53 protein-coding genes and 1 riboswitch (2 of these 54 running past the window's edge) are annotated in these 57671 nt (G+C 72.1%); of the genes, 6 read left to right on the top strand and 47 right to left on the bottom strand.

The window, feature by feature from the left end:
* The 8 genes from murD to mraZ all read right to left on the bottom strand — a co-directional run.
* Positions 1-436, bottom strand: the 5' portion of a protein-coding gene (gene murD, locus ABZ815_RS34495; protein WP_357705385.1) for a UDP-N-acetylmuramoyl-L-alanine--D-glutamate ligase. 935 nt of this gene lie to the left of the window's left edge; 436 of the gene's 1371 nt are visible here — the first part of the coding sequence; its start codon is at positions 434-436; its stop codon lies off the left edge, out of view.
* Positions 433-1491 carry a phospho-N-acetylmuramoyl-pentapeptide-transferase gene (gene mraY / locus ABZ815_RS34490; protein ID WP_357705384.1) on the bottom strand — a complete coding sequence of 353 codons (1059 nt, stop codon included), beginning with the start codon at positions 1489-1491 and terminating at the stop codon, positions 433-435. Before mraY ends, murD begins: the two co-directional genes overlap by 4 nt.
* On the bottom strand, positions 1488-2918 hold the full coding sequence (gene murF / locus ABZ815_RS34485; RefSeq protein WP_357705383.1) for a UDP-N-acetylmuramoyl-tripeptide--D-alanyl-D-alanine ligase: 1431 nt from the start codon (positions 2916-2918) through the stop codon (positions 1488-1490). The genes mraY and murF overlap by 4 nt, the downstream gene beginning before the upstream one ends.
* Complete coding sequence (locus ABZ815_RS34480; RefSeq protein WP_357705382.1) at positions 2915-4447, bottom strand: UDP-N-acetylmuramoyl-L-alanyl-D-glutamate--2,6-diaminopimelate ligase; 1533 nt, start codon at positions 4445-4447, stop codon at positions 2915-2917. The genes murF and ABZ815_RS34480 overlap by 4 nt, the downstream gene beginning before the upstream one ends.
* A gap of 40 nt (positions 4448-4487) precedes the next feature.
* Positions 4488-6281, bottom strand: coding sequence for a penicillin-binding protein 2 (locus tag ABZ815_RS34475; protein ID WP_357705381.1), 1794 nt, complete (start codon positions 6279-6281; stop codon positions 4488-4490).
* A gap of 931 nt (positions 6282-7212) precedes the next feature.
* Positions 7213-7704 carry a hypothetical protein gene (locus tag ABZ815_RS34470; RefSeq protein ID WP_357705380.1) on the bottom strand — a complete coding sequence of 164 codons (492 nt, stop codon included), beginning with the start codon at positions 7702-7704 and terminating at the stop codon, positions 7213-7215.
* Positions 7694-8659 carry a 16S rRNA (cytosine(1402)-N(4))-methyltransferase RsmH gene (gene rsmH / locus ABZ815_RS34465; RefSeq protein WP_357705379.1) on the bottom strand — a complete coding sequence of 322 codons (966 nt, stop codon included), beginning with the start codon at positions 8657-8659 and terminating at the stop codon, positions 7694-7696. The genes ABZ815_RS34470 and rsmH overlap by 11 nt, the downstream gene beginning before the upstream one ends.
* A 218-nt stretch (positions 8660-8877) precedes the next feature.
* Positions 8878-9309, bottom strand: coding sequence for a division/cell wall cluster transcriptional repressor MraZ (mraZ, locus tag ABZ815_RS34460; RefSeq protein ID WP_357705378.1), 432 nt, complete (start codon positions 9307-9309; stop codon positions 8878-8880).
* A 466-nt stretch (positions 9310-9775) separates the two neighbouring features.
* Here mraZ and ABZ815_RS34455 point away from each other — a divergent pair, with 466 nt between their 5' ends.
* From ABZ815_RS34455 to ABZ815_RS34445, 3 genes are read left to right on the top strand one after another with little or no spacing between them, the layout of a single operon-like run.
* A complete protein-coding gene (locus ABZ815_RS34455) occupies positions 9776-10753 on the top strand; it encodes a MoxR family ATPase (protein ID WP_352326975.1) in 978 nt (325 codons plus the stop codon).
* Positions 10750-12012: a DUF58 domain-containing protein gene (locus ABZ815_RS34450; RefSeq protein ID WP_357705377.1), complete on the top strand. Its 1263-nt coding sequence runs from the start codon at positions 10750-10752 to the stop codon at positions 12010-12012. Before ABZ815_RS34455 ends, ABZ815_RS34450 begins: the two co-directional genes overlap by 4 nt.
* Positions 12009-14435: a DUF3488 and transglutaminase-like domain-containing protein gene (locus tag ABZ815_RS34445; RefSeq protein WP_357705376.1), complete on the top strand. Its 2427-nt coding sequence runs from the start codon at positions 12009-12011 to the stop codon at positions 14433-14435. Before ABZ815_RS34450 ends, ABZ815_RS34445 begins: the two co-directional genes overlap by 4 nt.
* A gap of 87 nt (positions 14436-14522) precedes the next feature.
* Here the strand turns inward: ABZ815_RS34445 and ABZ815_RS34440 are convergent, their stop codons facing one another.
* The 7 genes from ABZ815_RS34440 to ABZ815_RS34410 form a co-directional block, all read right to left on the bottom strand.
* Positions 14523-14918: a DUF3040 domain-containing protein gene (locus ABZ815_RS34440; protein WP_357705375.1), complete on the bottom strand. Its 396-nt coding sequence runs from the start codon at positions 14916-14918 to the stop codon at positions 14523-14525.
* 240 nt (positions 14919-15158) lie between these two features.
* On the bottom strand, positions 15159-16400 hold the full coding sequence (gene dinB, locus ABZ815_RS34435) for a DNA polymerase IV (protein WP_357705374.1): 1242 nt from the start codon (positions 16398-16400) through the stop codon (positions 15159-15161).
* 32 nt (positions 16401-16432) lie between these two features.
* Positions 16433-17188 carry a methyltransferase domain-containing protein gene (locus tag ABZ815_RS34430; RefSeq protein WP_357705420.1) on the bottom strand — a complete coding sequence of 252 codons (756 nt, stop codon included), beginning with the start codon at positions 17186-17188 and terminating at the stop codon, positions 16433-16435.
* A gap of 477 nt (positions 17189-17665) precedes the next feature.
* Complete coding sequence (gene nusB, locus ABZ815_RS34425) at positions 17666-18076, bottom strand: transcription antitermination factor NusB (protein WP_357705373.1); 411 nt, start codon at positions 18074-18076, stop codon at positions 17666-17668.
* 1 nt (position 18077) lies between these two features.
* A complete protein-coding gene (gene efp / locus ABZ815_RS34420) occupies positions 18078-18638 on the bottom strand; it encodes an elongation factor P (RefSeq protein ID WP_357705372.1) in 561 nt (186 codons plus the stop codon).
* A 25-nt stretch (positions 18639-18663) separates the two neighbouring features.
* Positions 18664-19731: an aminopeptidase P family protein gene (locus ABZ815_RS34415; RefSeq protein ID WP_357705371.1), complete on the bottom strand. Its 1068-nt coding sequence runs from the start codon at positions 19729-19731 to the stop codon at positions 18664-18666.
* A gap of 145 nt (positions 19732-19876) precedes the next feature.
* Complete coding sequence (locus ABZ815_RS34410) at positions 19877-21589, bottom strand: serine/threonine-protein kinase (protein ID WP_357705370.1); 1713 nt, start codon at positions 21587-21589, stop codon at positions 19877-19879.
* Positions 21590-21739: 150 nt separating this feature from the next.
* Here ABZ815_RS34410 and ABZ815_RS34405 point away from each other — a divergent pair, with 150 nt between their 5' ends.
* Complete coding sequence (locus ABZ815_RS34405) at positions 21740-22345, top strand: DUF2975 domain-containing protein (protein ID WP_357705369.1); 606 nt, start codon at positions 21740-21742, stop codon at positions 22343-22345.
* Positions 22345-22554: a helix-turn-helix transcriptional regulator gene (locus ABZ815_RS34400; protein ID WP_357705368.1), complete on the top strand. Its 210-nt coding sequence runs from the start codon at positions 22345-22347 to the stop codon at positions 22552-22554. Before ABZ815_RS34405 ends, ABZ815_RS34400 begins: the two co-directional genes overlap by 1 nt.
* A gap of 43 nt (positions 22555-22597) precedes the next feature.
* Here ABZ815_RS34400 and ABZ815_RS34395 read toward each other — a convergent pair whose 3' ends face one another.
* A complete protein-coding gene (locus ABZ815_RS34395; RefSeq protein WP_357705367.1) occupies positions 22598-23896 on the bottom strand; it encodes a dicarboxylate/amino acid:cation symporter in 1299 nt (432 codons plus the stop codon).
* Positions 23897-24145: 249 nt separating this feature from the next.
* On the bottom strand, positions 24146-25186 hold the full coding sequence (locus tag ABZ815_RS34390) for an LLM class F420-dependent oxidoreductase (protein WP_357705366.1): 1041 nt from the start codon (positions 25184-25186) through the stop codon (positions 24146-24148).
* A 93-nt stretch (positions 25187-25279) separates the two neighbouring features.
* Between ABZ815_RS34390 and ABZ815_RS34385 the strand changes: the two genes are divergently transcribed.
* A complete protein-coding gene (locus ABZ815_RS34385) occupies positions 25280-26167 on the top strand; it encodes an endonuclease/exonuclease/phosphatase family protein (protein ID WP_357705365.1) in 888 nt (295 codons plus the stop codon).
* A 34-nt stretch (positions 26168-26201) separates the two neighbouring features.
* On the opposite strand, the gene ABZ815_RS34380 is transcribed toward ABZ815_RS34385, so the two are convergent.
* The 30 genes from ABZ815_RS34380 to ABZ815_RS34235 form a co-directional block, all read right to left on the bottom strand.
* Entirely contained in the window at positions 26202-26756 is a 555-nt protein-coding gene (locus ABZ815_RS34380) for a nucleotidyltransferase family protein (RefSeq protein WP_357705364.1), read from the bottom strand.
* The gene (locus tag ABZ815_RS34375) at positions 26753-27844 is read right to left on the bottom strand and encodes an XdhC/CoxI family protein (RefSeq protein WP_357705363.1); all 1092 of its coding nucleotides are present in this window, start codon (positions 27842-27844) and stop codon (positions 26753-26755) included. Before ABZ815_RS34375 ends, ABZ815_RS34380 begins: the two co-directional genes overlap by 4 nt.
* Complete coding sequence (locus ABZ815_RS34370; protein ID WP_357705362.1) at positions 27837-28910, bottom strand: VWA domain-containing protein; 1074 nt, start codon at positions 28908-28910, stop codon at positions 27837-27839. Before ABZ815_RS34370 ends, ABZ815_RS34375 begins: the two co-directional genes overlap by 8 nt.
* Positions 28903-29769 carry a MoxR family ATPase gene (locus ABZ815_RS34365; protein WP_357705361.1) on the bottom strand — a complete coding sequence of 289 codons (867 nt, stop codon included), beginning with the start codon at positions 29767-29769 and terminating at the stop codon, positions 28903-28905. The genes ABZ815_RS34370 and ABZ815_RS34365 overlap by 8 nt, the downstream gene beginning before the upstream one ends.
* Before the next feature lie 98 nt (positions 29770-29867).
* Positions 29868-30326 carry a PH domain-containing protein gene (locus ABZ815_RS34360; RefSeq protein WP_357705360.1) on the bottom strand — a complete coding sequence of 153 codons (459 nt, stop codon included), beginning with the start codon at positions 30324-30326 and terminating at the stop codon, positions 29868-29870.
* 19 nt (positions 30327-30345) lie between these two features.
* A complete protein-coding gene (ribH, locus tag ABZ815_RS34355; protein WP_357705359.1) occupies positions 30346-30813 on the bottom strand; it encodes a 6,7-dimethyl-8-ribityllumazine synthase in 468 nt (155 codons plus the stop codon).
* Positions 30810-32051, bottom strand: coding sequence for a bifunctional 3,4-dihydroxy-2-butanone-4-phosphate synthase/GTP cyclohydrolase II (locus tag ABZ815_RS34350; RefSeq protein WP_357705358.1), 1242 nt, complete (start codon positions 32049-32051; stop codon positions 30810-30812). The genes ribH and ABZ815_RS34350 overlap by 4 nt, the downstream gene beginning before the upstream one ends.
* On the bottom strand, positions 32048-32695 hold the full coding sequence (locus ABZ815_RS34345; RefSeq protein WP_357705357.1) for a nicotinamide mononucleotide transporter family protein: 648 nt from the start codon (positions 32693-32695) through the stop codon (positions 32048-32050). Before ABZ815_RS34345 ends, ABZ815_RS34350 begins: the two co-directional genes overlap by 4 nt.
* The gene (locus tag ABZ815_RS34340) at positions 32692-33282 is read right to left on the bottom strand and encodes a riboflavin synthase (protein ID WP_357705356.1); all 591 of its coding nucleotides are present in this window, start codon (positions 33280-33282) and stop codon (positions 32692-32694) included. Before ABZ815_RS34340 ends, ABZ815_RS34345 begins: the two co-directional genes overlap by 4 nt.
* Positions 33282-34454, bottom strand: coding sequence for a bifunctional diaminohydroxyphosphoribosylaminopyrimidine deaminase/5-amino-6-(5-phosphoribosylamino)uracil reductase RibD (gene ribD, locus ABZ815_RS34335; RefSeq protein ID WP_357705355.1), 1173 nt, complete (start codon positions 34452-34454; stop codon positions 33282-33284). Before ribD ends, ABZ815_RS34340 begins: the two co-directional genes overlap by 1 nt.
* Positions 34455-34559: 105 nt before the next feature.
* Positions 34560-34690, bottom strand: a riboswitch (FMN riboswitch).
* Positions 34691-34767: 77 nt separating this feature from the next.
* Positions 34768-35577 carry an oxygenase MpaB family protein gene (locus tag ABZ815_RS34330; protein WP_357705354.1) on the bottom strand — a complete coding sequence of 270 codons (810 nt, stop codon included), beginning with the start codon at positions 35575-35577 and terminating at the stop codon, positions 34768-34770.
* A gap of 94 nt (positions 35578-35671) precedes the next feature.
* Positions 35672-37381: an ABC transporter family substrate-binding protein gene (locus tag ABZ815_RS34325; RefSeq protein ID WP_357705353.1), complete on the bottom strand. Its 1710-nt coding sequence runs from the start codon at positions 37379-37381 to the stop codon at positions 35672-35674.
* On the bottom strand, positions 37378-39447 hold the full coding sequence (locus ABZ815_RS34320; protein ID WP_357705352.1) for an ABC transporter ATP-binding protein: 2070 nt from the start codon (positions 39445-39447) through the stop codon (positions 37378-37380). Before ABZ815_RS34320 ends, ABZ815_RS34325 begins: the two co-directional genes overlap by 4 nt.
* Complete coding sequence (locus ABZ815_RS34315; protein ID WP_357705351.1) at positions 39444-40283, bottom strand: ABC transporter permease; 840 nt, start codon at positions 40281-40283, stop codon at positions 39444-39446. The genes ABZ815_RS34320 and ABZ815_RS34315 overlap by 4 nt, the downstream gene beginning before the upstream one ends.
* The gene (locus tag ABZ815_RS34310; RefSeq protein WP_357705350.1) at positions 40284-41261 is read right to left on the bottom strand and encodes an ABC transporter permease; all 978 of its coding nucleotides are present in this window, start codon (positions 41259-41261) and stop codon (positions 40284-40286) included.
* Positions 41262-42181: 920 nt separating this feature from the next.
* On the bottom strand, positions 42182-42835 hold the full coding sequence (gene rpe / locus ABZ815_RS34305) for a ribulose-phosphate 3-epimerase (protein WP_357705349.1): 654 nt from the start codon (positions 42833-42835) through the stop codon (positions 42182-42184).
* Positions 42836-42957: 122 nt separating this feature from the next.
* On the bottom strand, positions 42958-44415 hold the full coding sequence (locus tag ABZ815_RS34300; RefSeq protein WP_357705419.1) for a transcription antitermination factor NusB: 1458 nt from the start codon (positions 44413-44415) through the stop codon (positions 42958-42960).
* Positions 44402-45331: a methionyl-tRNA formyltransferase gene (gene fmt / locus ABZ815_RS34295; RefSeq protein WP_357705348.1), complete on the bottom strand. Its 930-nt coding sequence runs from the start codon at positions 45329-45331 to the stop codon at positions 44402-44404. The genes ABZ815_RS34300 and fmt overlap by 14 nt, the downstream gene beginning before the upstream one ends.
* Positions 45332-45333: 2 nt before the next feature.
* Complete coding sequence (gene def / locus ABZ815_RS34290) at positions 45334-45882, bottom strand: peptide deformylase (protein WP_357705347.1); 549 nt, start codon at positions 45880-45882, stop codon at positions 45334-45336.
* Between the two features lie 28 nt (positions 45883-45910).
* Positions 45911-47266: a hypothetical protein gene (locus ABZ815_RS34285; protein ID WP_357705346.1), complete on the bottom strand. Its 1356-nt coding sequence runs from the start codon at positions 47264-47266 to the stop codon at positions 45911-45913.
* A 37-nt stretch (positions 47267-47303) separates the two neighbouring features.
* Complete coding sequence (locus ABZ815_RS34280) at positions 47304-48791, bottom strand: hypothetical protein (protein WP_357705345.1); 1488 nt, start codon at positions 48789-48791, stop codon at positions 47304-47306.
* Between the two features lie 49 nt (positions 48792-48840).
* The gene (locus ABZ815_RS34275) at positions 48841-51264 is read right to left on the bottom strand and encodes a primosomal protein N' (protein ID WP_357705418.1); all 2424 of its coding nucleotides are present in this window, start codon (positions 51262-51264) and stop codon (positions 48841-48843) included.
* A 323-nt stretch (positions 51265-51587) separates the two neighbouring features.
* Positions 51588-52778, bottom strand: a complete 1191-nt coding sequence (gene metK, locus ABZ815_RS34270; RefSeq protein WP_357705344.1) for a methionine adenosyltransferase — start codon at positions 52776-52778, stop codon at positions 51588-51590.
* A gap of 128 nt (positions 52779-52906) precedes the next feature.
* Positions 52907-53230, bottom strand: a complete 324-nt coding sequence (locus ABZ815_RS34265) for a hypothetical protein (protein ID WP_352322592.1) — start codon at positions 53228-53230, stop codon at positions 52907-52909.
* Positions 53231-53356: 126 nt separating this feature from the next.
* Complete coding sequence (gene coaBC / locus ABZ815_RS34260) at positions 53357-54550, bottom strand: bifunctional phosphopantothenoylcysteine decarboxylase/phosphopantothenate--cysteine ligase CoaBC (RefSeq protein ID WP_357705343.1); 1194 nt, start codon at positions 54548-54550, stop codon at positions 53357-53359.
* 8 nt (positions 54551-54558) lie between these two features.
* On the bottom strand, positions 54559-54828 hold the full coding sequence (gene rpoZ, locus ABZ815_RS34255; RefSeq protein ID WP_043638590.1) for a DNA-directed RNA polymerase subunit omega: 270 nt from the start codon (positions 54826-54828) through the stop codon (positions 54559-54561).
* Between the two features lie 5 nt (positions 54829-54833).
* Positions 54834-55448 carry a guanylate kinase gene (gene gmk / locus ABZ815_RS34250; protein ID WP_357705342.1) on the bottom strand — a complete coding sequence of 205 codons (615 nt, stop codon included), beginning with the start codon at positions 55446-55448 and terminating at the stop codon, positions 54834-54836.
* A 94-nt stretch (positions 55449-55542) separates the two neighbouring features.
* A complete protein-coding gene (gene mihF, locus ABZ815_RS34245) occupies positions 55543-55866 on the bottom strand; it encodes an integration host factor, actinobacterial type (RefSeq protein ID WP_020541698.1) in 324 nt (107 codons plus the stop codon).
* A 424-nt stretch (positions 55867-56290) separates the two neighbouring features.
* A complete protein-coding gene (pyrF, locus tag ABZ815_RS34240) occupies positions 56291-56989 on the bottom strand; it encodes an orotidine-5'-phosphate decarboxylase (RefSeq protein WP_357705341.1) in 699 nt (232 codons plus the stop codon).
* Positions 56986-57671 carry the 3' portion of a dihydroorotate dehydrogenase gene (locus tag ABZ815_RS34235; RefSeq protein WP_357705340.1) on the bottom strand. Its footprint extends 292 nt past the window's final position, so 686 of the gene's 978 nt are visible here — the last part of the coding sequence; the start codon falls outside the window, past its right edge — the gene reads right to left on this strand; its stop codon occupies positions 56986-56988. The genes pyrF and ABZ815_RS34235 overlap by 4 nt, the downstream gene beginning before the upstream one ends.

The raw sequence follows: 57671 nt of genomic DNA, 5'->3' as shown, positions 1-57671 counted from the left end.
CGCGTACGACCGGGACGCCCACGTTCCCCACGGCCAGGGCGTTGCGCCCGGCGGCCACCAGGATCGAGGTGAGCATGCGTACGGCGGTGGTCTTGCCGTTGGTGCCGGTCAGCGCGAGCCAGGGGGCCGCGTGCGGCGGGCGCAGCCGCCAGGCCAGCTCCACCTCCCCCACGACCTCGACGCCGGCGGCCAGCGCGGCGGCGATCAGCGGGTGGTGCGGCGCCCAGCCCGTGGTGACGAGCCTGGTCACGCCCTCGGGCAGGGCCATCTCGCCGAACCTGGTCTCGACCCCGGCCCTGGCCAGGGCGGCCGCGGCGGCGAGCTGCCGCTCGCCCTCCACGGCCTCCACGACCACGACCCGCTCGCCGCGCTCGGCCAGCACCTCGGCCACCGCGGTGCCGGAGACGCCGAGCCCGGCCACGCACGTGACCGTCATGACTTGGGCATCCACTCGACGTAGAACAGCCCGAGCCCGAGCGCCGCGCAGAGCCCGGCGATCAGCCAGAACCGCACCACGATCGTGGTCTCGGCCCAGCCCTTCAGCTCGAAGTGGTGTTGCAGCGGCGCCATCCTGAACACCCGTTTACCGGTCATCTTGAAGAACCCGACCTGGATGATGACGGACGCCGTGATGATCACGCACAGCCCGGCCAGGATGATCAGCAGGAGCTGCGTGCGGGTGGCGATGGCCAGCCCGGCCAGCACGCCGCCCAGGGCCAGCGAGCCGGTGTCGCCCATGAAGATCTTCGCCGGCGGCGCGTTCCACCACAGGAACCCGACCAGCGCCCCCAGCACGGCGGCGGCCACCACCGACAGGTCGAGTGGATCTCGCACCCAGTAGCAGTTGGGGCCGAGCTGGTCGATGCAGTTGTTGCGCAGCTGCCAGTTGCCGATCAGCACGTACGCGCCGAGCACGACGCCGGTCGCGCCGCTGGCCAGGCCGTCGAGGCCGTCGGTGAGGTTCACGGCGTTGGAGAATCCGACGATCATGAACAGCACCCAGATGGTGAAGCCGACGATGCCGATCGAGGGGCCGATGTCGCGCAGGAACGACAGCCGGGTCTCGGCGGGGGTGATGCCGTAGACGTTGGGCTGGCGGGTGATCAGCACGGCGAACACGGCGCCGACGACGAGCTGGCCGAGGGCCTTGGCGCCGCTGCGCAGGCCCAGGCTGCGCTGCTTGTAGATCTTGATGAAGTCGTCGAGGAACCCGACCGCGCCGAGGCCGGTCATCAGGAACAGCACGAGCATGCCCGACACCGTCGGCGGCGTGAGCGTGGCCAGATGGGAACCGCCGTAGGCCAGCAGCGCGGCCAGCACGAAGACGATGCCGCCCATGGTGGGGGTGCCCCGCTTGCCGAGGTGGGCCTGCACGCCCTCCTCGCGGATCTCCTGGCCGTAGCCGCGCCGGGAGAACAGCCTGATCGCCAAGGGGGTCCCCAGCATCGACAGGACCAGGCCCACCGCGCCGGCGATGACGATGTTGATCACTGAGCGGCACCTCCGAGAAGGAGCTCCGCCGTGCGTTCCAGGCCCATCGCGCGGGGGCCCTTGACGAGCACCGCGTCGCCGGGGCGCAGCAGGCCGGCCAGTGCGGCCGCCGCTGCCTCGGCGTCAGGGACGTGTACGATCCGGGTCATCTGGGGAGCATATGGCCCTCCGCCACCCGGCGGTCCCGCGGCGGCCGACACCGCCTCGTTCGCGCCCTCCAGCACCGGGCCCGCGTCCGGCCCGACGACGACCAGGCCCGTCAGGCCCGAACCGCCCGCCAGCCGCCCCAGCTCGGCGTTGAGCGCCGCGCTCTCGTCGCCCAGCTCGCGCAGGGCCGCGATGACCGCGTACCGCCGCCGCTCGCGTCCCATCACGCCGAACATGTCGAACGCGGCCCGCATCGAGTCGGGGTTGGCGTTGTAGGCGTCGTTGACCACCGTGACGCCGTCGGGGCGGTCGGTGACCTCCATCCGCCAGCGGCTGCGCGGCGTGGCCTCCGACAGCTCCTCGGCGATCGTGGCGACCGGCAGGCCCAGCTCGTAGGCCGCGGCGGCGGCGGCCAGGGCGTTCTCCACGGCGTGCGCGCCGTAGAGCTGGAGCGTGACCGGCGCGGCCCCGGACGGCGTGCGCAACAGGAACGAGGCCCGCCCGCGCGCGTCGACCGTCTCCTCCTCGGCCCGGATGGCCGCGCCCTCGCCGCGCCCGAAGTACGTCACCCGCGCCTCGGTGCGCGAGGCCATCTCCGCCACCAGCGGGTCGTCGGCGTTGAGCACCGCCACGCCGGTGCGCGGCAGCGCCTCCACCAGCTCGCCCTTGGCCTTGGCGATGGCCTCCTTGCCGCCGAACACGCCGAGGTGCGCGGTGCCGACGTTGAGCACCACGCCGATCCTGGGCGGCGCGATGCGGGTGAGGTCCTTGATGTGGCCGATGTTGCGGGCGGCCAGTTCGAGCACCATGAACCGGGTGTCGACGTCGGCGCGCAGCACGGTCAGCGGATGGCCGAGCTCGTTGTTGAAGCTGCCCACCGGCGCGATGGTCGGCCCCATCCGGCCGGCCAGCCTGGCCAGCAGGTCCTTGGTGCTGGTCTTGCCGGCCGAGCCGGTCACGCCGATCACGGTGGCCTGGGGCAGCGCCGCGGTCTGCGCGGCGGCCAGCTCGGCCAGCGCGGCCGCGGCGTCGGGGACGATCACCGCCGGCGCGTCGACCGGCCTGGAGGCCAGGACGGCCACCGCTCCGGCCCGGATCGCCTGCGCGGCGTAGTCATGGCCGTCGACCCGCTCCCCGGCGAGGGCGACGAACAGCGATCCCGGTTCCACCGCGCGTGAGTCGATCACTACGGGCCCGCGCACCACGGCGCGGGGGTCTGCCATGCCCGACAGGGCGCCCGAGGTTATCTCGGCGATCCTGGCCAGAGGCAACGGGATCATCGGTGCTTCCTGCTTTCCTTGCGTGCGTCGATCGCTTCGGCGACCACTTCGCGGTCGTCGAACGGGATCACTTCGCCTGAGACGTACTGGCCCTGCTCGTGACCCTTGCCCGCCACGACGATCACGTCGCCGCGGCCGGCCCGGCCGACGGCCAGGTCGATCGCGGCCGCGCGGTCGGGCTCAATGATCACATGAGCGCGGTCGCGGGGCGGAACGCCGAGCGCTCCCTCCATCATCGCGGCCAGGATGGCGAGCGGATCCTCCGAGCGCGGGTTGTCGTTGGTGAAAATGGCCACATCGGCCAGCCGGGCGGCGATCTCGCCCATGAGCGGGCGTTTGCCGGTGTCGCGGTCGCCGCCGCAGCCGAGGACGATCGTCAGCGTGCCCGCGGTCACCTCCCGCAGCGAGCGCAGCACCGACTCCACGGCGCCCGGCTTGTGGGAGTAGTCGACGAGCGCCTGGAACTCCTCCTCGGCGGAGGTGATGCGCTGCATGCGCCCGGGCACCCCCGTGAGGGTCCCCACGCCGTGCACGGCGGTCTGGAGCGGCACCCCCGACTCCACCAGGCAGACGATCGCGCCGAGCGCGTTGGCGACGTTGAAGGGCCCCGGCAGCGAGATCTGCGCGTCGGCCTCGACCCCGCCGGGGCCGGCCACCCGGAAGGCGCTGCCGTCGGCGCCTAGCCTGACCTCCAGCGCCCGCCACTCCGCCTCCGGGTCGCCGAGCGCCGAGAACGTGGTCATCGGCACCTTGGCCCGGTGCAGCAGCTCCCGGCCGTGCGGGTCGTCGATGTTGGTCACGCCGACGCGGCTCAGCTCGGGCTGGAACAGCCTGACCTTGGTGGCGAAGTAGTCCTCGAAGTCCTTGTGGAAGTCGAGGTGGTCCTGGGAGAGGTTGGTGAACAGCGCGACGTCGTAGAAGACGCCGTCGACCCGGCCGAGCGCCAGCGCGTGGCTGGAGACCTCCATGGTGGCCGCGGTGACTCCCTGCTCGCGCATCAGCGCGAACAGCGCGTGCAGCTGCGGGGCCTCGGGCGTGGTCAGGGTGGGCTCGAAGCCGATGTCTCCGGCGTGGATCTCGACGCCGCCGACCAGGCCCGTCGTGTGGCCCGCCGCCTTCAGCCCGGCCTCCAGCATGAACGTGGTGGTGGACTTGCCGCTGGTGCCGGTCACCCCGATCACCTGGATGTCGTGGGCCGGCTGGCCGTAGACCCAGGAGGAGACCTGCCCGAGCAGCGCGCGCGGATCGGGCACGATCAGCACCGGCAGGCCGGTGGCCACGGACGCCTCCCGCCCGGCCGGATCGGTGAGGACGGCCACGGCTCCGCGCGCCATCGCCTCGGCGGCGAAGGTCGCGCCGTGCACGCGGTTGCCCGGCAGCGCCACGTAGAGATCGCCGCGCTGCACGGCACGGGAATCGATGGTGACGCCGGTCAGGGCGGCGTGAGGTGACCTCGACGTGCCGGAATCGGCGTCGAGCATGGTCGCGAGCCCGGTCAGCGGACGGGGCGGGCTGGTCTTGGGACGCATAGACGACGGGGGACGCACGGCGAGAGCGTACCTTCCCTGCTCACTGTCCCGCGCGCGTACGCACCGGGGGCACGTCCGAGCCTGTGGGAGGAATCTTCCTGCTCTTGATGGCGAACGTCATCACATCCTTGAACACGGGGGCCGCGAGCTGGCCGCCGAAATGGCCGTTCTTGGGGTTCTGGAGCACCGAGAGCACCACCAGCCGGGGCGCGTCCGCGGGCGCGAACCCGACGAAGGAGGCCGTGTAGCCGTCGTAGCGGCCCAGCTCGGCGTCGTAGCGGTCGGCCGTGCCGGTCTTGCCCGCCACCCGGTAACCGGGGATGGCGGCCAGCGCGCCGGTGCCCTCGGCGCTCACCGCGGTCTCCAGCATGGTCGTGATCTCCTTGGCGGTCGTCTCGCTCACCACTCTGGTCTGCCTGCCCGCGGGAGCCGGGACGAACCTGCCGGTCGCGTCGGTGGTGCCCGCCACGATCTGCGGATCGACGCGTACGCCGCCGTTGGCGATGGTCTGGTAGACGCTGGCCGTCTGCAGGGCGGTCACCGACACGCCCTGGCCGTAGGCGACCGTGCAGCTCTGGCTGCCCGACCAGTTCTTGTAGTTGGGCAGCAGGCCCGCCTCGGCGTTCGGCACGCCGCCCGCCGGGGTCGTGCCGAACCCGAACGCCCTGAGCATCGTGTACAGGCGCTCGCTGCCGACCCTGCGGGCGGCCATGATCGTGGCCACGTTGCTGGACTGGGCCATGGCCTGCCGGAACGTCATCGCCTCGGGCTTGTGGGGGTGGGCGTCACGCAGCACCCGGTCGGCGCACTTGATGTTGTCGGGCACCTGGAACACCGTGTCGGGGGTGACCTCCTTGGCCTCCAGCGCGGCGGCGGCGGTGATCACCTTGTTGGTGCTGCCGGGCTCGAACACGTCGGCGGCGGCCTTGTTGACGTAGGAGGACGCGGGGGCCCTGCGCCAGTTGCCCAGGTCGAGCTCGGGCGCGTTGGCCATGGCGACGATCTGGGCGGTGCGCACGTCCATGACGATGACCGCGCCGCTGCTGGCGCCCGACTCGCGCACCTGGTCGGCGACCGACTTCTGGGCGGCCCACTGGATGTCGCGGTCGATGGTCAGCCGTACGTCCTGGCCGTTGACGGGCGCGGTGCGCTCGCTGCTGGTCATGGGGATGCGCAGGCCGTCGCGGCCCGTCTCGACGCGCTGCTTGCCGTCGCGGCCGGCCAGGATGCGGTTCTTGGCCTGTTCCATGCCGCCCAGGCCGTTGCCCTCGTCGCCGACGAAGCCGATGAGGCTGCCGGCGAGGTCGCCGGCCGGGTAGTCGCGGCGGTAGGTCTTCTTCGTGCTGAGGGCGGGCACGCGGGCCTGGAGCAGGCGCGTGGCCACGACCGGGTCGACGTCTCTGGCCAGGAGCTGGTAGCGGCTCTCGGTCCTGGACAGCTTGGCGGTCATCTCCTCCACGGTCTTGCCGAGCTGCCTGGCCAGGATCGTGGCCACGTTGGCGCGGACGTCCGCCGGGACCTTGGAGGGGTCGATGGACACCTCGCGGGCCTCCGACGTACGGGCCAGCGCGTTGCCGTTGACGTCGGTGATCGCGCCGCGCTTGGCGGGGATCTCCTCGACGTGCTGGCGCTGGCCGACCGCGGCGGCCTCGTAGACCTTGGAGTCGAGGCCCTGCATCTGGATCAGCCGCCCGGCGAAGATCGACAGGACGAACGTCATGCCGATGAGGCCGATGTTGATGCGCCTGCGCGGGCTGCCCAGGCGCAGGATCAGCGGGGGCCTCGGCGGGCGCGGCGGGGTGGGCGGGCGGCGCGGGCCCCTGGGGGGCGGCACGTCCGCGCCCCGGCGCAGCACGCCGTGCTCACGCCCCCGCGCCTGGTCCAGCCCGGACGTGCGGGACCGGCCGGAGGCGGAACCGCGCGTCCGGCCGGGGCCGCCCCCCCCCCCCCCGGCCCCCCCCCCCGCGCCCCCCCCCCCCGCCCCGCCCCCCCCCGGGCCGGCGGCCCCCCCCCGGGCCGGCCCCCCCGCGCCCGCCCGGGCCCGGAGCCGCGCGACTGCTCCGGCCGGGAGCCGCCTGACTGATCGGACCGGGAGCCGCGTGGCTGGTCCGCTCTGGAGCCGCGGGCCTGGTCGGGGCCGGGGCCGTCGCCACGCCTGCGCGGCCGTTCCTGCGGCGTCCTGCCCCTGGCGCCCTCGTCCCGTTCCTGGGACGCGCGTCCGCGCGCCCGGTCGTTCTCCTCGCGCCCCTGGGGAGCGCGGCCACGCCGGCGGTCGTCGTCGCGGCTCTGGGGGGTGCGCCCGCGCGGGCGGTCGTCGTCGTCGCGCCCCTGGGAGGCGGCGCGGCCACGGGAGCCGCCGGAGTCGTCGCGGGGTCGGCGGCGGGGGCCGTCGCCCGGGTCGCGGCGCGAGCGTGTGCCCTCGTCGTCGTCGCGGGGCCGCGCGCGGTCGCCGTCGTCGCGGCGCTGCCGGCCGCGGGAGCCGCCCGCGGAGTCGCGGCGGGCGCTGTCTCGCGCGTCGTCGCCGGGGTCCTGGGGCCGGCGCCCCCTCAGGTCGTCGTCGAACGGCAGGTCGAACGGGTCCGGAGGTCGCTTGCGCGGCGGGTCGTCCGGCGACGCCGGGCGGCCCGCCCCCTCGGAACGGGCAGAGCCTCCTCGCCCTGCCCGCCCCGGACCGCCCGGCGTACGACGAGCGGCGCCGGGCCCTCCAGGAGAGCCGGCGCCGCCTGCGCCGCGGCCGGGACCCTGTCCCCTGCCGCCTGAATCCCTCACCGCTCCGGGACCGCCGGGACACTCGGCTCGCCCTTGTCCCAGGGCCGCAGGTTCTTGTCCAGGTGGTAGCCCTGCGCCTCGGCGCGGTCCGCGAGGTTCTGGGGCTGCATCTTGCGCTCGTACTCCAGCCGGAGCGCTTCCTTCTCCTGCTGGGCGGCCGCGATCTCCTCGCGCAGCTTGGCGTCGGTGATGGCGTCGCGGTTGAGCATGATGTTGAGCAGCAGCAGGCTCACCAGCCCACCGCACATCAATCCGACGACGAGCAGCACGAACGGCGCCCGCTGCCGCTTGGTCGAGGGTCGCCGCGCGGCGGGACGGCGCGCGGACGCGGCGGGCTCGCCGGGGCGCGCGGCGGCCGGCCGCCGGACGTCGGTGTCAGGACGCGGCCGCGGCTTGGTCTGGTGCGAGGCGCCCGGCCTGCGCGTGCCCGGCTTGGGCACGGCACGGCGGACGGGCGTGACCCGGCCGGTCTCCTGCTCAATCGTCAACGCGGATCCTCTCTGCCGCCCGTAGCCGGGCCGAGGCCGCCCGCGGATTGCGGGCGAGCTCTTCATCGCTGGGGAGCTCGGCTCCCCTCGTCAGCAGGCGGAACCTCGGCTGGTGTGCCGGTAGCGGGACAGGCAGCCCCGGCGGGCTGGTGTCCTTGGTTCGCGCCGTGAGGGCCTGCTTGGTGAGCCGGTCCTCAAGGGAGTGGTAGGAGAGCACGACGACCCGCCCACCCAGCACCAGCGCGTCGAGTGCCGCGGGCAGCGCCGCCTCCAGGGCGGACAGCTCCGCGTTGACCTCGATGCGCAGCGCCTGGAAAGTCCTCTTGGCGGGGTTGCCGCCGGTGCGCCTGGTCGCCGCGGGGATCGCGTCGCGCACGATGTCGGCAAGTCTTTTGGTGGAGGTGATGGGCTCCTTGGCGCGTTCCTTGACGATAAGCCCCGCGACCCTTGGCGCGAAACGTTCCTCGCCGTAGTCGCGCAGGATTCGTACCAGGTCAGCGCCCGGATAGGTGTTGACCACGCGCTCGGCCGTCAGCTCCTGCTCGGTGTCCATGCGCATGTCGAGCGGGGCGTCGTAGGAGTAGGCGAAGCCGCGCTCGGCCTCGTCGAGCTGCGGCGAGGAGACCCCGAGGTCGAACAGCACGCCGTCGAGGGCGGGACGCCCGGCGTCGGCGACGATCTGCGCCAGGTCGCCGGAGGAGGCGTGGACCAGCGTGGTGCGCCCGGCGTAGGGGGCGAGCCTGCGGGTGGAGAAGTCGATCGCGAACGGGTCGCGGTCGATCCCGATGAGGTGCAGCTTGGGGAAGGTGGCGAGCAGGGCCTCGGAGTGGCCGCCCAGCCCGAGGTTGGCGTCGACGACGACCGGCTCCGGCCCCGCCAGCGCCGGGCCCAGCAGTTCCAGCACGCGGTCGAGCATCACCGGAACGTGACCGCTCGTGCCTACGTTGTCGTCCATCTCCAACCCCCCTCTCGCGTCCTGCTCGCGGATGACGCGTATTCGGTCAATCGTCAGTCATTCCTGGGTCCCCACCCGGCGCCGTCCGGCCAGGTCCCCATCCGCACCCTCTTCGTGGAGTCCGTCCTCTGACACCGGGGAAGGTGCATCAGTTGACGGACAGTGGTTGCGGGTGGAGACCTCGCCGAACGACCTCACCGACGGATCGACCGTGGTCACTACAAGATCCCTGGCAGCACCTCCTCCGACAGATCGGCGAACGCCTGCTCCTGCGCGTTGAGATAGGTGTCCCAAGCCTGCGAGTCCCAGATCTCCAGGCGGGTGTTGGCCCCGATGACGACGCAGTCACGGTCGAGGCCGGCGTATTGACGCAGGCTCTGCGGGATCGTGATGCGTCCCTGCTTGTCTGGTTTCTCGTCGGACGCGCTGGCGAAGAAGACGCGGCTGTAGTCACGCACCGCCTTGGCGGTGACCGGGGCGGTGCTGAGAGCCTCGGTAATGCGCTGGAACTCCTCTACTGGAAAGACGTAGAGGCATCGCTCCTGGCCTTTGGTGATCACAAGACCCTCCGCCAGCTCCTCACGGTACTTAGCCGGCAGGAACAGCCGTCCCTTGTCGTCAAGACGCGGTTGGTGGGTGCCGAGGAACATCGGCGCCACCTCCCGTGCCTCAGCGAAGCGCTCAGCGCTGGCGCACCGGGCCCTCCACTGCGCACCACCATACTCCACTTCTCCCCACCGTCAACTGATCTGAACCGTCTTCGCCATTCGTTTCCGTTGCGTTACCGCAGGTCAGAGCGGTGGAGCGGGGTGGGGGGCGCCAGGGGGGCGGCGCAACCCTCATGGGCGTGTCGAGGGTTGCGAAGTCCGGCGGTATAGGGGCTCGCGAGCGGACGCGAAGGCCGGGTGGAGGAAAGTGGGGCGGCCGAGGGGGACAGTGTCACGGGATTCGCACTGCTATGCGACAAGAACAGGAACATCAGCGAGGTCTCCTGGAATATCCACAAATGTCGCTGAAGAACCCACAGCGTCGTAGGGTCGTACAGACAATGGAAAAGGAATGGCATGGCTCCCGTAATGGCACAGTGCGGGACAGCCGTCGCACTATGGAGGCCTGGTGGCACTAACCCATGACGTCCCTCCCCAGCTCGACGAGCTGGTCTCCACCGCCCACCGCATCCGGCAGGCCATCGAGTCGGTGATCGAGGGAAAGAGCGACGCCGTCCGCCTCACGCTGACCGTCCTGCTCGCCGAAGGCCACCTTTTGATCGAGGACGTGCCGGGCGTCGGCAAGACGATGCTCGCCAAGGCGCTGGCGCGGTCCATCGACTGCCCGGTGCGCCGCGTGCAGTTCACGCCCGACCTGTTGCCCAGTGACATCACCGGCGTCAGCGCCTACAACCAGCAGACGCGTGAGTTCGAGTTCAAGCCCGGCCCGGTGTTCGCCAACATCGTCGTGGGCGACGAGATCAACCGCGCCTCGCCCAAGACCCAGTCGGCGTTGCTGGAGTGCATGGAGGAGCACCAGGTCACGGTGGACGGCGTGACGTACCCCCTTGACGCCCCCTTCATGGTGATCGCCACCCAGAACCCCATCGAGATGGAGGGCACCTATCCCCTCCCCGAGGCCCAGCGCGACCGGTTCACCGCCAGGGTCGCCATGGGCTACCCGGAGCCGACGGCCGAGCTGGAGATGCTCGATGTGCACGGCAGCACCTCGCCGCTGGACAAGCTGGAGCCGGTCGCCACGACCGCCGAGGTGCGCGCCCTGATCGAGGCCGTGCGCGGCGTGTACGTCTCGCAGCCGGTCAAGAAGTACGCCATCGACCTCGTCGTGGCCACCCGCCACTCCCCCGACCTGCGGCTGGGCGCCTCGCCCCGGTCCACGCTGCAGCTCGTCCGCGCGGCCAGGGCGCACGCGGCGCTGGCCGGGCGCGACTACGTCATCCCCGACGACCTCCAGGACCTGGCGGTGCCCGTGCTCGCGCACCGGCTGCTGCCCAGCGTCGAGGCCCAGGGCCAGCGCCGCCTGCCCGAGCAGGTGGTGACCGACCTCGTCAGGCGTGTGCCGGTGCCGGAGACGCGAGCGTCGTGAGGGCCGGACTGCGGGCGCTGACCTCCCGCGGCAGGTCGTTCCTGGCCTCGGGGATCGCGGCGCTGCTGATGGCCCTGCTCCTGGGCGAGAACGACCTGTTCAGGATCGGCGTGCTGGTCACCGCGCTGCCGCTGCTGGCTGCGCTGGTGGTGGCACGTACCAGGTACCGGCTGAGCTGCGCGCGGAGGCTGGACCCGCCCCGGGCGGAGGTGGGCGGGGAGGCCACGGTGACGTTGCGCCTGGAGAACGTGACCAGGCTGCCGACCGGGCTGCTGCTGATCGAGGACACCGTGCCGTACGCGCTGGGCGTGCGGCCGCGGTTCGTGCTCGACCGGGTCGAGTCCAAGGGCGTGCGCGAGATCGACTACCGGGTCCGGTCCGACCTGCGCGGCAGGTACACGATCGGGCCGCTGTCGGTGCGCATCGCCGACCCGTTCGGGCTGGTGGAGCTGACCCGGGCGTTCACGATCAGCGACACGCTCGTGGTGACGCCGCAGGTCGTGGCGTTGCCGCACGTACGGCTGTCGGGCGAGTGGACGGGCGGTGGCGACAGCCGTACCAGGAGCGTGGCCGCCGCGGGCGACGACGACGTGGCGCCGCGCGAGTACCGGCAGGGCGACGACCTGCGCCGGGTGCACTGGCGCTCGACCGCCCGGTACGGCGAGCTGATGGTGCGCCGCGAGGAGCAGCAGTGGCAGAGCCGCGGCGCGCTCCTGCTCGACACCCGCAGGCACGCCCACCGCGGCGAGGGCCCGCGTTCCTCCTTCGAGGTGGCGGTCTCGGCCGCGGCCTCGATCGGCGTGCACCTCGCCCACGAGGGGCTGGGCCTGCGGCTGGTCACCGACCAGGGCGCCGAGCACCTGACGGACCAGGGGCTCAGCCACTCGCTGCTCGACACGCTCGCCGTGGTGCGGCACAGCTCGGCCCGCTCGCTGGAGATGGGCGTCTCGGCCCTGCGCCAGGGCGGCGGCGACGGCCTGATCGTGGCCGTGCTCGGCGCGCTCGACCCCGAGGAGGCCAGGGAATTGGCCCGGTTACGGCACAGCGGCGTCACCGGCGTCGCGGTCCTGCTGGACGCCGGCACCTGGGAGGGCGCCGGCCGGGGCTCGCACGAGAACTTCGACGCCGTGCAGGGCGTGCTGGCCGGCTACGGCTGGCGGATCGTCCGCCTGCCCGCCGGCACCTCCATCGCCTCGGTCTGGCCGGACGCCGCCAACCGTGGCAGGTACGCGCTCAACCCCACGGGAGGTGCGGCATGAGGCTGACGGGCGCCTCGGGCGTGGCCGCGTTCGCCGCGGCGATCCTGCTCTATCCGCTCTTCCAGGGCGGCGCCTGGTTCTGGACGTCCCTCGGCGCGGTGCTGGCCGTGACGGCCGCCGGGCTGTTCAGCTCCCGCCTGTCGCTGCCCGCCTGGGCCGCGCCGCTGGTGGGGCTGGCCGCGCTGTGGATCTTCCTGACCGTGGTCTTCGCCTCCGGCAAGGCGTGGGCGCTGGTGGTCCCGACCAAGGAGTCGGTGTGGGAGCTGGGCAGGCTGCTCGGCGTCGGCTGGGCCGACATCCAGCGCTACGCCGCTCCCGTACCGCCCACGGACGGCATCACGCTGCTGACCGCGGGCGGCGTGGGCGTCATCGCCGTCGCCGTGGACCTGCTCGCCGCGCGGCTGCGGCGGGCGGCGCTGGCCGGGCTGCCGCTGCTGGCGCTGGCCACCGTCCCGGCGACGATCCTGGCCGAGCCGATCAGCTGGCCCGCCTTCATCATCGCCGCGCTCGGCTTCGTCAGCCTGCTGATCGCCGACGGCCGCGAGCGGGTGGGGCACTGGGGCCGGGCGGTGCTCGTCCGCCGGACCCGGGTGGCGACCGGGCCGCGCCCGGACAACGACGGCGCCAGGGCCGACACGAGCGGCCTGAGGTTGTCGGGCAAGCGCATCGGGTTCGCCGCCATCGCGCTGGCCATCCTGCTGCCCGCCGCGCTGCCGGTGATGGAGCCGGTCTCCTTCTTCCAGTTCGGCGTGGGCGGACGCGGGGGCGGCAAGGGCAACTCGATCAGCATCGCGAACCCGATCGCCAGCCTGAGGGGCCAGCTCGAACTGCCCGAGCGGCGCGTGGTGCTCACCTACAACAACAACGACGACAAGCCCAGGTATCTGCGGATCTACGCGCTGGACACCTTCGACGGCCAGCAGTTCGGCATGACCAAGCCGGAGGGCTCGCCGGACAACAGGACGGAGAACGGCCCGCTGCCGCCGCCTCCCGGGCTGAGCGCGAGCACGAAGGTCACCAACGTGGTGACCAGGATCCGGATGAGCGACGAGATCGAGAAGCTGCAGTTCCTGCCGCTTCCGTACCCGCCGCGGCAGATCCGGGTGGACGGCGACTGGCGCGCCGACGTCGCCACGCTGATGGTCTTCTCCATCCCCGACGAGGCCGCCGGCCTGGAGTACGAGGTCGCCACCGGCGAGCCGGCCGCCACGCCCGAGCTGCTGGAGTCGCTGGAGGGCGTCCAGCCGAGCGTGGACCGGCGGTACCTGAAGCTGCCGGACAACCTGCCGCCGGAGATCGTCCGGCTGGCGCGTTCGCTGACGGCGCAGACCAACTCCAGCTACGAGGCCGCGGTGAAGCTCCAGCAGTTCTTCACCAAGGACGGCGACTTCCGCTACGACCTCAGGACGCAGGGGCACGGCAACTCCGCGCTCCAGGACTTCCTGCTGCGCGACCGTACGGGCTACTGCGAGCAGTTCGCGGCCTCGATGGCGGTGCTGGCCAGGATCGTCGGCATCCCGTCGCGGGTGGCGATCGGCTACACCGGCGGCACGAAGGCGGGCGACAACTGGACGGTCACGACGGCTGACTCCCACTCCTGGCCCGAGCTGTACTTCGAGGGTGTGGGCTGGCTGCCGTTCGAGCCGACGCCGTCCGGGTCGCTGGGGCAGGGCAGCGCGCGGGTGCCGGACTACACGGTCCCGCCGGCGCCCTCGACGACGCCGTCCACCTCGCCGACCAGCGGGGCGACCGACTCCGGCGCCGACGACCCGATCAACCCCTCCACCCGGCGCAACCCGCGCGAGCTCGACCGTGAGGGCCTGATCGCGACGGGCGGCCTGCCGCCGGACGACTCGATGCCGCTGATCGGCAAGATCGGCATCGGCGCGGGCGCGCTGCTGCTGCTCCTGCTCGTCCCGGCGGCGCTGCGGCTGCTCACCAGGAACCGGCGGGTGCGCGCACTGGGCTGGAAGGTCTCGCGACCGGCCGACGATCTGACGGCCAGGATCGCGACCGCTCACCACCCGTCGATCGCGGCCGTGTGGGCCGAACTGGACGACGTGCTCCACGACTACGGCATGGCCCGCGGCGTCAGCGAGACCCCGAGGGCGCTGGCCAGGCGGCTGAGCGAGCAGTACGAGTTCGACGCCGACTCGACGGCGGCCATGACGGCCATCGCGACGACGGTCGAGCGGGTGCTGTTCGCCAGGGACCCGGGCACGATCGGGCCCATGAGAAAGGACCTGCGCAAGGTGCGGCAGGCCCTGGCGGCGACGGTGTCGCGGGGACGGCGGATCCGGGCGGTGCTGCTGCCGCCCTCGACGCTGCGGCGGCTGCGGGCGCTGGGCGAGCGCCTGCTCGACGGGTTCGACCTGCTGGAGAACATCAGGCTGCGGCGGACGGCGGCGTCGAAGGGCGCTTGAACCGCTCGTCCAGGACCGGACGTGCGGTCGCTCCCCGGAAGGGGAACGGCCGCACGTTCGTCTGTGCCCGGAGGTTCGCGGAGGCGATCAGCGCTCGTCGTGACGACGGCGCCAGCGCTCCTCCATGCGCTCCATGAAGGTGCCCCGGTTGGCGCGCCGGGGCTGCCTGCCCGGGGCGCCCGCGCCCGGAGCCGGCGGGGAGTCGCCGAATCCGTTCATGCGCTTCCAGCTGGACAGACCCCACAGACACGCGGCGAGCATGACCACGAAACCGCCGACGCCGAGCGGGATCTGACTCATGACCACGCCGACCATCATGATGACGACGCCGAGGGCAAAGCCGATGGAGGCTTTGATCAGGCGACGCTTGTAATGGCTGCGCGGGTCACTGATCCGTACGGTGTTGGCCCACTTCGGGTCCTCGGCGTAGAGGGCCTGCTCGATCTGGTCGAGCAAGCGCTGCTCGTGCTCAGAGAGCGGCACGGCGCCTCCCAAGGACAGCCCCAGGACGGGGAAGACGGCAACGGACGACACGGGGTGTCCGAACCTCGCGGTCGGTTATCCCCAGAATACGAGGCTGTAGACGTAGGCGAAAGCAAACGTCCAACGCAGACCAAACCGGAGGTGACGTCATGGCTCCATTGTGGACCATCTCTCACCCCTCTCCCCAAAATCGCGACATCCTTCTCCTACCCGACTGACCGATCAAGTAGGACATGGGCGTCATGTCTCTATTTCATCAAGCTTGCCACGTACCAGCGACGCCGGGAGCACCGCATCGGGCCCAAATCTCCGGATCGCCTTGTCCATCGCCTGTTCGGCCTCGCGCCAGCCGGTCTCGCGCTCGCCCAGACCGAGTTGGTGGGTGGCCTCGCCGGCCGGGCGGAGGTTCTCCATCCGGACCCCGACCAGGCGCAGGCGCACGCGCTGGAGACCGGCGGCCTCGAACAGCTCGCAGGCGGTGGCGTAGATCACCTGGGCCACGTCGGTCGGCTCCCGCAGGGTGCGCGACCTGGTGATCGTGGTGAAATCGGCCCGGCGCAGTTTCACACTCACAGTTCTGCCCACGTGTCCGCCCTTACGCATGCGGGCCGCCACGCGCTCGGCCAGGCGCAACAGCTCGCGCCGGATCACCTCGGGGTCGTCGACGTCGGCCGCGAAGGTCTCCTCGTTGCCGATGCTCTTGTCGGGCACGTGCGCGGTCACCGGACGCTCGTCGCGCCCCCAGGCCAGCGTCGCCAGGTGGCCGCCGACGGCCTGCCCGAGCTCGCGCTGGAGCGTGTTCAGGGGCACCCTGGCCAGGTCGCCGACCGTGCGGATGCCGAGCCGTACGAGGGACTGCTCGGTACGCTCCCCCACGCCCCACAGCGCCGAGACCGGCAGCGGATGGAGGAAGTCGACCACCTCGCCCTCGGGCACCACCAGCAACCCGTCGGGCTTGCACTGCTTGGAGGCCAGCTTTGCCACGAATTTGCTGCCGGCCACCCCCACCGAGCAGGTGATGCCGTAGCGGTCGAGGACCTGTTCCCTGATCATGGCGGCGATCGCCGCGGGCGGGCCGAGCCGCCGCCGGGCGCCGCCGACGTCGAGGAACGCCTCGTCGGAGGCGATCGGCTCGACCAGCGGGGTGATCGAGTGGAAGATCTCCATGACGCCCCGGGAGACCTCGGAGTACTTGCCGTGGCTGGGCGGGATGATCGTGGCCTGCGGGCACAGCCGGCGCGCCCGGCTCATCGGCATCGCCGAGTGGACGCCGACGGCCCTGGCCTCGTAGGTGGCGCTGAGCACGACGCCGCGCCCGGCCGGCGAGCCGACGATCACCGGGCGGCCCCGCAGCTCCGGCCGGTCGAGCAACTCGACGCTGGCGAAGAAGGCATCCATGTCGACATGGAGAATCGGGCAGCCGCTGTCATCGGCCCCGGTCCGCGGCGCGGGGCCGATGCCTGTGATCTGCTTGCGGGACACGCCGTCGAGTCTATCCGAACAGACGTTCCAGACTAGGGGCGGCGGCCGAGGACGTGCACCTGCGTGGCGACGTCCCGCAGCACGGGGTGGACGGCGGCGGCCTGCTCCAGAGCCACGAGCGCGTCGGCCGCGCCGGGCTCGCCGTCGACGAGCCTGCTGGGCACCAGGTCGGCGAAGACCCGCACCCCGTGGACCGCGCCGACGGTGAAGCCCGTGGCGGTCAGCAGCTGCGACAGGGTCTCGGCGGTGAAGCGCCTGGGCGTGGGGTCGCGGTCGCCCCACGTGCCGCGCGGGTCGGCCAGGACGGCCCTCGCCTCGTCGAACTGCCCGGCCAGCGCCCGGTGGATCGCGCTGGCGACGGGGTTGGCGGCCAGGACGCTGACGGCGCCGCCCGGACGCAGCAGCCCGGCCACGGCGGCCAGCGCGGCGGTCGGGTCGTCGACGTACTCCAGGACACTGTGGCACAGGACCAGGTCGGCGCTGTCGCGGTCGAGCAGGTCGCCGAGGTCGGCGGTGTCGCCCTGCAGGCCGCGCACGCCCACGCCCTTCTCCTTGGCCCGGCGCTCCAGCGCGGCCAGCGAGTCGGGGCTGGGGTCGACGACGGTGACGGTGTGGCCCAGCTCGGCCAGCGGCACGGCGAACCCTCCGGTGCCCCCGCCGGCGTCGACGATGTCGAGCGCGTCACGGCCGACGGCCTGGGCCCGCTCGGCCAGCACCGAGCGCAACGCGCCCCAGACGACGGCGGTGCGCACCGCCGGGGTCTTCGTGGTGACGCCTTCTGCTCGCAACGTCGGCTCGCCTCTCTCTCCTCCGCGGGCGGCCCTCGCCCTGTGCGGACGGGCCCAGCCTACGCCGTACGCGCCGTCGCCCGCAGGCCGGACCTGACCGTCGAACGCCGCCGCCACCCTCTTGGGCGCCCTCAGCCGCCAGGCGTCGGTCAGCAGCTCGGCCAGCTCGCCGGCCGCCACGGCCGCCAGGCGCACCAGCACCGCGGCGTGCCCGTCGTAGTGGGACGTGGTGAAGAACGTGCCGGGGGCGGCGGCGGCGATCAGCTCGTGCTGCCACGGGCGGACGGGGGCCGGAAAAGGGCGCGTCGCGGCTGGTGACGCGCCACTTCCCCGGACCGGCTCGGGGCCCGCGGACAGGCCGGGGGCCTCGCCCGGAAGGCGGCCCGACCCCACGACGGCGCGCCTTCCCTCGTCTCTCGCGAGCCGTACGGGCCGCGTGAGTGGAACGTACCTCAAAACGGCCTTCGCGGCCTTTGTCTAAAGGGTGAGGCTTGGCTTGAGTTGCTTGAACCGGGCCAGCAGCCCGTTGATGAACTGCGGCGACTCGTCGGTCGACAGCTCACCCGCCAGGTGCACCCACTCGCTGATGACCACGCCCTCCGGCACGTCGGGCACCCACAGCAGCTCGTACGTGCCACCGCGCAGCAGGTTGCGGTCGACCGCGGGCATGCGGTCGAGCGTCCAGCCCTCGGAGTAGGTGGTGATCAGCTCGTCGATGCGGGCGTGGTGGCGGGCGACGCCCTCGACGATGGTCGAGGTGTACTCGTTGACCGGCGGCTCCTGCCGCTCCACGCGCTCGGCGAGGATCCGCAGCGGGTCCTCCGAGCGCAGCTCGGCCTCGAAGAGAATGTCAAGGGCGCGCCTGCGTGCTTTGCCGCGTGCAGACACCTCAGGCCCGGCCGAGGTATTCGCCGCTACGGGTGTCGACCTTGACCTTCTCGCCGGTCGTGATGAACAGCGGCACCTTGATCTCGGCGCCGGTCTCCAGCGTGGCGGGCTTGGTGCCGCCGGTCGAGCGGTCGCCCTGCAGGCCGGGCTCGGTGTTGGAGATCGTCAGCTCGACGGCGGCGGCCAGGTCGACGTAGAGCGCGGAGCCCTCGTTGAAGGCGATCGTGGCGAGGGTGTTCTCCAGCATGTAGTTGGCGGCGGTGCCGACGGTGCGGGCGGGCACGTTGACCATGTCGTAGGTCTCGGTGTCCATGAACACGAAGTCGTCGCCGTCCTTGTAGGAGTACTGCATCTCGCGCTTGTCGACGTTGGCCACGTCGACCTTCACGCCGGCGTTGAAGGTCTTGTCGACGACCTTGCCGGAGAGCACGTTCTTGAGCTTGGTACGCACGAACGCGCCGCCCTTGCCCGGCTTGACGTGCTGGAACTCGACAACGCTCCAGAGCTCACCGCCCTCGAGCTTCAGCACCATGCCGTTCTTGAGGTCGTTGGTCGTCGCCACTCGTTCTCTCCCGCGTGTGGCCGCTCTAAAGGACGAGCAGCTCCTTGGTCGTCTTGGTGAAAAGTTCCGGACCGCCCTCACGTGTCACGAGGGTGTCCTCGATGCGAACCCCGCCCCGCTCGGGGAGGTAGATCCCCGGCTCGACGGTGATCGGAACTCGATCCTCTAGTCTACCGGTCCTGGAGGGGCCCAGGAACGGGTCCTCGTGGATCTCCAGGCCGACGCCGTGGCCCAGGCCGTGCCGGAAGTGGTCGCCGTGCCCGGCGGCCGCGATCAGGCCGCGGGCGGCGGCGTCGACGTCCTTGGCCTCGGCTCCCGGGGTCAGGGCGTGGCGGCCGGCCCGCTGGGCGCGTCTGACCAGGTCGTAGAGGTCGCGCTGCCAGTCCGCGGGCTCGCCGAGGCAGACCGTCCTGGTCATGTCGGCGTGGTAGCCGTGGTATCGGGCGCCGAAGTCCATGGTGACCAGGTCGCCGGCGCGCAGCTCGCGGTCGGTGGGGGCGTGGTGCGGGATCGCGCCGTTCTCGCCGGCGGCGACGATCGTGTCGAACGCGGGCTTGTCGGCGCCCAGCTCGGTCATGCGGTTGTCGAGCAGGCGGGCCACGGCGCGTTCGGTGAGGCCCGGCGCGATCAGCGGGAGCACGTCGGCGAAGGCCTGGTCGGTCAGGGCGCAGGCGGTGCGGATGAGCTCCAGCTCCGCCTCGTCCTTGACCGCGCGCAGCTCCTCGACCAGCGGGCCGAGCGGCACCAGGCCCCCGCCCTCGCCTCCGCCCGCGTTCAGACCCGCGTTCAGGCGGCGGAAGGTGGCCACGCTCATGGCGGCGGCCTCGATGCCCGCGCCCGGCTCGGCGAGCCTGCCGGCCACGTCGGGGGCCTCGACCGCGGTGACGTCCAGGGCGCGGGTCATGTCGATGTAGCGGTTGTCGGTCGCCAGCAGCGCCGAGCCGTCGGCCCTGACCAGGACGGCCGCGTTCGAGCTGACCAGCCCGGTGAGGTAGCGGACGTTGACGGGGGAGGTGACGAGGAGCGCGGGCACCTCGTGCGCCGGCAGCGCCGCGGCCAGGCGTGCGCGGCGCGCCGGGTAGTCGATGGTCATCCCGCCAATGTACGCGCGCCCCCGCCCCTCCCCCACCCCGGCCTGGAACCCGATCAGGAGCCCGCTCGGGAGAGCCCGGCCGGGAGAGCCCAGGCGGGGAGGGCCCGGTCGGGGAGGGCTTGGTCGGGTGTGGGCGGTCGGGTGGTCAGTTGAGGGCGAAGTCGTTCAGGAACGAGGCGAGCGGGCCTGACGAGGGAGCCTCGCCCTTCCTCTGGGCGTGGCGCAGGTCCTCGTAGACGTCGGCGATCTGGTTGCGGGCGGGCTTGAACTGGCCCTCCTGGAGCTTCCTGGCGGCCTTCCTGAGCTTGTCGTGGGCCTTCTCGGCGACCTTGGGGTCGATGTCGCCGATCTCCTCCTGGGAGGTCAGCGTCTGGTCGAACTTGATCAGCCAGTAGTCCCAGCCGCCCGCCGGGGGCCGGTCGGCGCTCAGGGTCGTCTTGGGGCCGACGGTCTGGACCAGGCCGGTGGCGATGTCGCCCGGGGTGAGGTCGGTGGGCGTGGGGTCGGGCTCCTCGGGGGCCGGGCCGGCGGTGAAGGTGATGGCCGGGGACAGGACGGCCGTGGGCGACGTGCTCGCGCTCGGCTCGGCCGCCGGGGTCTCCTTGCCGGAGCCCAGCCACATCACCATGCCGACGGTCACGACGGCGATGACCGCGACGGCGATCCCCATCTGGACCAGCAGCTTGTTGCCGGTGCGCGGAGGTGCGGGGTCCAGGTCGGCGGACTCGTAGACGGCGGTGTCGCCGGCGCGCGGGACGCCGTTGAAGTCGTACACCTGGGTGTCGCCCGGCCGTCCCGCCTGCGCGCCGGCCGGGGCGCCGACAGGGCTTCCGGCGGCGCTTCCGGCAGCGGGGGCCGCGCCCGGGGCCGCGCCGGGGCGGGCGATGGCGGCCAGGGCCCGGCGGATGGCCTCGCCGCCGGAGGGACGCCTGGCGGGGTCGGGCGCGAGCATGGCGAGGACGAGCCGGTCCAGCTCGGCGGGGATCTCGGGCCGGAGCGCACTGGGCGGGACGACGCCGTGCCCGCCACTCCCGGGACCCGCACCCCCAGGACCCGCATTCCCAGGTGCCGCGTTTCCAGCCGCCGCGTTTCCAGGCGCCGCGCTTCCAGGCGCCGCGCTTCCAGGGCCCGCAGTCTCGGGACCCGCAGTCCCGGGGGTCGTGCTTCCGGGGGCCGCGCTGCCGGGGCCCGTGGTTCCGGGGGTCTGGCCGGGGAGGGCGCGCACGCCGGTTACCGGCAGGTCAGGGGTGGAACCGGGCGGGCGGCCGCAGAGGAGTTCGTAGCAGACGGCGCCGAGGGCGTACAGGTCGGCGGCGGCCGTGGCGGGACGGCCGGAGGCCCGTTCGGGGGCCAGGTAGCGGCGTTCGGCCTGGGACGGCTCCTCGTCCGGAAGCCCGAACCCGACGACCTTCAGCACCCCGCTGGCCGCCCGCCGGAAGCTGCCGGAGTCGATCTGCCCGTGGAAGACCCCGGCGCGGTGGGCGGCGTCCAGCCCGGCGGCGGCCTGGCCGACCAGGTCGCAGACCTCGACGATCCGCAGGGGCCCCTCGGCCGCCAGGTCCTCACCCAGGCTGGTCCCGGTGAGGAACTCGGTCACGAGGAAGGGGGCGCCGTCCTGGTCGCCCACGTCGAGGACCATGGCCACGTTGGGGTGGATCACCCTGGCCACCGCCTGGGCGTGCTGCTTCAGCGCCTCCCTGGCGGCCTCGCCGGCCGCCCCCGCGCCCAGGATCTTCACGGCCACGACCCAGTCGGCGCGGGTGTCGTAGGCCCGCCACACCTCACCCATCGGACCGCTGCCGATGAGCTCGTCAAGCCGGTACCGGTCGGCGACCATCGAAGGCGTAGCGTCGGACATATCCCCGCCAAAAACTCGAAAAGTGGGTTATTTCCGACCAACCATAGGGCCCTCCGGCCCCCGCCGCCCCATGATCCACACTTCACACCCCGCGCCACACAGCGCCGGCCACCCTCGACATAACGAATATCGTTATTTACGATTATCGTTATGGCAACGAAGTGGATCCATCGGCTTGAGGTCGTGCTGAGCATCGGCCTCGTCCTCGGCTGCCTGGGCGCGCTCACCGCCCTGGGCGCCACCGTCCTGATCGCCGTGTTCGGCACGGCCAACGGCATCGGCGTCCCGCTGCGCGTCGCCGGCGTCACGCCGCCCGTGGCCCCCGTCCCGGGGGTGGAGATCGTCAGTGCCGCGGCGGACGTGACCCTCCGCCCGCGGGGACCCTCGCCCGCGGCGGCCCTGCTCTACCTCCTGCATTGGGCGCCGCCCACGGCGACCGGGCTGCTCTCGCTGTACACCGTGGTCCGCGCGTTGCGCAGGGCGCGGTCGGGCGACCGGGCGCTGTTCTCCGCCGTGACGGCCGGACACCTGCGCCGGCTGGGCTGGATCCTGATCATCGGTTCGCTCGTGTCGGCCGTGCTCGGCACGGCGGCGCAGGCCATACTGTCCGGCATGCTGCTGACGACCGGCCCGGCCTTCGTCCTGCGGCCGGACGCGCCGCTCGCAGGGCTCGTCGCGGGCCTGTGCGCGCTCGGGGTCTCGGAGATCGTCCGCCGGGGCGTGGTCCTGCTCGACGAGGTCGAGGCCACGATCTGATGCCCGAAGGCACCATCCGGGTACGCCTGGACGAACTGCTCGCCCAGCGCGGCATGACGCTCACCGAGCTGTCGCACCAGGTCGAGATCACCGTCGTGAACCTGTCGATACTCAAGAACGGCCACGCCAAGGCCATCCGCTTCTCCACCTTGACCCGGCTGTGCGAGGCCCTCGGCTGCCAGCCGGGAGACCTGCTGACCTACGACTGAGGGCGGGCGGCCGTACGGCCACCCGCCCTCGAAGCGACGTCGGTCAGGCCGTCGCGGGCTCCGGGCCGCGCGACGGGCGGACCGCGGCGGGGGCGTCGTCGAGCGGCTGCGGCGGCGCGTTGAACACCGCCTCGTCCAGGCGGCCCTCCGAGCGGGCCACCAGGACCGGGACGACCATCTGGCCCGCGACGTTGGTCGCGGTGCGGATCATGTCGAGGATCGGGTCGATGGCGAGCAGCAGGCCGACGCCTTCCAGCGGCAGGCCCAGCGTGCTGAGCGTGAGCGTCAGCATGACGATCGCGCCGGTCAGGCCCGCGGTGGCGGCCGAGCCGACAACCGAGACGAACGCGATCAGCAGGTAGTCCCCCACGCCGAGGTGCACGCCGAACACCTGGGCCACGAAGATCGCGGCGAGCGCCGGGTAGACCGAGGCGCAGCCGTCCATCTTGGTGGTGGCGCCGAAGGGCACCGCGAAGGAGGCGTAGTCGCGGTCCACGCCGTTGCGCTCGACGGTGACGCGCTGGGTCAGGGGCAGCGTGCCGACCGAGGAACGGGAGACGAAGGCCAGCTCGATGGCGGGCCAGGCGTTACGGAAGAACGTGATCGGGTTGACCTTGCCCCAGACCGCCAGCAGCGTCGGGTAGACGGCCAGCAGGACGATGAAGCAACCGATGTACACGCCGACGCTGAACTTGGCCAGCGGGGCCAGCAGGTCCCAGCCGTAGGTGGACACGGCCTTGCCGATGAGGCCGGCGGTGCCGATCGGGGCCAGGCGGATGACCCACCACAGGGCCTTCTGCACCAGTTCGAGCACCGAACGGCTGAGGTTGAGGAACGGCTCCGCCTTCTCCCCCACGGCCAGGGCCGCCGCGCCGAGGACGACACCCAGGAAGACGATCTGGAGGACGTTCACCTCGGTGAAGGCCGTGACGATGTTGGTGGGCAGGATGCCGGTGACGAAGTCGAGCCAGGTGCCGGCGCCCTCCATGTCGACGGCCTTGGCGGCGCCGGTGTCGAGGGTGACGCCCTGACCCGGGTTGATGATCAGGCCGAGCGCGATCGCGAAGGCGACGGAGATGAAAGCGGTGATCAGGAACCAGAGCAGGGTCTTGGAGGCCAGGCGGGCCGCGCCGTTGACGTTGCGCAGGTTGGCCACGCTGACCAGCACGGCGGTGAACACCAGCGGCGGCACGGCCAGCTTGAGCAGCTGGACGAAGAGCTTGCCGACCTGGGTCAGCGTCTCGGCCAGCCAGGCCACGTCCCAGATCTTGGCGACGAACCCCAGGGCGATGCCGGCCGCGAGGCCGAGCAGAAGCTGAAGGGAGAAGGTGAATCTCTTCACGGGAGGAAGGCTCCGGAAGTCAGGCATGCCACAGCGAAGGTGGGCACGCAGGTGAGGAAGGGGGGTCCGGGGACGCGCTGATCAGCGACAGAGGGATCCGTGCAGACGGCACAGATCCACGTGCAGACGCTCGACGAGCCGCACGATAACCACAGAGAACCTCACGAGGACGTACAACACCGTGCGAAACGGGGCATATTCCCGCTCGGCATTGTGATGTGCGTCACACCCCTTCCGGAGCCCGGAGGATCAGGCGACCAGCTCCTTGACCTTCTCCAGCAGGCGGACACGCTCCTCGTGCGTACGGCCGAGCGGCGCGACGTTGAGCGTCGTCACCCCCGACTCCTTCAGCGCCGCGATCCGGTCGCGCACGAAGCCCTCGCTGCCGATCAGCGACATGTTCTCCAGCAGCTCGGCCGGGACCAGCGCGGCGGCCTCGTCCTTCTTGCCCTCCAGGTAGAGGTCCTGGATCTGCTCGGCCTCCTTCTCGTAGCCGTAGCGCCTGGCCAGGTCGTTGTAGAAGTTCTTGCCCTTGGCGCCCATGCCGCCGATGTACAGGGCCGCCATCGGCCGGCCGAACTCGCGCAGCCCGGCCGCGTCGTCGCCGATGGCCAGCGTCGCCTGGGCGATCACGTCCAGCTCGCCCAGCTCGGGGTCGCGCCTGGCCTTGCCCGCGGCCAGCGACGGGCCCCACACCTGCGCGGCCTTCTCCGGGTAGTAGAAGATCGGCTCCCAGCCCTCGGCCAGCTCGGCGGTCATCTCCACGTTCTTGGGGCCGATGGCGGCGACCACGATCGGGATGCGCGGGCGCACCGGGTGGTTGATGATCTTCAGCGGCTTGCCCAGGCCGGCGCCCTCCCCGGCGGGCAGCGGCACGTTGTAGTTGCGGCCGGCGTGCTCCAGCCGCTCGCGCCGCCACACCTTGCGGCAGATCTCGATGACCTCCCGGGTACGCCCGATCGGCGCGGTGTACGGCACCCCGTGGAACCCCTCGATGACCTGCGGGCCCGACGTCCCGATGCCCAGCGTGAAGCGCCCGTCGGAGACGAAGTCCATGCCCGCGGCGGTCATGGCGAGCAGCGTCGGCGTGCGGGAGTAGATCGGCAGGATGCCCGAGGCGATCTGCACCCGCTCGGTCTTGGCCGCGATGTACCCCATCTGGCTGACGGCGTCGAAGCTGTACGCCTCGGCCACGAAGACGATGTCGAGGCCCGCCTTCTCGTAGTCGGCCAGCTCGGCGACCGTCTCCTTGAAACCGCCCGAGTAGTTGAGTGCCATACCGATGCGCATGCCGGGCTCCCGATGAACCGAATGATGTTCCGTTGCGACGTCCACAGGTTAGCGTGTCGGCGTGTCGCGCGGCGAAGCACTAGCCTGGTTCGGGTGCTGAGCCGGGTGGTCGTCGTCGTCTCCGCAGCGGTCGCCCTGGCCCTGGCGGGGCATTCGCTGATCCCGGCGCTCGGCGGGTTCACGCCCGTCCTGGAGAGCCTGCTCCCGTGGATGGGGCTGGCGGTTCCGCTGCTGCTGCTGCTCGCCGTCCTGGCGCGGTCGAGGGCGGCCGCGCTCGCGGCGCTGGCGCCCGGCCTGGTGTGGGCGGCGATGTTCGGCTCGACGCTGCTGGCCACGTCGCCCGGCGGCCCCAGCGACCTGGCCGTCGGCACGGTCAACGTCGGCGTGCGCAACAGCGCGTCCGGCGAGGCGGTCAAGGCCATCGCCGAAGACCTCGACCTGCTGGCCGCGCAGGAGCTGACCCCCGGCGGGCCCGCGGCCAAGCAGCTCAACAAGATGTTCCGCTACCACTACCCGGTCAGCACGGTCGGTCTGTGGAGCCGCTACCCGCTCAGCGAGACCAGCCCGCTCGACGTCGGCATGGGCTGGCCGCGGGCGCTGCGCGCGGTGGTCAGCACCCCCAAGGGCAAGGTCACCGTCTACGTCATGCACCTGGCCTCGGCCAGGCCCGGCCACACCGCCTCCCGCGACGCCTCCCTGACCCACGCCCGCAAACTCGTCGACGCCGACCCCAGCAAGCGCGTCCTGCTGCTCGGCGACCTCAACACCGCCACCACCGACCGGGGCATGCGCGGGCTGACCCCGCCGCTGACCGATGCCCAGAGCGTGGCCGGCGACGGGTTCGGCTTCACCTGGCCGGCCGAGTTCCCGATCACCCGTCCCGACCACATCCTGTTCAGGGGCATGACGGCGACCAAGGCGGGCGTGGCGCCGGCCACCGGCAGCGACCACCGCGCCGCCATCGCCTCCCTGCGCTTCTGACGGCCTTCCAGCAGGTCCGGGTCCTGCCGCGCGTCTAGCGGTCTTTCAGCAGGTCCAGGTCCTGCGGCGTGTCGATGTCGGCCGGGTCGCCGTGCTCGTCGCAGGCGACCTCGGTGACCAGCTCGGGGTGCGCCTTCATGAACGCCCGCGCCCCCACGTCGCCCACCGCCAGCTCCGCCACCCCGGCGAAGTGCTCGCGGGCGATCAGCACCGGGTTCGCCCGCCGCCCGCCGTACGTGGCCACCGCCAGCCCGGCCCCCGACTCCGCCAGGGCCCGCACCGCGCCGGCCCGTACGAGGGGCTGGTCCACCAGCGCGACCACCACGGCCTCGGCCTCCGGCGGCAGCGCGGCCAGCCCGGTCCGCAGCGAGGAGCCCATACCGGTGCGCCAGTCCGGGTTGCGCACGCTGACCGCCCCGCGCACCTGCGCCGTGGCCGCGCCGAGCACGACCACCACCGGATGGCAGCCGCCCTCCTCCAGCAGCCGCACCCCGCGGTCGACCAGCCGTTCGCCGCCGAACTCCACGAGCGCCTTGGGCGTGCCCAGCCGGGCGCCCTCCCCCGCGGCGAGCAGCAGCCCGGCGATCACGAGGACTCCCCGTGGATGCGCCCGCCGGTCTGCGACAGCGGCCGGCCCGAGCCGCCCCACCGGAGCTGGATCAGCTCGGCGGCGATCGACACGGCCGTCTCCTCCGGGGTGCGGGCGCCCAGGTCGAGGCCGATCGGCGATCTCAGCCGGGCCAGCTCGGCCTCGGTGAGCCCGGACTCGCGCAGGCGGGCCAGCCGGTCCTCGTGCGTACGGCGCGAGCCCATGGCGCCGATGTAGCCCGCCCGCGTCCGCAGGGCCACCTCCAGCAGCGGGACGTCGAACTTGGGGTCGTGGGTCAGCACGCAGATCACCGTGCGCTCGTCCACCTGCACCGAGGCCAGGTAGTCGTGCGGCCACTTGACCACCACCTCGTCGGCCTCCGGGAAGCGCTTGGCGGTGGCGAAGACCGGCCGCGCGTCGCAGACGGTGACGTGGTAGCCGAGGAACTTGCCCACCCGGGCGACGGCCGCGGCGAAGTCGATCGCGCCGAACACCAGCATGCGCGGCGGCGGCGCGAACGACTGGACGAACACCGACAGGTCGTCCAGCCGCCGCTCGCCGCGGCCGCCGTAGTGCCTGATGCCGGTCAGGCCCTGGGCGAGCATGCCGCGGGCGTCGTCGTCCACGGCCTCGTCGAGGCGGTCGAGGCCCAGGGTGCCCGAGGAGCGGTCGGGCCAGACGATCCGGCGGGCGCCCATCGTGCCGGGCCCGGAGACGATCGTGGCGACGGCGACCGGGTGGTGGGCCTCGACCGACGCCGCGATCTCGCCCAGCTCGGGGAAGGTCTCGATGGAGACCGGCTCGACCAGGATGTCGATGATGCCGCCGCAGGTCAGGCCGACGGCGAAGGCGTCGTCGTCGCTGACCCCGTAGCGCTGCAGGACGGGCGTGTCGGCCTCGGAGGCCAGCTCGAAGACCGCGCCCTCGACGCATCCGCCGGAGACGCTGCCCACCACCTCGTCACCGCGCACCGCCATCGCCGCCCCCGGCGGGCGCGGCGCGCTGCTGAACGTGCTCACCACGGTCGCCAGCCCGAACCTGAGCCCCGACCTCCACCACCGCATGATCTCCGGGAGCACGTCACGCATGGGCGAGCCTTTCGCTGAGTTCCTCGTAGGCGGCCAGACTGTGCCCGGCCACCAGGTCGTCCAGGTACGGCAGGGCAGCCCGCATCCCCCCGGTCAGCGGCTGGTAGTCCTCATACCCCTTGTGCGGATTGACCCAGATGAGCCGGTACGCCTGCCGGGCCAGCCTGGCGAGCTGGGCGCCCAGCAGCGCGGGGTCACCCCGTTCCCAGCCGTCGGAGGCGATGACCACGATCGCCCCCCGGGCGCTGTGCCGGGTCAGGTACTCCTTGAACTCCTCACCGAGCCTGGTTCCTCCGCTCCAGTCGGGGATGGCCGCCGACACCTCGTTCAGCGCCGTGCCGGGGTCGCGGTGGCGCAGCCCGGCGGTGACCTCGGTGAGCCGGGTGCCGACCGAGTAGACCCTCGTGGCCCGCGGCTCGCTCCTGACCAGCGCGTGGGCGAAGCGCAGCAGGGTCTCGGCGTAGGGCGCCATCGAGCCGCTGACGTCCACGAACAGCACCACCCGCCGGGGCCTGGTCGTGTGCCGCCGGCGCCGGAGCCGGGCCACCTCGCCGGTCCGCAGCGCCTCGCGCACCGTGCGACGCCGGTCCAGCCCGCCCCGGTGGGCCTGCTCGAAACGGCGTGAGCGGCGCGCGGCCCGGCCGTTCCTGAGCAGGGCCAGCATGCGGTGCACCTCGGCCCGTTCGGCCTCGGTGAGCCGGGCCACGTCCCGGTGGCGCAGCACCTCGGCGCGGCTGGCCGTGGCCGGGGCCGTGCCGTCCTCGCCTTCTTCCGTGCCGCCGCCGTCGCCGGCCACCGGGTGCCTGGTGACGCTGGTCGTCCCGGTACGGGCCGCCGTCGCCCGCCGCCCCCCGAAGTACGCGGCGAAGCAGCGGTCGTAGCGGGGCAGGTCGTCGGGTGTGGCGCACAGGGTGAGCCGGCCGGCCCAGTAGACCTCGTCCCGGTCCTCGACGTCGAGGTGGCCGAGGGCCTGGAACAGGCTCCGCGTACGTTCGTGGTCGGCGTCCACCCCGGCCGCGCGCAACGTCCTGACGAAGCCCGTCACGGTCCGGACCAGCTCATCCATGCGACAGCAGCCCGTTCCCCAGGACGGCGGCGACGTCCTCGCGGTACTTCAGCGCCGCGCCCAGCGTGGCGGCGGCCAGGTCGGGGTCGAGCTCCCTGGCCCCGAGCGTCAGCAGCGCCTCGGTCCAGTCGAGCGTCTCGGCCACGCCCGGCGGCTTGACCAGGTCCGCCCGCCGCAGCCGCTCGGCCGCCTTCGCGACCTGCAGGGCCAGCTCCTCGGTGCAGCCGGGCAGGCGGCGCAGCAGGATCGCGACCTCGCGGTCGAAGCTCGGGTGCTCCAGCCAGTGGTAGAGGCAGCGCCGCTTGAGCGCGTCGTGCACCTCGCGGGTGCGGTTGGAGGTCACCACGACCACCGGGGGCGTCTTCGCCCTGATCGTGCCCAGCTCGGGGATGGAGACGGTGAAGTCGGAGAGCACTTCGAGCAGGAACGCCTCGAACTCGTCGTCGGCCCGGTCGATCTCGTCCACCAGCAACACGCTCGGCTGGGTCTCCACGGCCTTCAGCAGCGGACGGGCGATCAGGAAACGGCGGTCGTAGATCTCCCCCTCCAGCCGGGCGGCGTCGGTGATCCCGGCGGCCTCGGCGGCCTTGAGGTGGAGGAGCTGGCGGGCGAAGTCCCAGTCGTACAGGGCCTGGGACGCGTCGAGGCCCTCGTAGCACTGCAGCCGGATGAGCGGGGCCTTCAGCAGCGTCGCCAGGGTCTTGGCCAGCTCGGTCTTGCCGACGCCCGCCTCCCCTTCGAGGAACAGCGGGCGTCCCATCCGCAGCGCCAGGAAGGCGGCCGTGGCCAGCCCTCGGTCGGCCAGGTAGTCGTGCCGGTCAAGCAGCTCGGTGAGCTTGTCCGGCGACTCGATGTCCATTGCCCTGATTGTCCGCCGCAGCACGCCTTCAGGCTACGTCGCCACCCCGGTCCGGCGATATCGGCTCGCCTTCATCGCCGGGTTTCAGGCGCCAGGTTTCAGGCGCCGGACTCGGCGGCCTCGCCGCGTTCGCGGATCAGCGCGGCCAGCTCGGCCGTGGCCCGGCGGGCGCGGGCCTTCTCCGAGCCCTGGATGCCCATGGCGCCGATCGTCCGGCCGTCGGAGAAGTCGATCTTCGGCCACGGGTCGCCCACCAGCAGGGTCACGTCGATGACCTCGGGCCAGGTGTAGCGGTGGACGCGCAGGGCGTTGACGATCGTCAGGCCCTTCTCGTCGGCCTCCACCCGGACCCGGCCCAGCAGGTGGAGCACGTACGCCACCGCCAGGCCGAAGCCCACGATCGCCACCCGGTCGGGCAGCTTGAACGGGTCGGCGATGAAGATCGCCATGAGGACCGCCCCCGCCACGACCAGCGCGGCGAAGACATAGGGCACGATCCGGCCCCGGCTGGGACGCCAGGTCACGGGCAGGGGCGGCGGGGTAACGGGCTCGGGCACGAGGGAAACCTACCGCAGCTCAGTGGAGGTCCCTCAGGAGGAGTGCGGTCTCCAGGGCGGCCATGGCCGACTCGTACCCCTTGTCCTCCTTGCTGCCGGGCAGTCCGGAACGGTCGAGGGCCTGGTCCATCGTCTCGCAGGTGAGCACGCCGTTGCCGACGGGCGTCTCCTCGTCGAGCGAGACGCGGGTCAGCCCGCTGGTGACCGAGTCGCAGACGTAGTCGAAATGGGCGGTCTCGCCCTTGATGACCGCGCCGAGGGCGACCACCGCGTCACAGCGCCGGGCCAGGGCCTGCGCCACGACGGGGATCTCCAGCGAACCGGCCACGCGGACCACGGTCGCGGTGGCGCCGCTGTCGTCGCACGCCTGCACCGCCCGCGCCACGAGCTGGTCGGTGATCTTGGCGTGCCAGCTCGCCGCCACCACGCCCACGACCAGGCCGGCCGCGTCCACCACGGCCACGCCTGGACGGCCCTCTCCACTCATGACGCCTCCGAGATCTCGTGCGGGACGCTGGAGGCGATGTCGTGGCCGAGCCGGTCGCGCTTGGCCTCCAGGTACCGTTCGTTGTGCGGGTTCAGGGCCACGGGCATGGGCTCGCGGCCGAGCACCTTGATGCCGTAGCCGTCCATGCCCTTGAGCTTGGCCGGGTTGTTGGTGAGCAGCCGCACCGAGCGCACCCCGAGGTCGGCGAGGATCTGCCCGGCGTTGGAGAACTCGCGGGCGTCCACCGGCAGCCCCAGCTCGACGTTGGCGTCGACGGTGTCGCTGCCGTTGTCCTGGAGGCTGTAGGCCTTGAGCTTGGCCAGCAGGCCGATGCCCCGGCCCTCGTGGCCGCGCAGGTAGACGACGACGCCGCGGCCCTCCTGCGCGATGGCGCCCATGGCGTGGTCGAGCTGCACGCCGCAGTCGCAGCGCAGCGAGCCGAACACGTCGCCGGTCAGGCATTCGGAGTGGGCCCTGACCAGGATGTTCTCGCCGCCGCCGAGGTCGCCGTAGACGAGCGCGACGTGCTCGCCGCCGTCGAGGGCGCTGGCGTAGCCGTAGGCCCGCCACATGCCGTACGCGTTGGGCAGCCGGGTCTCGGCGACCCTGGTGACCATGCTCTCGGCCCGGCGGCGGTGGTCGACGAGCTGCTCGATGGAGACCAGCGCCAGGTCGTGCTCGTCGGCGAAGCGGCGCAGCTGGGGCAGCCTGGCCATGGTGCCGTCGTCGTTGACCACCTCGGCCAGCGCCCCCGCCGACGACAGCCCGGCGAGCCTGGCCAGGTCGACGGCCGCCTCGGTGTGGCCGCGCCGGGCCAGCACGCCGCCCTCGCGGTAGCGCAGCGGGAAGACGTGGCCGGGCCGGACCAGCTCGTTGGGCTCGGTGGCCGAGTCGGCGAGGGTGCGGATGGTCCTGGCGCGGTCGGCGGCGGAGATGCCGGTGGTGACGCCGTCACGGGCGTCCACGGTGACCGTGTACGCGGTGCGCAGGCGTTCGCGGTTCTGGGCCACCATGAGCGGCAGGCCGAGCCGGTCGAGCTCCTTGCCGTCCATGGCCACGCAGATCATGCCGCTGGTGTGCCGGATCAGGAACGTGCACAGCTCCGGCGTGGCCTTCTGGGCGGCGAAGATCAGGTCGCCCTCGTTCTCGCGGTTCTCGTCGTCCACAACCACGACGGGACGCCCCTGGCGGATGTCCTCGATGGCGCGCTCGATCGGATCCAGCTTGAACTCGCTCATGCCGCTGCCACCACTTCCGGACGGGCGGCGGCGCGGTACTCGCGCAGCCACTTGGCGAAGCCCGTGAGGACCATGACAAAGAACACGCCGTAGACGGCGCCGGAGACGTAGAGGCCGGACTTGAACGCGACCGGCACCCCCACCAGGTCGACCAGCACCCAGACGACCCAGAAGTCGACCAGCGCCCGGCCCTGCGCCCAGGTGGCGACCGCGCCGCCGACGAAGATGTAGGCGTCGGAGGCCACCACGGCCACCGGCGCGCCCGGGTACCACGACAGGTCGAACGCCTTGAACAGGATCGTCACCACCACGGTGCCCACCGCGAGCGCCGCCAGCATCCGCCACCGCTCGCCGCCCGTGGCGGGCCGGACGGCCAGGGCCTGCTCCTGGGTGCCCTGCCGCCACTTCCACCACCCGTAGACGGCCAGCACGGCGAACAGGGCCTGCTTGAGCGCGTTGCCGGTGACGTGCGCGCTGATCGAGGCGAGGAACAACAACACCGAGCCGGTGAACTGCACCGGCCAGGTCCACATGGACTTGCGCATCGCGAACGCCACCGTGGCGAGGGCGAAGACGTTGCCGATCAGGTCGGTCCACTTCACCGGCCGACCCAGGATGTCAATCGATGCGTCCACCCAGCTCATCGGGTGCCCACCAGCCTCTCCACATACTTGGCGATCACGTCGACCTCGATGTTCACCACGTCGCCCACCTGGCGGTCGCCCATGGTGGTCAGCTTCAGCGTGGTCGGGATGAGGCTCACGCCGAAGCTGTCGTCGTCAACCGTCGTGACGGTCAGGCTGATTCCGTCGATCGCGATCGAACCCTTCTCGGCCACGTACCGGCTGAGCGGGCCGGGGAGGGAGAAGCGCAGGTCGTCCCAGTTCTCGCCGGGGGCGCGGGACAGCAGGCGGGCGGTGCCGTCGACGTGACCCTGGACGATGTGGCCGCCGAGGCGCTGGTCGGCGCGTACCGACCGTTCGAGGTTGACCGCCGAGCCCGCGGTGAGGCCGCCGAGCGAGCTGCGGTCGAGCGACTCCCTGATGACGTCGACGGTGAACACGTCATCCTTGACCTCGACGACCGTCAGGCACACGCCGTTGACGGCGATCGAGTCCCCGTGGGCGGCGTCGGAGGTGACGAGCGGGCCGTGGACGGACAGCCGGGCGCCGCCGCCCGCCGGCTCGATGGCGACGACTTCGCCCTTCTCCTCGATGATTCCGGTGAACATCACTTCTCCCTGCCTTGATGCGGAGCGGGCCGCGCGGTCAGCCGCAGATCCGGCCCGATGGGGGAAAACTCGTCGAAGGTGAGGCGGTGGACGCCACTGATCGTGGCGACGCCCGCCGGGCCGAGCGCGGCCCTGCCCTCGCCGAGCAGGGCGGGGGCGAGGTAGGCGTACACGCGGTCGATCAGGCCCTGGCGCAGGAACGCGCCGGCGAGGGTGGGCCCGCCTTCCAGGAACACACTGACCACCTCGCGGGCGGCCAGCTCGCGCAGGAGGGCGTGCAGGTCCAGGCCGCCTCCCGGCTCGTGGCGGGGCAGGCGCAGCAGGCCGGCCTTGAGCCCGGTGCCGGCGTCGTCGGCCACGGCGACCAGCGTGGGGGCCTCGTCGTCGAGGACGCGGGCCGTGGGCGGCGTGCGGCCCTCGGTGTCCACGACGACCCGCAGGGGTGGCCGGGCGCCCAGCGGCCGGCCGGCCAGCGGCGGGCTCCCCGCCAGCAGCGCCCCCGCGTCGCCCTCCTCGGCGTCGTGCGCGGGTTCGGGGAGGCGGACGGTGAGGTGGGGGTCGTCGGCGAGGACGGTGCCGACGCCGGCCACGATCGCGTCTGAGGCGGCGCGCAGCCGGTGGACGTCGGCCCGCGCCTGCGGGGAGGTGATCCACTGGCTGGTGCCGTCGGCGGCGGCCGACCTGCCGTCGAGGGTGGCGGCGAACTTCCAGGTCACGTGGGGCCTGCCGAGCCGGGCGTAGGTGAGCCATTCCTCGTTGACCCGCTCGGCCGCCTCGCTCAGCACGCCCCGCGTCACGCTCACCCCGGCCTCGCGCAGCCGGGCCGCGCCGCCGGCGGCCTTCGGGTTGGGGTCGGCCACGGCGACGACCACACGGGCCACGCCCGCGGCCAGCAGCGCCCGGCTGCACGGCCCGGTGCGGCCGGTGTGGTCGCAGGGCTCCAGCGTCACGTACGCCGTTCCGCCCCGCGCCCGCTCCCCCGCCTGGGCCAGCGCCACGACCTCGGCATGCGGCCCGCCCGCGTACGCGTGGAAGCCCTCGCCCACGACCTGCCCGGCGGCCGACAGCACGACGCAGCCGACGACGGGGTTGGGGCTGGTGCCGCCGTGTCCGCGCGCGGCCAGCTCGACGGCGCGCGCCATGTGCGCGGCGTCGGCGGCTGAGATGTCCACCCGGGTCTCCTACTCGCCAGTAGCTTCAAGCCACGGCGGGCCCCGGGGGGTTTTCGGGCGCCTGCACGGCACCACGTCAGGAGCCCGGCTGGGACGCCGGACACCTCGCGCGCTTCCTCCCATCCGGACTTTAACCGTCGGTCCTGGAATTTCACCAGGTCAACCGGCCGATGGCATCGGCCGGGTCGCGGACTGTAACCGCCGGTTCGGACTTTCACCGACCCCGGAGCACGCTAGCTCTCTTCTTGTACCAGTTTGCCATGCCGCTTACGGAAAGCGCGACCGCCCTCGTGCTATTTGAACAAGCGCTCGCTCAGGCAGCCATGAGCTTGCGCGCCCGGCGGGCCGAGGGCGCGTAGCGGACCTGCGCGGGGACCAGACCGATGCCGGTGTGCAGGGCCCGCAACGTGGCCGAGGCCCACAGGTCGCCGACGGGCGTGGCGGGCAGGCCGTACAGGCGGCGGGCCCAGCGCGGCAGCGTGGCCAGGGCCAGCACGGTCAGCGCGGGCACCGCGGGCCGCAGCGCGGACAGCGCGCCGGGCAGCGGGGTGTGCAGCGACAACCGCAGCGGATGGGCGGCCTCGGGCACCAGCCGCAGCTCGGGACGCCGGGCGGCGATGTAGTCGCGCAGCTCGGCCACCGAGCCCGGCACGTCGTCCCCGCTCAGGCCCACGACCTCGGCGGCGCGCCGCCACTCGGCGACGAAGCGGTCGGCGTCGGCGTCGGACAGCCGCACGCCGGCGCGACGGGCGACCGTCAGGTAGGAGTCGACCTCGCCGACGTGCACCCAGCGCAGCGCCTCGGGGTCGTCCAGACGGTAGGTCTCGCCGGTCTCGGGATCATGGGCGGTCAGCCTGGCGTGGATCGCGCGCACCCGGCGGCCGGCCCGCTCGACCTCCGCGTGCGTGCCGTACGTGCGCACCCGGACGAACTCGCTGGTCCGCAGGAAGCGCGCCCACGCCTCCGCCGGGTCGAGCAGCGCCGAGTTCTGCAGCACGCCGCGCATCGCCCTGGGGTGCAGCCCCTGCATGAGCAGCGCGCGGAAGCCGCCGACGAGCTGGATCGGCTCCCCCATCACCCGCCAGGTCACCGACTCGGGGCCGAAGATCCCATAGTCGTCCATAAGTGAACAGTTACCCATATAGGCGGTGAAGCATGCCGAAAACCCCGGCCGAGAACGGCCGGGGGTTTCGTGAGGCTGTCGTGCGGGACGGAGATCAGCCGGTGAAGCCGATCGCCGTGTAGTCGGCGGCCTGGTAGCCGAAGGCGCCGTAGTTGGCCAGCGTCTTCTTGGTCGCCTGGATGTCAGGACGCTGGTACAGCGGGATGGTGTGCACCTGGTCCCAGATCAGCTTGTCGGCGGCGTTGGCCAGCTCGGCGGACTTGGTCGGGTCCATCTCGCCGACCGCGGCGTCGATCGCGGCGTCCAGCGCCGGGTCGCTGCCCTTGGGGAAGTTGGACTCGGAGCCCGACTTGTAGATCTGCGGCAGGGAGCCCATCGGCAGCGGCGTGCCGATCCAGGAGAACGGCACCAGGTCGAAGTCGCCCTTGATGATGAAGTCGGTGAAGAACTTGTCATCGGGGACCGGGCGGATCGTCAGCTTGATCCCGGCCTCCTTGAGCATCGCCTGGGTGAGCTCACCCTCGGTCTTGGCGTAGGGCAGGCCCGCCGGGACGACGAAGTTCAGCGAGAACTCCTTGCCGTCCTTCTTGCGGACGTCGCCCTCCTGCTTCCAGCCGGCCGCGTCGAGCAGCTCCTTGGCCTTGGGCAGGTTGTACTTGCCCAGGTCGCCGGAGTTGTCGACGTACGCCTTGTGGTTGTTCATGAAGACGTGGTTGCCCAGCGTCTGCAGCGGCCAGTCCATGTCCTTGAGGTCGGACTGCGTGATCACGTCACGGTTGATCGCGTACGCGACGGCCTGGCGGACCGACTTGTCCTTCAGGAACTCGCTCTGGTTGTTGACGGTGATGTGCCGCCAGTTCGGGCTGAGCGCCTTGCGGACGTCGACGTTCGGGACTTCCTTGGCCCGCTTGAGGTCGGCGGGGCTGCCCGGCGGGATCTCCACGGCGTCGAGCTCGCCGTTGGCGAAGGCGTTCACCTGCGCGGCGGGCGTCTCGATGGTCCGGAAGATGACCTTGTCGAGCTTGGCCTTGCGGCCCCACCACTTGTCGTCGCGCACCACGGTGAGGGTCTTGGTGCCCTCGTTGATGCTCTCGACCTTGAAGGGCCCGGCGGTGACCGGGATCTTCTGCAGGTAGTCCTTCTCGTACTTCTCCGGGGTCTCCATGTGGGAGGCCGGGTAGAGGTGCGGCGAACGGGAGAACTGCCCCTGCCAGTCGGGGTAGTTCTTGGCGTACGTCACGATGGCGACCTTGTCGGAGTCACCCTTGGTGACCGACTCGATGCGGTCCCAGCCGTCGGTGGAGGCCGGCTTGAACTTCTTGTCCTTGCCGCTGTTGGCCTTCCACGCCGCCTCAAGGTCCTTCCAGGTGATCGGCGTGCCGTCCGACCACTGGGCCTTGTCGTTCAGCGTGTAGGTGACGACCTGCTTGCCCGACGACAGGTCCATCTTGACGTCGGTGAGGTAGTCGGGGTTGGCCTTGAAGTTGGCCTCGGAGTCGGCGACCATCAGCTGCGGCATCAGCGAGTCGAGCATGTCCGCCGTGTCGCGCTGGTTGCCGTCGACGTGGTTGCCGTTCCACTGGCTCGGCCACTGGCCGACCGAGAGGGTGAGCGTGCCGCCGTCCTTGACCTGCTCGTACGCGACGGGGTTGATCGAGATGCCCGGAGTCTCCGACATCTGCTGCTGAGCCTGCTGCGACTGCTCGGCGCTCGGCTTCTTGGCCTCGCCGCCACCACCGCCACAAGCCGCCGCGGCCATGGCGAGGACGGCGATTCCCGCCGCCGCCCGGTAACGAACCTTCACTTTTCCTCCTGATCGTCCGAGGCCGTGATGACCTCGACTTCCTCCGCGTAGTGGCAGGCGGCGCCGTGGTCGACGGCGTTCGCGAGCCGGGCAACCGAGGGCTCTTCGTCCACACAGCGCCCGCGTTCGGCCTCGGTGAGCAGGGCGAACTTGGGGCAGCGGGTGCGGAACCGGCAACCCGATGGCGGGTCGGCCGGGCTGGGCAGGTCACCTTCGAGCAGGATCCGCTTGCGTGTGCGTTCCATCTCGGGGTCGGGCAGCGGGATCGCTGACAGCAGCGCCTGCGTGTAGGGGTGGGCGGGGCGGTCGTAGACCTCCTCGACCGTGCCGATCTCGGCGATCCTGCCGAGGTACATGACCGCGACGCGGTCGGCCAGATGCCGGACCACGGCCAGGTCGTGCGCCACGAACAGGTACGACAACCCCAGGGTGTTCTTCAGCTGGTCCAGCAGGTTGATGACACCGGCCTGGATGGACACGTCGAGAGCCGAGACCGGCTCGTCCAGGACCAGCAGCTTGGGCTCCAGGGCCAGCGCGCGGGCGATGCCGATGCGCTGGCGCTGGCCGCCGGAGAAGCTCTGCGGGTAACGCTCGGCGTACTCCGGCGCCAGGCCCACCAGTTCGAGCAGCTCGGCGACCCGCTCCTTGACGTTCTTGCGCCCGTGGGCGCGCAGCGGCTCGGCGACGATGTCGCCGACCGGCATGCGCGGGTCGAGCGCCGCCATCGGGTCCTGGAAGACGATCTGCAGGTCGCCCCTGAGCGCCTTGCGCCCGGACGGGCCGAGCTTGGCGCTGTCCTGGCCGAGCACGACGATCCGGCCGCTCTGCGGCGGGGCGAGCTGCATGATCTGCTGCAGCGTCGTGGTCTTGCCGCAGCCCGACTCGCCGACCAGGGCCAGCGTCTCGCCCTCGGCGATGTCGAAGCTGATGCCGTCCACGGCGTGCACGGTGCCGACGCGGCGCTTGAACACCGCGCCCTTCATCAGCGGGTAGTGCCGGATGAGGTTGTCGAGCTCCAGCACGGTCGCGCGCTGCTCGCGCGGCACGCGGACCACCTCGCTGACCGGGATGACCGGGACCGGGAACACGTCCGCGCCGGTCAGGCCCTTGTACTCGATCTCGCGGGAGCGGATGCAGGCCACGTGCCTGCCGCCGCCGACGTCGGTGAGCGGCGGCTCCTCGTCGTCGCACGAGTCGATCTTCATCGGGCAGCGCGGCGCGAACGGGCAGCCCGGCGGCAGCGCCGCCGGGGAGGGCGGGTTGCCCTCGATCGGCACCAGTGGCCCCTCCTCGCCGTCGATCCTGGGGATCGAGGCGAGCAGCCCCATCGTGTACGGCATCCGCGGCCGGTAGTAGATGTCGTCGACGTTGCCCTGCTCGACCGGCTTGCCGGCGTACATGACCAGCACCCGGTCGGCCATGCCCGCGACCACGCCCAGGTCGTGCGTGATCATGACGATGCCGGCGCCCGTCTCGCGCTGGGCGGTCTTGAGCACCTCCAGCACCTGGGCCTGGATGGTCACGTCGAGCGCGGTGGTGGGCTCGTCGCAGATCAGCAGGTCGGGGTCGTTGGCGATGGCCATGGCGATCATCGCGCGCTGCCGCATGCCGCCGGAGAACTCGTGCGGGAACGCCTTGGCGCGCACGTCCGGGTGCGGGATGCCGACCAGGTCGAGCAGTTCGACGGCGCGCTTGGCGGCCTTGTCCTTGCCCAGCTTCTGGTGGACGCGCAGCGCCTCGGAGATCTGGTCGCCGATCGTGTAGACGGGCGTGAAGGCCGACAGCGGATCCTGGAAGATCATGCTCATCGACTTGCCGCGGACCTTGACCAGGTCCTCTTCCTTCATCCCGATCAGCTCCTGGCCGTGGAGCTTGACCGAGCCGCTGATCTGGGCGTTGCGCGGCAGCAGACCCATGATCGCCAGGGACGTCACGGACTTGCCCGAACCGGACTCGCCCACGATGCCCAGGACCTCGCCGCGGCCGACCTCGTAGCTGACGCCGCGGACGGCTTCGATGCCGCCGGGGAAGGTCACGGTGAGGTCTTGGACCTCCAGGATGCTCATGAGTTGCTCCCCGGGTCGAGTGCGTCGCGCAGGCCGTCTCCGATGAGGTTGATGCTCAGCACCAGCAGCACCAGGAGCCCGGCGGGGAAGGCGAACAGCCAGGGATAGCCGGTGGCGTTGCGGGAGCCTTCGGCGATCAGCGTGCCGAGCGAGACGTCGGGCGGCTGGATGCCGAAGCCGAAGAAGGACAGCGCGGCCTCGCCGATGACCGCGCCGCTGACGTTCAGCGTGGCGTCGATGATCAGCAAGGAGGACAGGTTCGGCACGATGTGCCGGAAAATGATCTTCCAGCGGGGGATGCCCATGTAGACGGCCGCCTGCACGTACTCGCGCTCACGGAGCGAGAGCGTCATGCTGCGGACCACCCTGGAGGTGATCATCCAGGCGAACGCCGCCAGCAGGACCACGAACCAGAGCCAGGAGGCGCCGCGCAGGCGCGGCGAGGCGATCGCGATGATCAGGAAGCTGGGCAGGACGAGGAGCAGGTCCACGCCCCACATGAGGACACGGTCCACCCAGCCGCCGAAGTACCCGGCGAAGGCGCCGACCACGGCGGCCAGGCCGGTCGAGATGAGCGCCACGAGCAGGCCGATGATGATCGACTTCTGCATGCCGCGCAGGGTGACGGCGTACATGTCCTGGCCGATCGTGGTGGTGCCCCACCAGTGGTCGGACGACGGCGCAGACAGGAAGGACAGGAAGTCCTTGTCCGTCCAGTCGTAGGCGCCGAAGAGGGGGCCGATGTAGGCCAGCGCCACCAGCAGCACGAGGGCGATGAAGCCGTAGCGGGCCTGCCGGTTGCGCAGCATCCGCCCGAGAACAACCTTGGAACGCACTTAGCTCACCCTCACTCGTGGGTCGAGGGCCGCCACCAGCAGGTCCGACAGGAAGCCGGCGAACAGGACGCAGACGGAGGCGAACATGCTGACCGCGGCGACCGAGTTCACGTCGTTCTGGTTGATCGAGTCGACCAGCCAGGCGCCCATGCCGTTCCAGGCGAAGATCTTCTCGGTGAAGGTGGCGCCGGTGAGCATGGTCCCGAAGGCGAAGGCGAAGTACGTCGCCGCGGGGATCAGCGCGGTACGAAGCGCGTGCTTGATCAGGGCCGTCCTGCGCCGCAGGCCCTTGGCCATCGCCGTGCGGACGAAGTCCTGGCCGAGCACGTCGAGCATCATGTTGCGCTGGATGCGGCTGTAGAAGGCGATCGAGCCCAGGCTGAGCGAGATGGTCGGCAGGATCAGGTGGTTCAGCCGGTTGGTGAACTGGTCCCAGCCGGACAGCTTGGGGTTGTACTCGCCGGTGAACTCGATCAGCGTGAAGCCGAGCCCTCGGTTGAGGTTGTAGGCGCTGATCGCCAGCAGCGTGGCCAGCACGAACACCGGCACCGCCATGATCACGAACGAGCCGACACCGATCACCCGGTCGGTGATCCGATATTGCTTGATCGCCGACAACGCGCCGAGCGCCACTCCCAGGACGAATCCCACGATGGTGCCGACCAGCAGCAGCCGGAGGCTGACGGAGATCCGCCGGCCCATCTCGTCGTTGACCGAACCGCCGTTCCAGGTCTTGCCGAAGTCCCCGGTGACGACGCCCTTGACCCAGGTTCCGTAGCGCTCCAGGACGGGCGTCTTGTCGTTGAGGTTGTAGGCGTCGAGCGTGGCGTCGATGACTTCCTCGGCGACAGGAGGCTGGCGGCCCTCGTACGCACCGCGAGGGTTCATGGTCGTCGCGGCGAGCATGTAGGCCAGGCTGGCCGCGATCGCGACCAGGATCAGATTGATCGCCAACCTGCGCAGCAGGTACTTGCCCATTACCCTCCGTTCGCACTGAACGAGGGCCCGGAAACCCCGGTAGGAGAAGACCCCCGCAATGGTAAAAGACCGTCTTACGCCGCGAAAAGTGATGACGCGGAACGGCGATCAAAACGCAGGATATCTAGCCAAACATCACAGTCAGCAATAGTTCGACATAACAGAAAGGTCACTTCGCGTGGTGGGGCCCCGCCGGTGATCATGGGTCGACAAGGGGGTCGACCTGGGGAAACGCGAGCTATCAAGATCGGTAACCCGCGCTATCGGATCAGGCTATGTCACAGAATCCTGACAAAAAATAACCCAATCTCAAAGTGACGCACGTCATACTGATCAATAGGGTAGGGATTGAAATTTCGTGATGTCGCGGCTTTTGATCTCACGTGGGCGGCCGAAGTGGATCGGTCTGAGGGCACGCTGCCGCCCGCCCCGGAGCCGTCCCCAGGACGATCGCCACGCGCTCACGCTCCGCTCACCACCCCGCGCCCGACGAACCGCCGGCCGCGCGGGGGCGTCCATCCACCGCGGCCGAACGCCCGTCCGCGACACCTAGGTCCTCCCACAGCGCCCCACACCCGTAGGGAAGCGCCACACGCCCGCACGAAACGGCAGGCCCGGTTCTCCCGACGGCCACCCAACCCGCGCCCCTGAAGCTGGGCCTCGCACCGCGTCCCGGAGACGCGTTACCGCACCTCGCCGAGCGCGCCCTTGATGCCACACCCCCAGGCCAGGCACGGCCCTGGTGCTGCACCGGGCCGGGCGCGGCTGTGGTGCCGCCGGGCCCGGCGCGGGTCTGGTGCCGCCGTGCAGCACCGTGGGGCGCTCTTGGAGGGACGGGGGCACCACGGGAGTGCGCGAGCACGCCCGTGGCGCGGAAGGGACGCCCCCCGTGGCGGGGGACGCGCCGTGGCGGGGGAAGGTCAGCGGGTGGCGGCGGCGCGCAGGGCGTCGATGGCGGCGACCGGGTCGTCGGCCCCGTAGACGGCGCTGCCGGCCACGAACACGTCGGCGCCCGCCTCGGCGCAGCGCTCGATCGTCTCGGCCGTCACGCCGCCGTCGACCTGGAGCCAGACCGACCCGCCGTGCCGCTCGATCATCGCCCGCGCCGCCCGCACCTTCGGCAGCACCATGTCGAGGAACTTCTGCCCCCCGAACCCCGGCTCCACCGTCATCAGCAGCAGCATGTCGACCTCGCCGAACAGCCCCTCGAACGGCTCCACGGCCGTGGCCGGGTTGAGCGCGAGCCCCGCCCGGGCGCCGAGCGACCGGATCTCGCGCAACGTCCGCACCGGCGCCTTGGACGCCTCCGCGTGGATGGTCACGCTGCCCGCCCCGGCCTCGGCGTACTGGGGGGCCCAGCGGTCGGGGTCGGCGATCATGAGATGGCAGTCGAGAGGGGTCTGCGTTGCCTTGCGGAGGGACTCGACCACGGGCAGCCCGAGGGTGAGATTGGGCACGAAGTGGTAGTCCATGACATCCACGTGCAGCCAGTCGGCGTTCGGCACGGCGGCGGCCTCGTCGGCCAGCCGCGCGAAGTCGGCGGCGAGGATGCTGGGCGAGATCTGTACGGCCATGATGCGCCAGTCTATTGAACCGCCCGATCCACCCCGAACGCCCCTCCCACGACGCCGGCCCCCCGGGTTCAGGACCCCGGACGGCCCTCCCCCCCTGCGCCATCGCGCGGGCGGCTCCGAGGTCAGGGGCGTTTGCGGAGGAGGGCGAGGAACATGGCGTCGGTGCCGTGGCGGTGCGGCCAGAACTGCGCGTGCGGGCCGTCGCCGAGCCCCTCGGCCTCCGGCAGGTAGTCGCGCGCGTCGAGCTGCTCCACGTCGCCCCTGCGGCCCATGACGTCGCCGACCACCACGCGCGTCTCGGCCAGGTGCGGCGAGCACGTCACGTACGCCACCACGCCACCCGGACGCACGGCGTCGAGGGCCGTGCCGAGCAGCCGCCGCTGCAACGCGCCCAGCTCGGCGATGCTGGCCGGGTCGCGCCGCCACCGAGCCTCCGGACGCCGCCGCAGCGCGCCCAGCCCCGTGCAGGGGGCGTCGAGCATCACCCGGTCGAACACGCCGGGCCGCCAGGCGGGCTCGGTGCCGTCGGCGGTGACCACCGAGGCGGTCCTGGTGGTCTGCCAGACCAGCCGCGCCCGGTGGTACTGCACGTCGGCGGCCAGCACCCGGGCCCCGCCCGGGAACGCCACCCCGGCGCCGTCGAGACCGTCGCGGCGCTCGCCGTCGAGGCCCGCCAGGTCGCCGTACGTGGCGACGGCGTCGAGCAGGCCCGCCTTGCCGCCCGGCCCGGCGCACATGTCGAGCCAGAGCTCGTCCTCGCCCTCCAGCGGCACCCGGGTCAGGGCCAGCGCCACGAGCTGGCTGGCTTCGTCCTGGACGGCCGCGCGCGTCTCGGCCACGGCCTCGATCTGCCCGGGATCGCCCTCGCGCAGGTAGGCCGCGTACGGCGAGTAGCGGCCGGGATCGGCCCCCGCCTCGGCCAGCTCCGCCACCGAGCTGCGCCCCGGCCGCGCGACCAGGGTCACCAGCGGACGGACGTTGTCGGCGTCGAGCAGGTCGGCCAGCTCCCCGCCGCCGCCCAGCGCGTCGCGGAAGGCCGAGACGATCCACCGGGGATGTCCGTAGGCGACGGCCAGGTGGCCGACGGGGTCCTTCTCGGCGTCGGGCGCGACGATCGGGATCCAGTCCTCCAGCTCGCGTGAGCCGATCTTGCGCAGCACGGCGTTGACGAACTTGGCCGCGCCCTGGCCGATGCGCAGGCGGACGAGATCGACGGTGGTGCCGACGGCGGCGTGCGGCGGGACGCGCATGCGCAGGAGCTGGTGGGCCCCCAGCCGCAGGGCGTCGCGCACGGCCGGGTCGGGCGCCCGGTCACTGCACATCTCGATGATGGCGTCGTAGGTGCCGAGGCCGCGCAGCGTGCCGTAGGCCAGCTCGGTGGCCAGCGCCGCGTCGCGCCCCCGGATGTCGCGCTCGCGCAGCAGGCGCGGCAGCAGCAGGTTGGCGTAGGCGTCGCGCTCGTCGACGGCCCGCAGCAGGTCGAAGGCGGCGTTGCGGGCGTGGTCGCGGGCGGGGCGGCGGGGACGGCCGGCGCCGCGGGGCTTGGTGCCCGTGGGGCCGCCCCGGTCACGCGAAGGCATCGTCACCCGCGATCCGGACGCCGCGCGCCCACTCGACCGCGCCCATCGCCCGCTTGCCCTGCGGCTGCACCTCGCCCAGCTCGACGGGGTCGGTGGCGGTGCCGACGAGCACGGCGCTCTTCGTGGCGACGATCCGGCCGGGCGCGAGCCGGTCGGCCTGGACGGCGACCTTGGCCGGGCCGAGCTTGACCCGCTGGCCCCTGAACTCGCTCCACGCCCCCGGAGCGGGGGTGCAGGCGCGGATCAGGCGATCGACCCGCATGGCGGGCTTGGACCAGTCGACCCGCGCGTCGGTGACGTTGATCTTGGGCGCGGTGGTGACGCCGTCGAGCGGCTGGGGACGGGCCTCCAGCGCGCCGTCCTCGACGCCGTCGAGCGTGGCGGCCAGCAGGCCGGCGCCGGAGACCGACAGGCGTTCGAGGAGGGAACCGCTGGTGTCGTGGGTCAGGATCTCCTCGGTGACGACCCCGTAGACCGGGCCCGCGTCGAGCTCCTTGACGATCTGGAACGTGGTCGCGCCGGTGATCTCGTCGCCGTGCAGCACCGCGTGCTGGACGGGCGCCGCGCCGCGCCAGGCGGGCAGCACCGAGAAGTGCAGGTTGATCCAGCCGTGGCGGGGCACGTCGAGCGCCGACTGCGGCAGCAGCGCGCCGTAGGCCACCACCGGGCAGCAGTCGGGCTCCAGCGCGCGCAGCGTGTCGAGGAAGGCGGGATCGCCGACCTTGGCCGGGCGCAGCACCTCGATGCCGGCCTCCTCCGCGAGCTCGGCCACCGGCGAGGGGTGGACCTTGCGCCCCCTCCCGGACTGGGCGTCGGGACGGGTGACGACGGCCACGACCTCGTGCCGCGGCGAGTCGATCAGCATGCGCAACGACGGCAGCGCCGTCTCGGGTGTGCCCGCGAAGACCAGCCGCATCGTCAGAGCGCCCTTCCGCCGGTGGCGTGCGGCGACATCTTGATCACGGGGGCGGACAGGCCGCTCCACTCGGCCTCGCGGATGGCCTTCATGGCCAGCTTGCGCTGCTTGGGGTCCATGCGGTCGATGAACAGGATGCCGTCGAGGTGGTCGGTCTCGTGCTGGAAGCAGCGGGCCATCAGGTCGGTGCCCTCCAGCGTGACCGGCTCGCCGTGCATGTCGAAGCCCTTGGCCACGGCGCGGACGGCGCGCGGCGTCGGGTAGCTCAGGCCGGGGAAGGACAGGCAGCCCTCCTCGCCGTCCTCGTCGAGGTCGGAGGACAGGTCGAGGTCGGGGTTGATGAGGTGGCCGAGCTGGTCGTCGACGTAGTAGGTGAACACCCGCAGGCCGACGCCGATCTGCGGAGCCGCAAGGCCCGCGCCCGGGGCGTCCATCATCGTGTCGGTGAGGTCCTTGACCAGCTTGCGCAGCTCCTTGTCGAAGTCGACGACCGGGGCCGCCGCGGTGCGCAGCACCGGATCTCCGAACAGCCGGATCGACTGGATCGCCAAGGGGCTCACTCCTGTTCTCGAACGTTGATCAGCCCAGTTTACCGGCGGTGGGCCGGCGGCCGGTCGTGCCCAGGGAACGAGCCTTCATCGCGGCCTTGCGCGCCGCCTTGGCCACCGCCCGGTCGTCGTGGGTGCCGGCGAGCATGTCGAGCACGGCCAGCGTGTCGGGATGGCCGACCGCGGGCATCTCGCCGACGAGCTTGATCAGGTCTTCGCCCGGCTCGGGCATGTCGAGGCGGCCGGCGGCCGGGCCCGACAGGTGCATGAGCGCGGCGAGGTTGTCGACCGCGATCCAGGTGTGGTCCTCGGCGCTGAGCGGCGGGGCCTCCAGGTCGCGGATGTGCAGCCAGGAGGCGGCGTAGCGGCGCGTGAGCGGGTGGTCGAGCGCCTGCCGCACGGGCTGCTCGGCCTCCGGGCCGAGCTCCTCCAGGATGGCGCCGACCGCGCCGCGCTGCCCGGCGGTGCCGGAGGCGGCGATCTCGATCAGGTCGCGCGCGGCCGCCTCGGGCGGCCGGCGCTCCAGCCAGCCCGCCACGGCGCTCTGCGTGGCCGTGCCCCTCACCAGCGCCTCGACCAGCTCGGCGGCCGACAGGTCGGCGAAGACCTGCACCTCGGCGGCGGTGGGCGCGTCGTGGCCCTCGCGCAGCAGGTCGCGCCGGACGGCCCACACCCCGAGCGGGGTGAGCGCCGTGCGCCCGGCCTCGGTCTGCTCGACCAGCCCGCAGTACGTCAGCAGCGACACCGCCTCCAGCAGCTCGGCCGGCAGCGCGGCGGCCAGCCTGCGCATCTCGACCTGGCCCGGCGCGCAGGCCACCTCGTGCGACTGCAAAATGCCCCTGGCCAGGTTGCCCACGGCCACGCCCGAGCGCACCGAGTAGATCGTGGCCAGCATCTCGGCCAGGTGGTCGTCGACCACGGCCGAGCCGGTCAGGCCCTCGTCGGCGCGGTCGAGGACGTCCATCACCACACCGTCCCAGAACTCCAGCGTGGCCTCGACCGTGAGCTGCATCGACAGCGGGCCGCGCGAGGCCCGGCCGCCGAGGATGCGCAGCAGGCCGGTGTTGACCGCGACGATCCAGATCAGCCGCATCCGCGACTCCTGGAGCCCCAGCTCTTCCGCGGCGGCCCTGGCGTCGGACTCTCCGAGCATGCCGTCGGCGCCCACCTCGCGGCTGCCCGTCCAGGCGGTCAGGCGGATGGCGTCGGCGACGAGCGGCACAGCGGGCACCGCCCGGGCCAGCTCGGCGTCGCTCGCCAGCAGGACGGGCGGGAAGGTCAGCGCCTCGTGCTCCACAGAGGTCTCCTCAGGTGGCCGTGGAGGCACGGCGGCCTGCTCATCGATCAGCTTGCGCAGCTCGGCGAGGTCGAAGACGTTGTTTGCCACCCACGAAACTTACTGCACAGCAGTCACAAGGGCGTACTCAACGGATGGCCCGGGAGCGTGCCTTGAACGCCGCCTTGCGCGCCGCCTTGGCCACCGTGTCGTCGGGGATGGAGCGTCCGAGCAGCTCCAGAACCTCGACCACGTCGGGGTGGTCGACCCGCCACATCTCCTCGATGAGGTGGGCCGGCGGACCGGACGCCGCCATGTTCTCGGCGAAGATCTCCGGATCCTCCCGAGCGGCCGGCATCGCCAGGGCGAGCATGTCGACGCTGACCCAGAGCAACTCCTCCTGGGTGAGCGGCGGCGCGCCGAGACCGCGTGCGGCCAGCCAGTGTATGACGTGCGGGCGCAGCTCCTGGTCGTCGAGGTGCTCGCGGACCTGTGGCTCGGCCTCCGCGCCCAGCCGGTCGACGATGGTGATCGCGATGCCGCGGGCCACGGCGGGCGCGCCGGAGGCGGCGGTCAGCAGCTCGGCCGCCGCCTCGCCCGCCGCGCGGCCGGACAGCCAGCGGGAGATGTCCTGCTCGGCCAGCTCGGCGGGCAGCCCTTCGAGCAGCCCTTCGATCAGGCCGCGCGCGTCGGCCTCGCCCAGGTCGGGGGCGATCGGGGCGTCGAGGCCGAGCGAGAGGTAGTGCTCGCGCAGCCCCCACACCGCCAGGGGCGTCAGCTCGGCGGCCTCGCCGGTGAGGCGGACCATGCCCCACCCGGCCAGCCGGTCGAGCGCTCCGCCCACGTCGACGCCGCCCTCGCCGGAGACCTCCTCCAGGTAGTCGGCGACGACCTGGAGCGGCACCGGCGCCTGGAGGCGGTAGAGCATGTCGAACAGGTCGTAGAGCCCCTCGTCGAGCTCGGCGTGGCCGGTGATCTCGCCGCCGGTGTCGTCCTCCAGCAGGCGGGCCACGGTCTCGGCCCAGGCGCGCAGCGGCCCGCCGTCGGCCGGGTCGCCCGGGTCGCCCGGGGGCGGGCCGCCGGCCAGCCCCGGAACGGCCCGCAGCGCCTCGGCCAGCTCCTCCTCCGAGGCCAGCCGCACGGCGGGCAGCGGGGTGCAGCCCGGACAGTCGCAGGGCGCCTCGCCCAGGTCGGGCAGCTCCCCGGACGGCACCGGCACCGCCTGTTCGAGCGACTCGGGCCCGATCGAGCTGAACAGGCTCTTGGCCATGCCGAAGTTGGCCGTGTCGGCCAGGGCCTCGGGCATGCGCGGAGCGATCTCGTCGAGCCGCGCGCGCATGCCCGCCACGGTGTCCGGACCGACATGGCCGGCGTCGCCGAGGTAGTCGACCAGAGTGCGGGCGGCCGCCACGGTCTCGGGCGCGCTCTCGGGCGGCGCGATCACCTTGCGCGGATAGATGGACAGCAGCAGCTCGTCGAAGGTCTCCGGCGTGAAGTCGCTCAGTTCGTCGACGTCGAGGTAGTCGCTGGCGTAGTCGCAGAGCAGGCGGACCTCGTCCGCGTCCACCTCGACTTCCCGCGCGCGCCCCCATGCGCGCAGGTCGTCGATGGCCTGGTTCACCCATTCGATCGACACAGGGGCACGCTAACGGCTGACCAACAGATGAGCGAATCGGGGAAACGGTCTAAATCAGGTCGAGTGGGTCGACACTCACCCTCACGACATCTGGTGTCTTACGCGCCGCACGCACCCCACTGGCCCCCTTGAGCGCGGCCGACAACGCCGCCCCGCCGCCGCGCCGTACCCGGATCATGGCCCGTTCCAGGCCGGACTCGTCCACGGGGACGGGGCCGAGCACCTGGGCGTCGGGCGGGAGGCGTACCTCGTCGAGCATCTGCCGTACGGCACTGGCCGAACCCGTCAGCGTCGCCATCCGCACCGCGGGCGGGAAGCCCAGCTCGGCCCGGTCGCCCAGTTCGCGTTCGGCGTGCGTGATCGGGTCCCACCGCAGCAGCGCCTGGACGGAGGGCAGCCCGGCGTCCCCGAGCACCACCAGCTCGGCGGACGGCCGCAGCAGCGCGGCGGCGTTCATCCACCGGCGCAGCGTCTCCTCCCCCGCCCGCAGGTCGGCCCGGCCCAGCAGCGCCCACCCGTCGAGCAGGACGGCCGCCGCGTAACCGCCCTCGGCCACGGGCTCGGCGCCGGGCGTGGCGACCACCAGGGCGCGGGCGGCGGGCACGCGGGCCAGCACGCCGTCCCGGCCCGAGGTCCGCACCGGCACCGACGGGAAGGCCCGGCCCAGCTCCTCCGCGGTGCGCCTGGCCCCCGTGACGACCGCCCGCAGGCGGGGGCTGCCGCAGGACGGGCATCGCCAGTCGGCGTCGACCCGGCCGCACCAGCGGCAGTAGGGGGCGGCGTGCCCGGCCCTGAGCGCCAGCGGCCCATGGCACAGCGACTCCCCGCCGCCGTGCGCCGCGGACCCATCCGGCATCCCGGCCATCCCGGCCAACCCGTCGACGGCGGGCGGCAGAGCCCCGGCGCCTGTCCCCGGCGCGTGCAGGGGCAGGCCGAGCGGGACCGCCCCGGACGCCGCCGCCGACAGGATGAGCGCCTCCCCGGCGACCGGCAACGGCCCGCCCCGCCCCTCGGCCCCGGCGGGCGCTCCCGCGCCACCCCGGACGGGTGTCGGCGCGGCGGCGGGGGCCGGTGGTGCGGCGAGGTGCGGGGCGATCCTGGTGGGCGGCAGGACGCACCGCGCCGGGGCACGGCAGTGGCGGCAGGCCAGCGCCGGCAGGTAACCGCGCCTGGGCACCTGCACCAGCACCGGCCCGCTCTCCAGCCCCTGCCGCAGCGCCCGCCAGGCCAGGCTGGGCAGCCTCGCCTGCCGGGCCGCCTGGTCCTTGGCCAGCTCGGCGTCCTCTCCGGCGGGACGCACCCGCGGGGCCACGGTCCTGATCATGGTGCGGGCGGCCACGATCGGCCTGGCCCAGCGCGTCGCGACGAGCTGGGTGGCCTCGGCCGTACGCGCGTAGCCGCCGATCAGCATGGCCGCGCCGGTCCGGTGGGCACGCAGGCCGAGGACCTCCCGGGCGTGGGGGTAGGGGGCCAGGCGTTCGGCGTGCAGGTCGTCGCCGTCGTCCCAGATGGCCACCAGGCCGAGATCGGCCACGGGGGCGAACATGGCGGCCCGCGTGCCCACGACCGCGCGTACCTGGCCTCTGAGGACCTTCAGCCACCGCCTGTAGCGCTCGGCGGGACCCAGGTCAGCCGTGAGCGCCACGTGCCTGCCCGGGCCGAGCAGCCGTTCGAACTCGGCGTCCGCCAGCGCGACGTCCTTGCCGTCGGGGACGACGAGGACCGCTCCCCGCCCGCCCTCCAGCGTCGCGAGCACCGCCTCCGCCATGGCCCCGGCCCAGCCCGTGGCGCCGGGCAGCGCCGACCACACGGCGCGTGGGGCGCGACCGTGGCGCAGCGCGTCAAGGAAGGACGGCCCGGTCGGATAGGCGTCCCAGGCGCTCTCACGCCCCTCCCCCGCACGCTCGGAGGCGTCCCCGCGGCCCTCGCCCGCGGAACCGCCGCCCACGACGCCGGTGTCGCCGTCGGCTGCCTGCTGCTCCCCGATGTCACCCGCACCGCCGGGCGTCTCCTCGACGGTGTCCGGCGAGCCGGCCTCTTGGGAGGAGCCGGGAGCCGGGCCGGCGGGGGGCGGGACCTCGGCCTCGGCCTTGGCATGGCGCGGCGGGACGGCCAGGCGGAGCACGTCGGTCAGAGTGCCCGCGTAACGGTCGGCCACGGCGCGGGCCAGACCCGCGATCTCCGGCGTGAGCACCTGCTCGGGAGAGACCACCCGTTCCAGCGGGGTCAGCTTGCCCTCGTGATCGCTCTCGTCCACCCGCTCCAGCAGGAACGCGTCGATCAGCTTGCCCGCGAACCGGACGCGCACCCGCACCCCGGGCCGGGCCGCCTCGTGCATGGCGGCGGGCACCAGGTAGTCGAAGAGGCGGTCGAGGTGCGGCAGCGGGCTGTCCACGACCACTCGCGCCACCGGCCGCTCGGGCGCCGCGACCACGGCCCCCTTGGTGTCCTTGGACGACGCCGGGGGCCGCACGGCGTCGAGCGGCAGAAGGGCGTCGTCGGAGTGGGTCACGCACTAACGTCTACCAGACCCCGCGCGCCGCCATCCCCACGCCGGCTCGACCGTGAAGAGGAGCACACGACAACAGGCATGCAGGCAGACCACACCGCAGGACGCCGGACACCCGAGATCCGCCAGGACCTGCGACCGAGCCCCCGAAGGCGAACCCGCCCTCAGCGAAGAGGCGGACAGCCGAGCAGAACCCGCCTCACACCGACATCAGCCGACGACAAGTGCCGCATCCACGCCCCGATGGGCCGGATGCGGCACCTGCGTCGAACAAGAACCGGGAGAGGTCAGAGACCGGCAGCCGTCCGAAGGGCCTCGGCGCGGTCGGTGGACTCCCAGGAGAAGCCCTCACGGCCGAAGTGCCCGTAAGCGGCGGTCTCGGAGTAGATCGGGCGCAGCAGGTCGAGGTCGCGGATGATGGCCGCCGGACGCAGGTCGAAGACGCGCAGCACGGCCGCCTGGATCTGCTCCACCGGCAGCTTCTCGGTGCCGAAGCACTCCACGAACAGGCCCACCGGCTGAGCCTTGCCGATCGCGTACGCGACCTGCACCTCGCACCGGTCGGCCAGCCCCGCCGCGACGACGTTCTTGGCCACCCAGCGCATCGCGTACGCCGCCGAACGGTCGACCTTGGACGGGTCCTTGCCCGAGAACGCGCCACCGCCGTGGCGGGCCATGCCGCCGTAGGTGTCGATGATGATCTTGCGACCGGTCAGGCCGGCGTCGCCCATCGGGCCGCCGATCTCGAAGCGGCCGGTCGGGTTGACCAGCAGCCGGTAGCCCTCGGTCTCGATCTCCAGCCCGTCGAGCACGGGGTCGACCACGTGCTCCTTGATGTCGGGGGCGAGCATCTCCTTGAGGTCGATCTCGGCCGCGTGCTGGGTGGAGACGACCACGGTGTCGAGGCGGACGGGCTTGTCGCCGTCGTACTCGATGGTGACCTGGGTCTTGCCGTCGGGGCGCAGGTAGGGAACCTTGCCGGTCTTGCGGACCTCGGACAGGCGCTGGGCGAGCCGGTGCGCGAGCGTGATCGGCAGCGGCATCAGCTCGGGCGTCTCGCGGCAGGCGTAGCCGAACATCAGGCCCTGGTCGCCGGCGCCCTGGCGGTCGAGCTCGTCGGCGTCGCCGCCGCCCACGCGGTGCTCGTAGGCGTCGTCGACGCCCTGGGCGATGTCGGGCGACTGCGCGCCGATGGACACCGACACGCCGCAGGAGGCGCCGTCGAAGCCCTTGTGGGAGGCGTCGTAGCCGATCTCCAGGATCTTCTCCCGGATGACGCCGGGGATGTCGACGTAGGTCTCGGTCGTGACCTCGCCTGCGACGTGGACCTGGCCGGTAGTGATCAGCGTCTCGACGGCGACCCGGCTCTTGGGGTCGTCCTTGAGCATGGCGTCGAGAATCGCGTCACTGATCTGGTCGGCGATCTTGTCCGGGTGGCCTTCGGTGACCGACTCGGAGGTGAACAGGCGACGTGACAACTCAGTGGCTCCTCATGCAGCGGCTGCTGACGGATGTTGGGCCCGGGACGGAAGTACACGCCAGGGCCTCGCCGAAGTCTAGCCCTACCCGGCGCCCGGTCGCGAAACCGTCCCGTGTCCGTGTCCGGTCACAGGTCGGGGAGGGGATCGGGGGGCAGCGTCTCCGGCGCGAAGACCTCGGCGTCGGCCGCGGACACCACCGCCGCGTACTCCTCGTCGAACTCGAACACGGTGTTGCCGAGCTCGATGAACGGTCCGGGCAAGATCGGCCCGAGCCTGGTGTGCCTCGGATACGTGGCGAACACCGCGACCGGCCGGTCACTCCGGAGGGTCCTGGTGGTGAGCACCGAGACGGACGAATCAGTGACGACGATGAGGAAGTGGCCCGTTCCCGTCGGCCCCACGGATAACGCGGGGAAGACGTAACGGATTCCTCCCTGGTCCTCTAGCAATCTCCTGCAACGATCCCTGACAGCGGAACCCACCGGCATTCCGTCCCCCTTTGCCCCCAAGTATCGGTAGGCGTCCGGGGTGTCGCAACTGGCGATCAGGTAATCGTTCCCGCCGAAAATCGGACGCTAGGACAGGCGGGGCGCGACCAGGTCCCAGACGGCGTCGGCGACGTCCTCCTTGGGGCCGCGCGGCACCTCGACGGGATCGCCGCCGGCGACGAGGACGGTGGCGGCGTTGTCGGGCGTGCCGAACGCCAGCCCCTCCCCCACCTGGTTGACCACCAGCAGGTCGCAGCCCTTCCTGGCGAGCTTGGCCTGCCCGTTGGCGAGCACGTCGTCGGTCTCGGCCGCGAACCCGACGATCACCCGGGGGCCGGTGCCGGCCTCGCGGCGCAGCAGGCCCAGCTCGGCCAGGATGTCGGGGTTCTTCGTCAGGTGGATGGGGTCGGGCTCGCCGTCGGTCTTCTTGATCTTCGTGTCGTGCCGGGACGCCGGGCGGAAGTCGGCCACCGCGGCCGCCATGACGACGGCGTCGGCCTTCTCCGAGGCGGCCAGCACCGCCTCGCGCAGCTCGGCCGTGGACCCCACCCGCACCACGGTGGCCCCCGCGGGGTCGGGAAGCGCGACGTTGGCGGCCACGACGGTCACCTCGGCGCCGCGCGCGACCGCCGTACGGGCCAGGGCGTACCCCTGCAACCCGGACGAGCGGTTGCCGATGAAGCGGACCGGGTCGATCGCCTCGCGGGTGCCTCCGGCGGAGATCACCACCTTGCGCCCGGCCAGGTCGCGCGGCCCGCCGCGCAGCACGCGCAGGCAGACCTGGAAGATCTCGGCGGGGTCGGGCAGCCGGCCGGGGCCGGTGTCGGCGCCGGTGAGGCGCCCCACGGCCGGGTCGATCACGACGGCCCCGCGCTCGCGCAGGGTCGCGACGTTGGCGCGGGTGGCCGGATGTTGCCACATCTCGGTGTGCATGGCCGGGGCGAACACGACCGGGCAGCGCGCCGTCAGCAGGGTGTTGGTCAGCAGGTCGTCGGCGAGCCCGTGGGCCGCCTTGGCCAGGGTGTTGGCGGTCGCCGGCGCCACCACGACGAGATCGGCGCGCTGGCCGATGCGGACGTGGGGCACCTCGTGAACGTCGTCCCAGACGTCGGCGGTCACGGGGTTGCCCGACAGGGCGGCCCAGGTGGGCTCGCCCACGAACCGCAGGACTTCGCGGGTCGGCACGACCCGCACCTCGTGACCTGACTCGGTGAACAGCCGCAGCAGCTCACACGCCTTGTACGCGGCGATGCCGCCGCTGACGCCGAGGACGACCTTCATCGAAGGGGTCAGACCGCGCCTTCGATGGGCTCGGCGTTGAGCAGGCCCTCGGAGACCTCGCGCAGCGCGATGGACAGCGGCTTCTCCTGAGCGTGCGTCTCGACCAGCGGCCCGACGTATTCCAGCAGGCCCTCGCCGAGCTGGGAGTAGTAGGCGTTGATCTGGCGGGCGCGCTTGGCGCCCATGATCACCAGGGAGTACTTGCTGTCGACGATGTCGAGCAGCGCGTCGATCGGCGGGTTGGTGATGCCCTCCGCGGCCGGGGTGGTGCCTGCCACGATTGTCAGACCTCTCGGTTGATGGTGGTGGTGACCCCCTGAGGGTCAGTCATCAAGGCTATCAGCCGGTGGCACACTTCATGGACACTCGTGTTCACCAGCGTGAGGTCGAACTCCGACTCGGCCGCCATTTCGACCCGTCCGGCCTGGAGCCGGCGCTCGATGACGTCCTCCGGCTCGGTGCCGCGGCCGCGCAGCCGCTTCTCCAGCTCCTCCCACGTCGGGGGGGCCAGGAAGACCAGCAGGGCGTCCGGCATGGTGCCACGCACCTGCCTGGCGCCTTCCAGGTCGATCTCCAGGACGGTCGGGACGCCCTGGGCGAGCTTGTCCAGCACCGCCTCGCGCGGGGTGCCGTAGCGGTTGCCCGCGAACTCCGCCCACTCCAGCAGCTCGCCGGCCTCGACGAGCCGGTCGAACTCCTCGCCGTCGACGAAGAAGTAGTGGACCCCGTTGACCTCGCCGGGACGGGGCCTCCTGGTGGTCACCGAGACCGACAGCCACACCTCGGGGTGTGCCCGCCGGAGCTCGGCGACGACCGTGGACTTGCCGACGCCCGACGGCCCTGACAGGACCGTCAGCCGCCTCTTGCTCAAGGGGAGGAAGCCGACCTTCGCTCCCAATCCGACTGCCTCGTGGGCCCTTGCTTCGCCGGACCAGGACCTCTCGGTCACTTCCTACCCCCCGTTGAACCTGCGCTTTCTTGTGGAACAGAGATTAGCTCTCGTTGCCACCGAACTCGCGCTCGAGGGAGGCCCTCTGGTTCGCACCGAGACCCCGCACGCGGCGGGACTCGGCGATGGCAAGCCGCTCCATGAGCTGCTTGGCGCGGACCTTGCCCACGCCGGGGAGCGATTCCAACAGTGCCGACACCTTCATCTTGCCGATGACGTCGTCGGTCTGCCCATCCTTGAGCACCTCAGCCAGAGAAACCGCGCCATGCTTGAGCCGGTTCTTGACCTCGGCACGCTCTTTACGGGCCTTGGCAGCCTTCTCAAGGGCTGCGGCGCGCTGCTCAGGGGTCAGGGGAGGAAGAGCCACGCCGGGTCACCTCGAATTTCTGTCGATGTACTCGGACGGGAAGGGAAACTAGCTGGTCATCGCCCCCTAAGCAACGTCAAGAGCGGTTTCTCTCCTCACAAAATCCACTTCATCACTGTCCGTGAGCGTAAAATTACCCACTGCTGATCAAATCGCCCTCACTTCCCGCTTCACGCGAGCGGCCCGGACGGCGTCCCGGAACACGGCGAAGATCGTCCGCGCGTCGGCCGTTCATGTCCGAAACCAGGGCCGGACCAGGACCGAAACCCGATTCGGGAAGGGTGCGCGAACGCCCGCCGGATGCATTACGATCTTGTGAGCGAGGGCTGTGCGGACGGTCCGGCGACGCCTGCCGCCATGCCCCGCCCGCACGCCGGAAGACCGGCCCGGAAACGGCCCGGGCGAACCGGGCCGGGAAACCGGGTCAGGAGGCGGTCGTGCGGCGCAGCGAGGCGGCGATGGCGGCGGCGGCCGCTCCCGGGTCCGCCGAGCCGGTGATCGGGCGGCCGATCACGAGCAGGTCGGCGCCGTCGGCCAGCGCCTGCTCGGGGGTCGCCACGCGTACCTGGTCCTGCACGTCGGCCCCCTGAGGGCGCACGCCGGGCGTGATGAGGGTGATGCCGGGCCCCACCTCGGCCCGCACCGCCGCGACCTCGTGGGGCGAGCACACCAGCGCCGTGGCGCCGGCCTCGACCGACAGGGCCGCCAGGCGGCGCACGGCCTCGTCCGCGGGCCCGGCCAGGCCGATGCGGTCGAGGTCGGACTCGTTCAGCGAGGTGAGGATCGTCACAGCGGCGATCTTGGTCTGCGGCGCGGACTCGACCGCGGCCCGGATCATGGCCGCGCCGCCGGCCGCGTGCACGGTCAGGATGGCCGGGCGCAGGCGGGAGACGGCCTTGGCGGCGCCCGCGACGGTGTTGGGGATGTCGTGCAGCTTGAGGTCGAGGAAGATCTGCACGCCGCTGGCGCCGCGTACGGAGGCGATCACGTCGGGGCCGTAGCGCAGGTAGAGCTCCAGGCCCACTTTGATGGTGCTGACGTGCGGCGTCACCAGGCTCGCCCACCGGGCGGCGGTCTCCAGGTCGGGGGCGTCGAGGGCGACGGCGATGGGTGCGGGCGTCAAGGGGAGATCTCCTCGGAGTCGGCCAGAAGGTGCCGGGGAGCGCTCCCCGGCGGTCGGTGGGCCAGGCCGACGGCGTCGGCGAGGCGTTGGAAGCCGCGGGCCCGCAGCAGGTCCTCAAGCTCGCGCTCGATGCGCAGGCACGCGTAGGGGTCGTGGAACAGGGCGGTGCCCACCCCGACGAGGCAGGCGCCCGCCAGGATGAGCTGGAAGGCGTCCCTGCCGGTCATCACGCCGCCCATGCCGATCAGCGGCACCCCGGGCAGGGCCGCGTGCACCTGCCACACGCAGCGGACGGCCAGGGGCAGGATGGCGGGCCCCGACAGCCCTCCGGTGACGGCGGCCAGCGAGGGGCGCAGCGCCTCGGTGTCGATGGCCATGCCGAGCGGGTTGTTGATCATGGACAGCGCGTCCGCGCCGGCGTCCACGCAGGCGCGGGCGACGGAGACGATGTCGGCCACGTCAGGCGCGAGCTTGGCCACCACGGGGACGTCGTAGCGCATGATGGAGCGCACCGAGGCGATCACCTCGGCCGCGGCGCTGCCCTCACGCGCGAAGACACGCCCTCGGTCCTCCATGTTCGGGCAAGAAAGGTTGACCTCAAGAGCGGTCACCCCGGGCGCGTCGGCGAGCCTGCGGGCCAGCTCGGAGTACTCGGCGACGGTGCCGCCGCCGATCGAGACGA

Source organism: Nonomuraea sp. NPDC047529, from assembly GCF_040642995.1.
GTDB lineage: Bacteria > Actinomycetota > Actinomycetes > Streptosporangiales > Streptosporangiaceae > Nonomuraea.
This window is presented reverse-complemented; position numbering and strand designations above follow the sequence as displayed.

What these genes read in the sequence shown, in the direction of transcription:
- ABZ815_RS34310 (WP_357705350.1), bottom strand. Translation starts at nt 41,261, where the DNA reads ATGGGCAAGTACCTGCTGCGCAGGTTGGCGATCAATCTGATCCTGGTC.
- ABZ815_RS34415 (WP_357705371.1), bottom strand. Translation starts at nt 19,731, where the DNA reads ATGACCATCGACTACCCGGCGCGCCGCGCACGCCTGGCCGCGGCGCTG.
- ABZ815_RS34410 (WP_357705370.1), bottom strand. Translation starts at nt 21,589, where the DNA reads ATGTCCGACGCTACGCCTTCGATGGTCGCCGACCGGTACCGGCTTGAC.
- coaBC (WP_357705343.1), bottom strand. Translation starts at nt 54,550, where the DNA reads ATGAAGGTCGTCCTCGGCGTCAGCGGCGGCATCGCCGCGTACAAGGCG.
- rpe (WP_357705349.1), bottom strand. Translation starts at nt 42,835, where the DNA reads ATGGCCGTACAGATCTCGCCCAGCATCCTCGCCGCCGACTTCGCGCGG.
- fmt (WP_357705348.1), bottom strand. Translation starts at nt 45,331, where the DNA reads ATGCGGCTGGTCTTCGCGGGCACACCCGAGACGGCGCTGCCGTCGTTG.
- ABZ815_RS34330 (WP_357705354.1), bottom strand. Translation starts at nt 35,577, where the DNA reads ATGGACGACTATGGGATCTTCGGCCCCGAGTCGGTGACCTGGCGGGTG.
- ABZ815_RS34405 (WP_357705369.1), top strand. Translation starts at nt 21,740, where the DNA reads ATGGCAACGAAGTGGATCCATCGGCTTGAGGTCGTGCTGAGCATCGGC.
- ribH (WP_357705359.1), bottom strand. Translation starts at nt 30,813, where the DNA reads ATGAGTGGAGAGGGCCGTCCAGGCGTGGCCGTGGTGGACGCGGCCGGC.
- ABZ815_RS34320 (WP_357705352.1), bottom strand. Translation starts at nt 39,447, where the DNA reads ATGAGCATCCTGGAGGTCCAAGACCTCACCGTGACCTTCCCCGGCGGC.
- ABZ815_RS34350 (WP_357705358.1), bottom strand. Translation starts at nt 32,051, where the DNA reads ATGAGCGAGTTCAAGCTGGATCCGATCGAGCGCGCCATCGAGGACATC.
- ABZ815_RS34480 (WP_357705382.1), bottom strand. Translation starts at nt 4,447, where the DNA reads ATGCGTCCCAAGACCAGCCCGCCCCGTCCGCTGACCGGGCTCGCGACC.
- rsmH (WP_357705379.1), bottom strand. Translation starts at nt 8,659, where the DNA reads ATGGACGACAACGTAGGCACGAGCGGTCACGTTCCGGTGATGCTCGAC.
- ABZ815_RS34370 (WP_357705362.1), bottom strand. Translation starts at nt 28,910, where the DNA reads ATGGATGAGCTGGTCCGGACCGTGACGGGCTTCGTCAGGACGTTGCGC.
- ABZ815_RS34340 (WP_357705356.1), bottom strand. Translation starts at nt 33,282, where the DNA reads ATGTTCACCGGAATCATCGAGGAGAAGGGCGAAGTCGTCGCCATCGAG.
- ABZ815_RS34400 (WP_357705368.1), top strand. Translation starts at nt 22,345, where the DNA reads ATGCCCGAAGGCACCATCCGGGTACGCCTGGACGAACTGCTCGCCCAG.
- ABZ815_RS34390 (WP_357705366.1), bottom strand. Translation starts at nt 25,186, where the DNA reads ATGCGCATCGGTATGGCACTCAACTACTCGGGCGGTTTCAAGGAGACG.
- murF (WP_357705383.1), bottom strand. Translation starts at nt 2,918, where the DNA reads ATGATCCCGTTGCCTCTGGCCAGGATCGCCGAGATAACCTCGGGCGCC.
- ABZ815_RS34345 (WP_357705357.1), bottom strand. Translation starts at nt 32,695, where the DNA reads ATGAGCTGGGTGGACGCATCGATTGACATCCTGGGTCGGCCGGTGAAG.
- mraZ (WP_357705378.1), bottom strand. Translation starts at nt 9,309, where the DNA reads ATGTTCCTCGGCACCCACCAACCGCGTCTTGACGACAAGGGACGGCTG.
- ABZ815_RS34300 (WP_357705419.1), bottom strand. Translation starts at nt 44,415, where the DNA reads ATGCCTTCGCGTGACCGGGGCGGCCCCACGGGCACCAAGCCCCGCGGC.
- ABZ815_RS34375 (WP_357705363.1), bottom strand. Translation starts at nt 27,844, where the DNA reads ATGCGTGACGTGCTCCCGGAGATCATGCGGTGGTGGAGGTCGGGGCTC.
- ABZ815_RS34365 (WP_357705361.1), bottom strand. Translation starts at nt 29,769, where the DNA reads ATGGACATCGAGTCGCCGGACAAGCTCACCGAGCTGCTTGACCGGCAC.
- ABZ815_RS34445 (WP_357705376.1), top strand. Translation starts at nt 12,009, where the DNA reads ATGAGGCTGACGGGCGCCTCGGGCGTGGCCGCGTTCGCCGCGGCGATC.